This window comes from Enterobacter sp. LM3 (assembly GCF_046622475.1).
Taxonomy (GTDB): Bacteria; Pseudomonadota; Gammaproteobacteria; order Enterobacterales; family Enterobacteriaceae; genus Enterobacter; species Enterobacter cloacae_P.
Window position 1 is genome coordinate 66,306 of the sequence record NZ_JBJURN010000013.1, and the last position, 44,839, is coordinate 111,144.

Genomic DNA, 44,839 nt, shown 5'->3' on the forward strand with positions numbered 1-44,839 from the left:
TTCCCGGTCTTTGTCTTTCTCTCTATCCCGCTGGTTCACGGGAGGGTTTCCCCCGACATCAGCACCCCTCATGTCGAGCAAGTTGGGGAGGTTCCGGATTGTGCTGACACTTTAATTCTATGCAAGCCCCCGGTTTTCGCCAGCCTGAGCCGTGGCTTTTTAGCCAAATTTTTTTCGCGATGTTGTTCGATTTTCTATAGTTAATAAGTATGAATAACAGGAGGCAACGATGCTCACGGTACATCATCTTAACCAGTCACGTTCACAGCGCGTGATCTGGGCGCTGGAAGAACTTTCTTTATCCTATGAGATTGTTCACTACCAACGTGAAAAAAATATGCTGGCTCCCGCCTCCCTCAAGAAAGTACACCCTTTGGGGAAATCCCCGGTGGTTGAAGACAACGGGCTCATTCTTGCGGAATCGGGAGCTATTCTGGAATATCTACAGGAAACCTACGACACCGAATCGCGGTTCAAACCGCTGGATCCTGCCCATAAGGTGCAGTATCGCTTCTGGCTGCATTATGCCGAGGGTTCGCTGATGCCGCTGCTGTTAATGAAGCTGATCTTTGCCAGCCTCGGTAAACCGCCGATCCCGTTTGGCCTGCGGGCGCTGGGGAGCGTGCTGGGACAGGGGGTACAAAAGACCTGGCTCAACCGACAGCTAGAAACCCACGCGCGCTATATCGAGTCACATCTGGCGGAAAACAGCTGGTTTGCCGGTGACGCACTCAGTATGGCCGATATTCAGATGAGTTTTCCCATCTTCGCCCTGCTGGCACGTGGTGGTATTGAAAACCTGCCGCACATACAGGCGTGGAAGGAAAAGATCGAAATGCGCCCTGGCTGGCAGAGAACGCTCGAACAGGGTGGCCCGTTTAACATACCTGGCGAAGGGTAAAATGTTACTAAATTGCGCACAGACGATAACGTTTGCGCATCCTCTGCTTATTTCTTCAGCGGCATAAGGGAATTTTAGCGAAAAACGAGAAAGTTCAGTTGAAAAGGGCGGTGATTAGGCTAGATAATCGTTTGCCTTAATTTGACCACCCGTTTTGTAAGCGCGGAGCTAAACGTTTGCTTTTTTTGCGACGCCCCTTTCGTCGCAAATGCAGCACAAGGATTTGACGTTTTGCTGGCAGTGGAGTCTCCACCACGCTTGCGGACTTTCTATAAAAACTCTCAGGGGATGTTTTCTATGTCTACGCCATCTGCGCGTACCGGCGGTTCACTCGACGCCATGTTTAAAATTTCAGCTCGCGGCAGCACCGTGCGTCAGGAAATCGTTGCGGGTCTGACAACGTTTCTGGCGATGGTTTACTCCGTCATCGTTGTGCCGGGCATGCTGGGCAAAGCCGGCTTCCCACCGGCGGCCGTTTTTGTTGCCACCTGCCTCGTGGCGGGTGTGGGTTCCATCGTGATGGGCCTGTGGGCGAACCTGCCGCTGGCGATTGGTTGCGCCATCTCTCTGACCGCCTTTACCGCATTCAGTCTGGTGTTGGGTCAGCACATCAGCGTGCCTGTTGCACTGGGTGCTGTGTTCCTGATGGGGGTGCTGTTTACCGTCATTTCCGCGACTGGCATTCGTAGCTGGATTTTGCGCAACCTGCCGCATGGTGTGGCGCATGGTACCGGCATTGGTATTGGTCTTTTCCTGCTGCTGATTGCGGCGAACGGCGTGGGTCTGGTGATCAAAAACCCGCTGGACGGTCTGCCGGTTGCGCTGGGTCATTTTGCTAGCTTCCCGGTCATTATGTCGCTGATCGGCCTGGCGGTGATCATCGGCCTGGAAAAACTGAAGGTGCCAGGCGGCATTCTGCTGACCATTATCGGTGTTTCCATTGTTGGCCTGATTTTCGACCCGAACGTGCACTTCTCCGGTGTTTTCGCTATGCCATCGCTGAGTGATGACAAAGGCAACTCCCTGATTGGTAGTCTGGACATCGTGGGCGCGCTGAACCCGGTGATCCTGCCAAGCGTTCTGGCTCTGGTGATGACCGCTGTGTTTGATGCTACCGGCACCATCCGCGCGGTAGCTGGTCAGGCAAACCTGCTCGATAAAGACGGTCAGATTATTGATGGCGGCAAAGCGCTGACGACCGACTCCCTGAGCAGCGTCTTCTCTGGCCTGGTCGGTGCCGCTCCGGCAGCGGTGTACATCGAGTCTGCAGCGGGTACGGCGGCAGGCGGAAAAACGGGCCTGACGGCGATCACCGTCGGTGCGCTGTTCCTGCTGATCCTGTTCCTCTCCCCGCTGTCCTACCTGGTGCCAGCGTACGCGACCGCACCAGCGCTGATGTATGTAGGTCTGCTGATGCTGAGCAACGTGGCAAAAATCGACTTTGCTGACTTTGTGGATGCCATGTCTGGCCTCATCACAGCGGTATTTATCGTGCTGACCTGTAACATCGTAACCGGCATCATGATCGGTTTTGCGTCGCTGGTGATTGGCCGTCTGGTGTCTGGTGAATGGCGTAAACTGAACATCGGCACCGTCGTTATCGCCATCGCACTGGTGGTGTTCTACGCGGGTGGCTGGGCGATTTAAGTTGTCCTTTGATGCGAAAACGGGTGGCTCAGGCCGCCCGTTTTTATTTTCAGGACTCATCCCGTTGCCTTTTGCGTTACTCTCTGGAAGATAGAATAAAAGGCACGACGCCTTCCGCAGTACATAAGCAACACAGCAAACAGGGAACGCATGGAAATCTTCTTCACAATACTTATCATGACCCTTGTGGTCTCGCTTTCCGGGGTGGTCACACGCGTACTGCCCTTTCAGTTGCCCCTACCCTTAATGCAAATTGCCATCGGCGCGCTGCTGGCATGGCCGACGTTTGGTCTGCACGTTGAGTTCGATCCGGAATTGTTCCTCGTCCTGTTTATCCCGCCGCTGCTGTTCGCCGATGGCTGGAAAACCCCGACGCGCGAATTCCTGGAGCACGGGCGAGAGATCTTCGGTCTGGCGCTGGCGCTAGTGGTGGTCACGGTGGTTGGGATCGGCGTCCTGATCTACTGGGTGGTGCCGGGTATTCCGCTCATTCCGGCTTTTGCGCTGGCGGCTGTCCTGTCGCCAACCGATGCCGTGGCGCTATCGGGTATTGTGGGTGAAGGCCGTATTCCGAAGAAAATTATGGGCATTTTGCAGGGAGAGGCGCTGATGAACGACGCCTCTGGCCTGGTTGCCCTGAAATTTGCCGTGGCGGTTGCGATGGGAACGATGGTCTTTACCGTCGGCGGTGCAACCTTTGAATTCTTCAAGGTGGCGATTGGCGGTATCCTGGCCGGGTTTGTGGTGAGCTGGCTGTATGGTCGCTCGCTGCGCTTTCTCAGCCGCTGGGGGGGTGATGAACCTGCCACGCAGATTGTTCTGTTATTCCTGCTGCCGTTTGCCTCGTATCTGATTGCCGAACACATTGGCGTGTCGGGCATTCTTGCGGCGGTTGCTGCGGGGATGACCATCACCCGTTCTGGTGTGATGCGTACCGCTCCTCTGGCCATGCGTTTGCGTGCAAACAGCACATGGGCGATGCTGGAGTTTGTGTTTAACGGCATGGTCTTCCTGCTGTTGGGCCTGCAGTTGCCGGGTATTCTGGAGTCCTCACTGGTGGCGGCAGAAGCTGACCCTAACGTCGAAACCTGGATGCTGTTCGCTGATATCGCGTTGATCTACCTGGCGCTGATGCTGGTGCGTTTTGGCTGGCTGTGGACGATGAAAAACTTCAGCCAGCGCTTCCTGAAGAAAAAGCCGATGGAGTTCGGGTCGTGGTCAACGCGTGAGCTGTTGATTGCTTCTTTTGCGGGTGTCCGTGGGGCAATCACTCTCGCCGGTGTGCTCTCCATTCCACTGTTGCTGCCGACGGGGGATGTCTTCCCGGCGCGTTACGAACTGGTGTTCCTGGCGGCAGGTGTGATTTTGTTCTCGCTGTTTGTCGGCGTGGTCATACTGCCTGTTTTGCTGCAGCATCTGGATGTGGGCGACCATTCCCAGCAGCACAAAGAGGAACGCATTGCCCGGGCTGCCACGGCAGAAGTGGCGATCGTGGCTATCGAGAAGATGGAAGAACGTCTGGCGACGGATGCTGAAGAGAACATTGATAACCAGCTTCTGAAAGAGGTCAGTTCGCGCGTGATTGGTAATTTGCGCCGTCGTGCTGACGGGCGAAACGATGTGGAAAGTTCGCTACAGGAAGAGAACCTGGAACGCCGGTTCCGTCTGGCGGCGCTGCGCTCAGAACGTGCCGAGCTGTATCACCTGCGTGCCACACGCCAGATCAGCAATGAGACGCTGCAAAAGCTGCTGCACGATCTGGACTTACTGGAAGCGTTGTTGATCGAGAATCAGTAGTCTGTGCGGGCTGATGCCCTCACCCCGGCCCTCTCCCACAGGGAGAGGGAGAAGGGGGCACTATTCAGACTGGACCCAAAACCCCTCACAGCACTTCAGCCACGCCTGCGCGCTGTGCGACAGATACACTCCTTCACGCCAAATCATCCCGAGCTGCCAGTGCAAATCGCTCTCCAGTGGGATCCAGCGCAGCGTATTTTTATCCAGCCGCTCACAAATGGGTTGTGGCAGGATGGCAATCCCCACGCCTGCCTGCACCATCGCGGCCAGAAAATCCCACTGGCCGCTACGCACCGCAATGCGTGGCTTCACGTTGTGTTGACTAAACAACGCCATTAACTGACGGCTGAGGGCAAAATCTTCGTTGTAGATCAGCAGAGGATGCTCGCCGAGCACCTCCGGCTTCACCGAGTCGATCTTCATCCAGTCGCCGGACCGCGGTACCAGTACACACAGCGGGTGGCTGAACAGCGACAGCGTTGCCAGACCACTCTCTTCTTCGACGGGCAGTGCGGTCATCGCCACGTCCAGCTCGCCGTTGGTGACGGCCTGCTGGACGGTTAAGCCACCAAACTCGGAAATCTTCAGTTCGACGCCGGGGTAGCGCTGGCGAAACAGGCTAATCGGCCCGGCCATCATCATGCCCACCATCGGCGGAATACCCAGACGCAGCAACCCTTTTGTCAGGTGGTTAATATCGTCAAGCTCGGCTTCGAGCTGGCGGAACTCCGCCAGGATCGCCAGCCCGCGCTCGAATACCACGCGCCCGGTATCGGTCAGCAACAGCTTGCGCCCGTCGCGAATAAGCAGGGTACAGTTCAGTTCATCTTCGAGGTTTTTCAGCATCTTGCTGATAGTCGGCTGGGTAACAAATAGCTTTTCTGCTGCGCGGGTAAAACTTTGCTGACGAACCACTTCGACAAAATAGCGCAGCGTTCTTATGTCCATGATTATTCCTCGAAACTATACCTTTGATGATTTTAATTCATTTCAGTCCACTACGTGCGCTCACTATACTGACGCTCTATCTCATTTTTGAGGAATTTACTCATGGCCGTGGCGTTAAGCCGTGTTACGCCTGCCGTTGTACAACGACTTCAGGTACCGGTTCAGGTACTGCTTTATGCGGGTTTGTTTGTTTTTGCCGAATATCTTGTCAGCTGGCTGCATCTGCCGCTGCCTGCCAACCTGGTGGGGATGATGCTGATGCTGACGCTGATCCTCTGTCGTGTTATTCCACTGAACTGGGTACGAGCCGGTGCGCGCTGGCTGCTGGCTGAAATGCTGTTGTTCTTTGTTCCTGCGGTGGTGGCGGTGGTGAATTATGCTCAATTGCTGATGGTGGATGGCTGGCGCATCTTTGCGGTCATCGCGCTGAGTACGCTGATGGTGCTGGGATCTACCGCCTGGGTGGTGGATAAAGTATATCGGTTTGAAATCAGCAGGCAGAAGCATGACTAACTTTCAGATAAGCGTGCTATGCCTGATTGCCACGCTGGCGATCTATTTTGCCAACAAGCGGTTGTATCGTCGTTTTCACGCGCTGCCACTGATGCCGCTGGTTTTCACACCGATCCTGCTGGTGTTGATGCTGGTGTTTGGACATATCTCCTGGCAGAACTACATTGGTGAATCCCACTGGCTGCTGTGGCTGCTCGGCCCGGCGACCATCGCTTTTGCTGTGCCGGTGTACGATAACCTTGCGATTATTAAACGGCACTGGATGTCACTGAGCGCAGGTGTGATTACCGCTACGGTGGTGGCGGTGTGCAGCTCCGTCTGGCTGGCGCGGCTGTTTACCCTGTCCGATGAGATCCAGCGTAGCCTGGCCGTGCGTTCGGTCACTACGCCGTTTGCGCTGGCCGCTGCCAAACCGCTAGGCGGTCAGCCGGATCTGGTGGCGTTATTTGTCGTTGTGACCGGGGTATTCGGAATGGCGGTTGGCGACATGCTGTTCCTGCGGCTCTCCATCCGTGAAGGCATGGCGAAAGGGGCGGGATTTGGTGCGGCGTCGCACGGCGCTGGAACGGCGCGATCTTATGAGCTGGGTCAGCAGGAGGGCGTGGTCGCAAGCCTGGTGATGATGCTTTCGGGCGTGATGATGGTGTTGGTTGCGCCGCTGGTGGCATGGATGATGTTCTGAATTCCCCGGCCAGATGACCGGGGAGGATGTGCGGGTTAGTGCGCGCGGCCTTGTTCGACGCCCAGGCCGGTTTGTGAACGGATAAACTGGGCGCGGAATTTCTCACGTTCCAGGTTACCCTCCGGTGAGTTATCGGTCGCGGAGAAGACCCAGATACCGATGAACGCCACGGCAATGGAGAACAGCGCCGGGTATTCATATGGGAAGAGGGCTTTTTCATGGCCGAGGATCTGCACCCAGATTGTCGGGCCGAGAACCATCAGGATCACTGCTGTCAGCAGCCCCAGCCAGCCGCCAATCATTGCCCCACGGGTGGTCAGTTTTGACCAGTACATAGAGAGCAGAATGATGGGGAAGTTACAGCTCGCTGCAATCGAGAAGGCCAGCCCCACCATAAAGGCGATGTTCTGTTTCTCGAACAGGATCCCCAGCAGGATTGCCACCACGCCCAGCACCAGCACGGTGATTTTCGAGACTTTCAGCTCCTGGCGTTCGGTTGCCCCTTTGCGGAACACGTTGGCATACAGGTCATGCGATACCGCAGATGCCCCGGCCAGCGTCAGACCGGCAACTACCGCGAGAATGGTGGCGAAGGCCACGGCCGAGATAAAGCCGAGGAACAGGTTACCGCCCACCGCGTCGGCCAGATGCACCGCCGCCATGTTATTCCCGCCAATCAGCGCGCCTGCGGCATCTTTAAACACCGGATTCGCGCCGACCAGCATGATGGCCCCAAAACCAATGATAAAGGTCAGAATGTAGAAGTAGCCCATAAAACCGGTGGCATAGAAGACACTTTTACGTGCCTCACGCGCATCGCTCACGGTGAAGAAACGCATCAGGATATGCGGTAACCCGGCGGTACCAAACATCAGGCCCAGACCGAGCGAGAGCGCAGAGATCGGGTCTTTCACCAGCCCGCCAGGGCTCATGATCGCGTCCCCCTTCGGGTGAACCGCCATCGCTTCGGCAAACAGGTTATTGAAGCTAAAGCCGACGTGTTTCATCACCATAAAGGCCATAAAACTTGCGCCGAACAGCAGCAGTACGGCTTTGATAATTTGTACCCAGGTGGTGGCGAGCATGCCGCCGAACAGGACATACATCACCATCAGCACGCCGACCAGCACGACCGCGACGTGGTAGTTCAGGCCAAACAGCAGCTCGATTAACTTGCCCGCACCAACCATCTGCGCAATCAAATACAGTGCCACAACCACCAGCGATCCGCAGGCGGAGAGGGTGCGAATTGGCCCCTGTTTCAGACGATACGAGGCCACGTCAGCAAAGGTAAAACGTCCCAGGTTGCGTAAGCGTTCGGCAATCAGGAACAGAATAATTGGCCAGCCGACGAGGAAGCCGAGGGAGTAAATAAGGCCATCGTACCCGGAGGTATACACCAGCGCGGAAATCCCCAGGAAAGAGGCCGCCGACATAAAGTCCCCGGCGATCGCCAGGCCGTTCTGAAAACCAGTAATGTTGCCGCCTGCGGTGTAGTAATCGCTACGTGAGCGCACGCGTTTTGACGCCCAGTAAGTGATGTACAGCGTCAGCAACACGAAAATCAGGAACATCACGATCGCCTGCCAGTTGGTTGGCTGGCGTTGTACCTCACCGGTAATGGCATCCGCTGCGTTGACGGCAAAGGGAAGTGTGGCGGCAAGCGCCGTCAGAACTCTCTTCATGATGCTTTTACCTCACGCAGTACCGCTTTATTAAGACGATCAAATTCACCGTTCGCGCGCCAGACGTAGATGCCGGTCAGCACAAACGACACCACAATGATGCCAATACCAATGGGCATACCGCGCGTGACGCTGGTACCTGCATGCAGCGGCGTACCGAGCCAGTGTGGGGCAAAGGCAATCAGCAAAATAAAGCCGACGTAGATAATCAGCATGATGATGGAAAGAAAGAAGGCAAACCGTTGCCGTTTATCGACGAGCTCCCTGTAGTGCGCACTATTCTCTATCTGCTGACAAATATCGTTATTCATCACAGAGTCTCCAGAGTTTTGTAGGGTAGGTGTTTGTAGTTATTCCCTCTCCCTTGAGGGAGAGGGTTAGGGTGAGGGGGTAAGATGCGGTCTGATGCCCTCACCCCGGCCCTCTCCCACAGGGAGAGGGAGAAAACAGCGTTACGATGGCATTGCGATGGCCTGCTTCTCTTCGAGCAGTTTTTCCACCACGCCCGGATCGGCAAGCGTTGAGGTATCACCGAGGTTACTGGTGTCCCCTGCCGCAATTTTGCGCAGGATACGGCGCATAATTTTGCCGGAGCGGGTTTTTGGCAGCGAGTCCGTCCAGTGCAGCACATCTGGCGTGGCAAGCGGGCCTATCTCTTTACGTACCCAGTTACGCACCTCGGCATACAGCTCTGGCGACGGCTCTTCACCGTGGTTCAGGGTGACGTAAGCGTAAATTGCCTGGCCCTTAATGTTGTGCGGAATGCCGACCACTGCAGCTTCAGCAATCTTCGGATGCGACACCAGAGCGGATTCAATCTCCGCCGTCCCCAGACGGTGGCCGGAGACGTTCAGCACATCGTCCACGCGTCCGGTGATCCAGTAATAACCCTCTTCATCACGACGCGCGCCGTCGCCGCTGAAGTACATATTTTTAAAGGTCGAGAAGTAGGTTTGCTCAAAGCGCTCGTGGTCACCAAACAGGGTGCGTGCCTGGCCTGGCCAGGAATCGGTGATCACCAGGTTGCCTTCGGTGGCTCCCTCCAGTGGGGTTCCTTCGTTATCCACCAGCGCAGGCTGTACACCGAAGAATGGATGGGTGGCAGAACCCGCTTTTAATGGCGTCGCGCCCGGGATAGGGGTAATCATGAAGCCACCGGTTTCAGTCTGCCACCAGGTGTCCATTACCGGGCATTTCTCTTTACCGATTTTTTTCCAGTACCACTCCCAGGCTTCCGGGTTGATTGGTTCACCAACGGAGCCGAGGATGCGCAGGGACGAGCGGTCAGTACCTTCGATGGCTTTATCACCTTCGGCCATCAGCGCGCGGATAGCCGTTGGCGCGGTGTAGAGAATATTGACCTTATGTTTGTCTACCACCTGGCACATACGTGCCGGGGTTGGCCAGTTAGGTACGCCCTCAAACATCAGCGTGGTTGCGCCACAGGCCAGCGGACCATACAGCAGGTAGCTGTGACCGGTGACCCAGCCCACATCGGCGGTACACCAGTAGATGTCGCCCGGGTGGTAGTCGAAGACATATTTGAAAGTGGTTGCCGCATAGACCAGATAGCCTCCGGTGGTATGCAACACGCCTTTTGGTTTGCCGGTCGAGCCGGAGGTATACAGAATAAACAGCGGATCTTCCGCGTTCATCTCTTCTGGCTGGTGCTGGTCGCTCGCTTTCTCAATCAGGTCGCTCCACCACAGGTCACGACCCTCGTTCCAGTCGATCTTGCCGCCGGTACGTTTGAGCACGATAACATTGCTGACGCTCTTCACATTTGGGTTTTTCAGCGCTTCATCGACGTTTTTCTTCAGTGGGATATTGCGCCCGGCACGCACGCCTTCATCTGACGTGATCACCAGTTTTGAGTTTGAATCGACGATGCGACCAGCAACCGCTTCTGGTGAGAAGCCGCCGAAGATAACGGAGTGGATCGCACCGATGCGCGCGCAGGCCAGCATGGCAACCGCTGCTTCCGGCACCATTGGCATATAGATAGCCACCACGTCGCCTTTTTTAATGCCGCGCTCCAGCAGCACGTTGGCGAAGCGACACACGTCGCGGTGCAGTTCTTTATAGGTGATGTGCTTGCTTTGGGAGGCATCGTCGCCCTCCCAGATGATGGCTGTTTCGTTGCCACGCTCGGCAAGATGGCGATCCAGACAGTTCGCCGCCAGGTTTAGCGTGCCGTCTTCGTACCATTTAATGGAGACGTTACCTGGCGCAAAGGAGGTGTTTTTCACCTTCTGATAAGGTTTGATCCAGTCGAGGATGTGGCCCTGCTCACCCCAGAAGAGGTCAGGGCTGGAGATAGATTGCTGATACTTCTCGTGGTACTGCTCCGGGTTGATCAGGCAACGTTCCGCAATATTTGCGGGAATATCATGTTTGTGTATTTGGCTCATGGCTTTTTTTCTCCTTGTAAGATGTTAATAATATGTCTCTAAAACGTTAATTGTAGGGGCTTTACAAGCTTTGTTTATTATTTGGGCTACAGATCACGCATTGTCTGAACAGGCTGAAAAATGAGCGAATGAAACTTTGAAGGGAAATAATTCAGCTTACTGATTATTCACATTTGTGTTGAAAAAAGCGTTTTTATAACAAAAGGTTATTTATAAGAATTATTATAAATTAATGTCGCAGACTCTTTTGGTAGTGAACCGCCTTGTTCTTTAAGGCTTGCACAGCATGCCGTGCAGATGATACTCATACGCCGCGTTAAAAAACCCCATAAACCAACGCAACACAATTCATACCCTTTCAGTATGTCTCCATATTCATGCAGTTTAGTGACGTGGAGATTTCATTGAGGAAGTCAGTTTCTATGAAAAATTTGAAAGTCAGCCTGGCCTGGCAAATCTTGCTAGCCCTTGTGCTGGGTATCTTGTTGGGCAGTTATCTTCATTATCATAGCGACAGCCGCGAGTGGCTGATTGCGAACCTGCTCTCTCCGGCAGGCGATATTTTTATTCATCTGATTAAGATGATTGTAGTGCCGATTGTTATCTCTACGCTGGTGGTAGGTATTGCCGGCGTTGGTGATGCGAAGCAGCTAGGCCGTATCGGCGCGAAAACGATCCTCTATTTCGAAGTGATCACGACAATTGCCATCATCCTGGGCATCACGATGGCAAACGTGTTCCAGCCAGGTTCCGGGATTGATATGTCGCAGCTGGCGACGGTGGATATATCAAAATACCAAAGCACAACCGCAGATGTGCAGAGCCACGCGCATGGCCTGATGGGCACCATTCTGTCGCTGGTGCCGACTAACATCGTGGCATCAATGGCGAAGGGTGAGATGCTGCCGATTATCTTCTTCTCCGTGCTGTTTGGTCTGGGACTGTCATCGCTGCCCGCGAGCCACCGTGAGCCGCTGGTAACTGTATTCCGTTCTATCTCTGAAACCATGTTCAAAGTCACCCACATGGTAATGCGTTACGCGCCGGTAGGGGTGTTCGCACTGATCGCGGTGACCGTGGCGAACTTCGGCTTCGCCTCCCTGTGGCCGCTGGCGAAGCTGGTTATCCTGGTACACTTCGCCATCCTGTTCTTTGCGCTGGTGGTGCTGGGGATTGTGGCGCGCCTGTGCGGGCTGAGCATCTGGATCCTGATCCGCATCCTGAAAGATGAACTGATTCTGGCGTACTCCACGGCCAGTTCGGAAAGCGTGCTGCCGCGTATCATCGAGAAAATGGAGGCCTACGGTGCGCCCGCGTCGATCACCAGCTTCGTGGTGCCGACCGGCTACTCCTTTAACCTCGATGGTTCGACGCTGTACCAGAGTATTGCGGCCATCTTTATTGCCCAGCTGTACGGCATTGATCTGTCACTGTGGCAGGAAATCGTGCTGGTACTGACCCTGATGGTGACCTCAAAAGGTATCGCAGGTGTGCCGGGTGTCTCCTTCGTGGTGCTGCTGGCGACGCTGGGCAGCGTCGGTATTCCGCTGGAAGGGCTGGCGTTTATCGCCGGTGTCGACCGTATCCTCGACATGGCGCGTACGGCGCTGAACGTGGTGGGTAACGCGCTGGCGGTGCTGGTGATTGCCAAGTGGGAACACAAATTCGACCGCAAAAAAGCACTGGCGTATGAACGTGACGTGCTGGGGCGTTTCGATAAGACGGCTGACCAGTAATGTAAAAAAGCCCGGTAGCGCCACCGGGCTTTTTTTACTGACCGCTCAGGGTGTCGAATTCCTCACACCCTGTATCAAACCCTTCGGTACAACTCAGGTTCAGCCAGTACAACGCTTTCTGTTTATTCGGCGTAATAAAGCCTTTCTCACCCTGCTGGAACAGCATCCCCGCCCAGTATTCCGCATAACCCGTACGTGACAGGGAAGAACTGCGCTGGAACCAGGAGGCTGCCTTTACGTCGTCCTGAGCGACTTCAACACCGTTGGCATAGATAAGCCCCAGCAGCATTTGCGCATCTACCGCAGAGTCGTTATCAATATCTTCAGTCGCGGTTTGCAGCAGTTTAATGGCCTGAGGATAGTCAGTTTTGCCCGCCTGAGTGTTTACCAGCACGCGTGCCAACATAATCGCACCACGTTTGCTGCCCGCAATCGTTGCCTGTTGCGCCAGCGCTTTGGCATGCAGGTAATCGCCCTGCGTGAACTGGATTTGTGACAGTAATGCCATTGCATCGACATCACCCCCTTTTGCCGCTTTCTCCGCCCACAGTGACGCCTGTTTACTGTCTCCAGAGCTAAAGTATGTATCGGCCAGGTAATACTGGGCGCGGGCATCGCCCGCTTCGGCCTGTTCCTTGTACTGGCTGCCGATCTCATCAGCACGGGCAAGCGACGTAAAAAGTAACAACAACACCAAAATATGTTTCATGGACACTTATCATCTGAGTACATGTCGCGCAGTATAATCGCGGTCGCGGAAGAAAAAAATGGGTGCATTAAGACCTCAGCCTCCTACAAGCCGGGCGGAACTGTCGTTCCGCCCGATGAGGTTAGCCTGCATTGCAGGCTAATTTCGCCGCCACCTCCTGATGTTCACCCTTTATTGTGAGTTCGCATAACTTACCGCGATTAATAAAGGTAAAGATCACTATCGTCAGGCAAATAATAAAGACGATACCTAACGCAGTTTTTAATGGCGTCATGCCTTTTACTCCTTGTCAAAAAAAGAATAAGAGGCTACTCTCAACTTGTTGGGAGTTGAGGGGTAGCCTCGGGTAAATGCAAATTTCCCGGGGCTTTCCACTTTCTGTCCCTCAACAATGCTCAAGACAGAAAGTCTTAAGCACCCGCCGCATATCTTATCTCTCTGAATTAAAATGCAAAGATGTAATTCTTTTCTGCGTAAATTACATTATTTCTGCGAGATGCCTTCCGGAATAAAAATATACAGTATTTATATTTAATTCAGATATAAAAATGGGGTGAATATGCCACCCCATTTATTCACCGATTAATTAACGGCTTCAGCCCATTGCGCTTTCACGCAGTCGGGCTTTCAGCTTGTTATATTCATCAATCACATACTGTTCGGCAGCATGTTGATCGACAATCGGCTCTATGCGTACGGCACAGTATTTATACTCCGGCGTTTTGGTTATCGGGCTTAAGTTCTCCGTCACCAGTTCGTTACAGGCACCAATCCACCACTGGTAGGTCATATAGACCGCCCCTTTGTTTGGACGATCGCTGACCTGCGCACGGGTAATAATCCGGCCTTTACGCGAGTTTACCCACACCAGCGCTTCATCTTCAATGCCGAGGCGTTCCGCGTCGGCGGTGTTGATCTGCGCGTAGCCCGGTTCATCCGCCAGCGCTGCCAGCGCGGCACAGTTGCCGGTCATCGAACGACAGGAGTAGTGGCCCACTTCGCGCACGGTGGAGAGCACCATCGGATACTCGTCGGTGAGCTTGTCGATAGGGGCGACCCAGTCGCAGGTGAAGAACTGCGCCAGCCCGTTTGGCGTGTCGAACTTCTCTTTGAAGAGATACGACGTGCCCTGATCGGCTTCTGACTCATCCCGGCACGGCCACTGGATGTACCCCAGTTCACCCATTTTTTCATAGGTGGCACCAAAGAAATCAGGACACAGATTTCGTAACTCGTCCCAGATCTCCTGGGTGTTGTTGTAGTGCATCGGGTAACCCATGCGGGTAGCGATTTCGCTGATGATCTGCCAGTCCGTTTTCAGATCCCACTTCGGCTCGAGCGCTTTAAAGAAGCGCTGGAAGCCACGGTCTGCTGCCGTATAGACACCTTCATGCTCACCCCAGGACGTCGACGGTAAAATCACATCCGCCGCTGCCGCCGTTTTGGTCATAAAGATATCCTGCACAATCACCAGCTCCAGATCCTCAAACCCTTTGCGCACTGCGGACAGCTCGGCATCGGTTTGCAGCGGATCTTCACCCATAATGTAGGCAGCACGCACCTCGCCATGTGCCGCACGGTGCGGCAGCTCGCTGATGCGATATCCGGTATGTTCCGGCAGGCTCTCCACGCCCCAGGCCTTCGCAAATTTCTCGCGATTCTCCGGGAACTTGACGTACTGATAGCCCGGATAGGTATCCGGCAGCGCACCCATATCACACGCACCTTGCACGTTGTTCTGACCGCGAACCGGGTTAACACCGACATGTGCCTTACCAAGATTACCGGTCAGCATGGCGAGGCTGGTCAGTGAACGCACGGTTTCCACACCCTGATAGAACTGGGTTACGCCCATGCCCCACAGAATAGCGGCGGTTTTCGCCCCCGCGTACATCCGTGCTGCCTGGCGGATCTCCTGGGCGCTGACCCCAGTAATCGCTTCAACCGATTCTGGCGTGTAGCCTTCAACAATTTTCCGATACTCTTCAAACCCTTCCGTACGGGTGGCGACGAACGCCTGGTCGTACAGGTTTTCCTCAATAATGACGTGCCCCATTGCATTCAACAGCGCGATATTCGAACCGTTTTTCAATGCGATGTGCATATCCGCAATGCGCGCAGTTTCAATTTTACGCGGATCGCAGACGATGATTTTCGCCCCATTTTGTTTGGCGCGAATAACGTGATTCGCGACGATAGGGTGAGAATCCGCCGGGTTATAACCGAAAACAAACACGAGATCGGTGTTATCTATCTCGTTGATTGCATTGCTCATTGCGCCGTTACCGACCGACTGGTGCAGACCTGCAACCGATGGGCCGTGTCAGACGCGAGCGCAGCAGTCGACGTTATTGGTACCAATAACGGCGCGCGCGAATTTTTGCATTACATAGTTGGTTTCATTACCCGTACCGCGTGAGGAGCCGGTGGTTTGAATCGCATCCGGGCCATACTTGGCTTTGATGGCGCTCAGGCGCGCGGCGACGTAGTCCAGCGCCTCACTCCAGGAGACGGCTTCCAGCTTGCCACCGCGCTCGCGGCGGATCATAGGGGTTTTCAGGCGCGGGGTGAGGATTTGGGTATCGTTAATAAAATCCCAGCCGTAGTAACCTTTCAGGCACAGCGTGCCCTGATTGGTTTTCCCCTGTGCGGCCTCCGCCCGGACGATTTTGCCGTTATCGACCACCAGGTGGATCTTGCAACCTGAGGCACAATAAGGGCAAACCGTGACGACTTTTTTCATCAGTCTGCTCCAGTTAATAAACTCTTTCGCACCCATTATGCAGCTTCTATGCCATGTTTTTAGTGTGGGTATCATCAGACTTTACGGCCAATTTCGGGTCAAAACGCTGACGAAAAACAGGTAATCGTCAAAATTGACGTGTCGAAAGGGCAGTGGATGTGACCTGGGTTGAAATTCCATCACGTAAAAAACAATTTGGCTGGAGCGAGCGGCAGAATGGTTCAGACTTAATATAGTTCCCTGACGGAAGCATGCGATGAAACCGGCGATTCTGGTGGTTGATGACGATACGGCAGTCTGCGAACTGCTGCAGGATGTGCTCAGCGAGCACGTCTTTACCGTGCTTGTCTGCCATAATGGCCGGGACGCACTGAGTCTGGTGCAACAGGAGCCAGGGATTGCCCTCGTGTTACTGGACATGATGCTGCCGGACATCAACGGTCTGCAGGTCTTGCTACAGTTGCAAAAGCAACGCCCGGAACTACCGGTGGTGATGCTGACAGGTCTGGGCAGTGAATCGGACGTGGTCGTGGGGCTGGAGATGGGGGCCGACGATTACATCGGTAAACCGTTCAACCCGCGCGTGGTTGTTGCCCGCGTTAAGGCTGTGCTGCGTCGCACCGGGGCGCTGGCGGCAGAAACCGCGACACCGCGCGTGGCGGGGATTGCCTTCAACGGCTGGACGCTGGATACCACCCGCTGTGAGCTCAGCGATCCGCAGCGTAACACCGTCTCATTAACCCAGGGCGAGTATGGCCTGCTTCTGGCACTGACCCAAAACGCCCGTCGTGTGCTCAGCCGCGAGCAGTTGCTTGAATTGACCCACAGTGAAAGTGCCGAGGTCTTCGACCGCACCATCGATGTGTTAATTATGCGTCTGCGCCGGAAAATTGAGGCCAACCCGCATCAACCCGCCTTCATTAAAACCATCCGTGGGCTGGGCTACGTCTTTGCTACTGATGTCTCTCACAGCGAGAAAGCCGCTTAAGTATTCTCTTTGATATACGCCTGCAGTTCTGCCAGTGTTTTCGCGCCGTCAATTGCATTGGCGGCCAGCAGGCTTGCTCGTGCGCAGGCATGTGCCAGATAAATACTGTCTGCCAGCGGCAGGGATCCATGGCAGCCGTATAAAAAGCCTGCGCAAAACGCATCGCCCGCTCCGACGCTGCCGATAATTTCCTCCTGCTCCAGCATCCAGGACGGTATCCAGCGTCCGGCTTCACCCGGCGCTTCGCCCCATGCCCCTTCCGGACAGTGGATCACCACGCGCTGGCGTACACCCGCAGCCAGAAGCTGCGAGGCGGCTTCAGCAATATGGGCAATGTGCGGCATATCGTTGCTATCGCGCATCTCCAGCCCGCTGAACTCTCCGGCTTCAAGCTCGTTAATCACCAGATAATCGAGATGGCGCAGGGCAGGGAATACCAGCGGTTGATAGCGCGGATCACCCTTGCGGGAGACCAAATCGAGCGAGGTTTCATATCCCTGGTCACGCATCTGCGCCAGCAGTCGCGCACTGCGAGTGCCGAATTCGGCATCCGGCATATCCAGACTGTCGAGCAGCAGCAAATACCCCAGGTGGAAGATTTTCATTGAGCCGTCAAGGTGGTCAAATGCGGGAAGATCCAGCAGACGGTTGGCTCCTGGCGAGTGGAAAAAGGTACGCTGTCCGCTGGGGTCGGTCATCACCTGCGACATGGAGGTTGGCGCGAAGTCGGTACGCTGCACGCGCTGGCGGTTAACGTGATACTGGTCAAGCATCGCCAGAATGTAATCCCCGTCGCCATCAACGCCAATCAATCCTACCGCCTGTAATGGCAGGCCGACATGCATTTTTGCCAGCGTCAGCAGGACATTCAACGGCGCACCGCCGGTTGAGCGTTCGCTGTGGGTAATCTCCGCCAGCCAGCCGCGCTCCGGCCACTGCACGATCTGGTGGACATGATCCACCAGCATATTACCTGCGGCGATAATCCCTTTACGTTCCATTATGCCTGCCCCGCGCTGCCGAAGATGCGCATCTGCCCGGCCACCGTATCGGCAATCGCCTCCTCAATACCCAGCAACAGCTCGGCAAACTCATCATACAACGGCTGACGTTTTGCCATGCGTTGCTCAACGGCAGACAGCGCGGCCTGTGACATACCGGTATAGAAATTGATTTTATGAATACCCAGCTCAATGGCGCGGTGGAAATCCTCATCGCTAATGCCGGAGCCGCCGTGCAGCACCAGCGGCAGGCCGGTCTGCTGGCGAATGGCATCTAGGCGCGGGAAATCGAGTTTCGGCTCGCCTTTGTATTTACCGTGCGCATTGCCGATGGCGACCGCCAGTGCATCGATGCCGGTCAAATCGACAAACTCTCGCGCCAGCTGAGGGTCAGTGAAAAACGCTTCATCGGCATGACCATAGAGCGCACCGCCTTCATCGCCACCCACGGCACCCAGCTCCGCTTCCACCGACACGCCAACCGCATGGCACATCTTCACCACTTCGCGCGTCTGACGAATATTTTCCTCGTAGCTTAATGCAGAGCCATCGAACATTACAGAGCTAAACCCTAAACGCAGTGCGCGCACCACGGCCTCAAAATGCAGCCCGTGGTCGAGATTAAGGACCACGGGAATATCGTGTCGGGCGGCTTCAAATTTGATGGTTTCGACCAGTGAATCCAGGGAGACGTACTTAAAATGCACCTCCGCAATGTTGATGATAAAAGGCGAGCGTTCCTGCTTCGCCGCGGCAAACAGCGCGCGCAGAAAATGAGAGTCAAGAACGTTAAACGCCCCCAGCGCGTAGCGATGTTCTCTGGCGTGCTCAAGACCGTCGGCAAGAGAAATCAATGGCATCATTCACTCCTTATATCCGAAACAGGTTGTACTCGTTGCACAACACCAGCACCGCCGGTTCGTCTTCTTCAATAGTGTTATAGCGGTCAATGGCCTGTAAAAAGTGGTTGTCGTGATCGTCGTCATTTACTGATGACACTTCTCCCACCAGGACGTCACCAAAGCCGCGTTCGCCCCAGAAACTGTGGTACAGGCCGGGCGTCAGGCAGATACTTTCCCCTGGTGTGAGGCGCAGCTGGCTGCCGGGCGTATGGGTCTGACGGCAGCCGTCGATCACGACCGTGACGTCGGTGTTTTCGGTCTCTTCATGCACCCCGGCATTCCATAACTCAATAATCAGATTCCCGCCGCCACGGTTGATGATGTCTTCCCGCTTACGCCAGTGAAAATGCATGGGTGTCACCTGACCATCGCGTACGTGCATGATTTTTTCGGCATAGCATTTTTCATAAGGTATGCCGTTGGGAGAACCGTTTCGCAGGGTAAACAACGTTAACCCCTGCGCGACAAAGTTGTTGCCACCAAAGGCGGTTACGTCCCAGCCGAGTTTGAGGTCGAACACTTCCCGCCAGGTACTTTGGTCGAGCTGCTGCCATTTCGTTGGTGGGAAGCTGGCAAACGACGGGAGGTGCACGTCGTGCATGGAAAAAAATTGCCGTGTATGGCCGAGGATTTCGTTGATATCGGAGCGTTTCATGGGGACTCCTCGTAAACGCCCTCTCCCGGAGGGAGAGGGAAAAGGATTACTTCACCGTCCATCCCTTATAAGAGCCGACGTTCTTTTTATCGATCATCGTCACCGGGATCAGCACTGGCGCTTTCGGGGCAGGTTTGCCCTGTAGAATGTCATAGCCGATCTCTACCGCTTTTGCCGCCATTACCTGCGGATCTTGTGCCGGAGTCGCCACAAACAGGGAATTTTCCCGCTTCAGCGCCTCTTCACCATCCGGTGAACCATCCACACCGACGATAAAGAATTCGCTACGCTGTGCCTGTTTGGCCGCCAGATCGGCCCCGATCGCCGTGGGATCGTTAATCGCGAACACGCCGTCGATCTTCGGATTGGCCGCCAGCAGTGAAGTCATCACCTCCAGACCACCTTCACGGCTGCCTTTGGCGTTCTGATTGTCAGAAAGCACTTTGATACCAGGATGCTTTTTGAATTCTGTCTGACAGCCTTCTACGCGGTTTTGCACCGCAGACACCGGTGGTCCGTTGATGATCACGACGTTGCCTTTACCGTTCAGGCGGTCGGTAATGTATTTACAGGCCATTTCCCCTGCCTGGGTGTTATCGGAGGTGATGGTGGCGTCTGCCCCTTCTGCTGCCACGTCAACCGCCACCACCACGATCCCGGCGTCTTTTGCGCGCTTAACTGCCGGGCCGATCCCTTTTGAATCTGCGGCATTGAGAATGATCATGTCCACTTTGGCGGCAATAAAGTTGTCGATCTGCGCCACCTGCTGGCCCAGATCGTAACCACTGGAAACCAGCGTCACTTTGACGTTATCGCCCGCCAGTTTGCGCGCTTCCAGCTCGGCACCTTTGGTGATCTGCACGAAGAACGGGTTGGCAAGGTCACCCACCGTGACGCCGATGGACTTCAGATCTTTCGCCTGCGCAAATGGCGTTGCGGCAAGCAGCGCGCCAGCACAGAGCGCGGTTACTAATGGCTTCAATCTCATGCTGTATTCCTCGAAGAAAGATGTTGTTGTTATGCACTTTGATGGTGTCGGGTACGGTATTTGTCGATCAGCACCGCAATGATGATCACCGCCCCTTTGATCACCAGTTGCCAGAAGTAAGAGACGCCCATCAGCGTCATGCCGTTGTTAAGGGTAGCGATGATCAATGCGCCTACCAGCGTGCCGGTGATCGTGCCGATCCCGCCGACAAAGCTGGTACCGCCGAGGATCACCGCCGCAATGGCATCCAGTTCGTAGCCCATGCCCAGGTTGCCGTTGGCACTGTAGAGTCGTGACGCGCTCATCACCCCGCCTAAGCCCGAGAGCAGGCCGCTCATGCCGTACACGAACAGCAGTACCAGCCAGACCTTGATACCTGTTAAGCGTGCCGCCTGCATGTTGCCGCCCACCGCGTAGATGTGCACACCCAGCGTGGTGCGGCGCAGGATGAACCAGCACAGCGCAATGACCGCCAGAGCAATGACCACCAGCCACGGAACCGGGCCGAGATAGTTATTGCCTATCCACTCGAAGTTGATGTTCGAGTTAATCACCGTTGTGCCGTCTGCCAGCAGGTACGCCGCACCGCGCAGGGCGGTATAGGTACCGAGCGTGACGATAAACGGCGGCAGTCCGGCAAAGGCCACCAGCGCGCCGTTGAACAGCCCCAGCACCAGGCCGAGCATCAGCGCCGCCGGAATGGAGAGCATGGCGAATTCGGGTATCAGCGATACGACCATTGCCGCCACCGCCGTGGTACCCAGAATCGAGCCGACGGAGAGGTCAATCCCACCGGTCAGAATGATGAAGGTCATCCCTGCCGCCAGCACGATGTTGATCGACGCCTGACGGGTGATGTTGAGCAGGTTGCTCTCGGTAAAAAAGTTGGGGGCAATAAAGCCAAATACCGCCACGATCAGGATAAGAATTGGCAAAATACCGACCGTTTGCATCAGATCGCTCATCAGCACTTTTTTGGCGGAGGTCGATTTCGCTACCTGCTGCGGATGGGTTGGGTTTGTCATAATTACACCGCCTGATGATGAGAGTCGTTCACGCCGGTTGCCAGCGTCATAATGTTTTCCTGGGAGATGTCGCGCCCGTGCAGTTCACCCGCGATGCTACCTTCCTGCATCACGTAGACCCGGTCGCTCATGCCCACCACTTCTGGCAGCTCGCTGGAGATCATTAAAATCGCCACCCCTTTATGCGCCATCTGATTCATGATGCGGTAGATCTCGCTTTTTGCGCCGACGTCCACGCCGCGCGTCGGTTCGTCCAGAATCAGGATGCGCGGGCCAATCGCCACCCAGCGGGAGATGAGTAATTTTTGCTGGTTGCCGCCGGATAACCCGCCCGCGCGCACCTGTGAATGGGGGACGCGGATGTTGAGCAGGGCGATGGCCTCATCAGAAATGGACTGTGCTTTTTTACGGTTAAGCATGCCAAAGGTGGCATCACGTTCCAGCGTTGCCATCGTGATGTTCTCCTGTGCCGCCAGCTCCAGGAACAGCCCCTGTTCTTTGCGGTTCTCAGTCAGAAAACCGATGCCGTTTTCGATTGCTGCGCGTGGGGAGTGGATCACCACCGGTTCACCGTCCACTTCAATCATTCCCCCGGTGGCCTTACGTGCGCCGAAAATCAGCTGCGCCAGTTCGGAACGTCCGGCACCGACCAGCCCCGCGAGGCCAACAATTTCGCCGGAACGCACCTGCAGACTGCAGGGCTGCACTTTTTTGCCGTCGGTGAGGTGATGGACGTTGAGACGCGGGCTACCGAGCGGGATATCGCGCTCTTTGTTGAACAGGTCGCTTAACGGACGGCCAACCATCATCTTCACCAGCTCAGACGCATTCAGCTTGTCGCGCGTCAGGCTGCCAACATATTGCCCGTCGCGCAGGACGCTGACGCGGTCAGAGAGTTCGTACACTTCTGCCATACGGTGGCTGATATAAATGATCGCCATTCCTTCATCACGCAGGCGCAAAATCAGTTCAAACAGGCGATGGGTTTCACGCGAAGAGAGGGCGGCGGTCGGTTCATCCATCACCAGAATGCGGCTGTTGCGGTGCAGTGCGCGGGCAATTTCCACCTGCTGTTGCTCGGCGATAGTCAGTTTCATCACCAGGTCGGTGGCTTTGAAGTGTGCGCCAAGACGGTCAATCACCGCCTGGGCCTGAGTCGCCATCTCTTTACGCTGCACCATTCCACCGCGCGACAGTTCGCTACCGAGGAAGATGTTTTCAGCAACGGTCAGGTTGGGTGCAAGCTGCATCTCCTGATAAATCAGGGTAATGCCTGCGGCCAGGGCATCTTTTGGCCCTTTAATGTGAAACGGCTGACCGTCGATCAGGATCTCGCCACGGGTGGCGGTGTATGCCCCCGCGAGGATTTTCATCAGCGTGCTTTTCCCCGCGCCGTTTTCCCCCATCAGCGCGTGGATCTCACCGGGAAAGACCGTCAAATCCACACCCTTGAGCGCGTGGAAATTGCCAAACGTCTTGGCAATATTGCGCATCTCGAGTACCGGGGTTCTGCTCATGGCGGATCTCCTGTGAATGTCGATATCTGCACTTCATCACAGGTGAGTAAATGCAAAATGTCAGAAGCCGTTCATATTTGTCATAGTTATGAATAGTTAATCGCCGTCACATTTCTCTTTTCCCTCTCCCTGTGGGAGAGGGCTAGGGTGAGGGCACCAAACCGCACAGGAGCCCAAACCCATGTCATCACGCCGACCCCCGTTCTTCACCAGCGCCCGTGGCCGCCTGCTGATTTTTAATCTGCTGGTGGTGGCAGTGACGCTGATGGTCAGCGGTGTGGCAGTGCTCGGCTTTCGTCATGCCAGCCAGATCCAGGAGCAGGTACAGCAGCAAACGCTGAATGACATGACCGGCAGCATGAACCTCGCGCGTGACACCGCCAACGTGGCGACCGCGGCGGTGCGGCTCTCGCAGGTGGTGGGGGCGCTGGAATACAAAAGTGAAGCCGACAGGCTGAAACAAACACAAACGGCACTGCGCCACTCGCTGGAACAGCTCGCCGATGCACCACTGGCGCAGCAGGAGCCGGTACTGGTGGCGCGAATCATTCAACGTAGTAATGAATTACAGCAAAGCGTGACAGGTATGCTGGAGCGCGGGCAGCGCCGTCATCTGGAGCGTAACGCGCTGCTCAGCGCGCTTTATCAGAGCCAGAGTTATCTGCGCCATTTGCAGGATATTAACCGTCGTTACGGCAGCAACGTACCGGATGCGCAACAGCTCGCGGAAATGGACAGGCTACTCATCGCCGCCATTGAAACCCCTGCCCCACGCGCCACGGTACAGCAACTGGATACCGTGACGGCGACGTTGCCCCGCAGCGCGAGCCTGCCGGTGGTGAACCTGGTGCTGCCTGATTTTAACGACGAATTACGTAAACTGGCTCCGTTGTCAAAGCAACTGGAAGAGAGCGATCTGTCGATCAGCTGGTATATGTTTCACATCAAGGCGCTGGTGGCGATATTAAACAGCGATATCAATCAGTACGTGGAGCAGGTGGCGCAGGCCTCCACGCTGCGTACCGCCCAGAGTCATCAGGAGTTGCGCTCCATTAGCGTGTTTATCAGCGTGTTTGCCGTACTGGCGCTGATCATTACCGGGTGCGCCTGCTGGTATATTTACCGCAACCTGGGCTCCAACCTGACCGCTATTTCCCGGGCGATGTCGCGTCTTGCCCACGGAGAGCAGGATGTTTCGGTGCCTGCGCTGCAGCGGCGTGACGAGCTGGGGGAACTGGCGCGCGCGTTTAACGTTTTTGCCCGCAATACTGCCTCGCTTGAGCACACCACGCGGTTGCTGAAAGAAAAAACCTCACAGATGGAGATTGACCGCATCGAGCGTCAGGGGCTGGAGGAAGCACTCCTGCATAGCCAGAAGATGAAGGCCGTCGGGCAACTGACGGGAGGACTGGCACATGACTTTAACAACCTGCTGGCGGTGATTATCGGCAGCCTGGAACTGACCGAACCCACCTCACATGACGCCCCACGCATTACCCGCGCGCTTAAGGCGGCGGAACGTGGCGCACTGCTGACCCAGCGTCTGCTGGCCTTTTCCCGCAAACAATCCCTGACCCCACATGCGGTGGAGATGAAACCGCTACTGGAAAATCTCAGCGAACTGATGTGCCACTCGTTGCCTGCCACTCTCACGCTGGAGATTGAGGCACAATCCCCGGCGTGGCCCGCGTGGATAGATGTGAGCCAGCTGGAGAACGCCATTATTAACCTGGTGATGAACGCCCGCGACGCGATGGAAGGGCAAAGCGGGGTGATTAAGATCCGTACCTGGAATCAGCGTGTGACCCGTAGCGACGGGCGCAGACAGGATATGGTGGCACTGGAGGTCATTGACCGCGGCAGCGGGATGTCGCAGGAGGTGAAATCACAGGTCTTTGAGCCGTTCTTTACGACCAAGCAGACCGGCAGCGGCAGTGGATTAGGCTTGTCGATGGTCTACGGTTTTGTGCGTCAGTCCGGCGGTCGTGTCGAAATTGAAAGCGCACCGGGGCAGGGGACGACCGTGCGCCTCCAGCTTCCGCGCTCGACACTGCCTGCCGTTTCTGACGATGAAATACCCGATGCCACGACATCCGGTGAAAGCGAACGGCTGGTTCTGGTGCTGGAGGATGAAGCCGATGTTCGTCAGACCCTGTGCGAGCAGCTGCATCACCTGGGCTATCTGACGCTTGAAACGGACAACGGTGAACAGGCACTGAGGATGCTGGAGGCGTCGCCGGATATCGGCATATTTATCAGTGACCTGATGCTGCCCGGCAACCTGAGCGGTGCCGAGGTGATTAACCATGTGCGCAGCCACTTCCCTCAGTTACCGGTATTGTTGATCAGCGGCCAGGATTTACGGCCAGCGCATAACCCACAGCTGCCGGACGTGGCATTACTGCGTAAACCTTTTACCCGTGTACAGCTGGCGCAGGCGCTGCGAAAAGTGATGATAATTTGAGATTCCTCTGCTACCTCTGTCGCCTGCCGTTTATTACCTTAAAGCCAGTCCACCTGCGAGTCTGGCCTTATGAAACGTTGCTCTACCGCCCTGTTATTTGGTCTGCTGTCATTAACCAGCCAGCTGGCTCATGCCGATATTGTTGATGATGCTATTGGTAACATTCAGCAGGCGATCAACGATGCCTATAACCCCAGCAGCAGTCGCAGCAACGATGATGGCAATGACGGTTACAGTCGCAGTAGTCAGTCCGACAATCGACGGTACGATGACCGTCGCAGACAGCTTGTAGACCGACGTCAGCGTTTAGATGAGCGCCAGCGCCAGCTGGATGACGATCGGCGTCGGTTAGAAGAGGATGAGCGGCGCCTGGAAGATGATTACGATCGGGGATAAGTGCGGCCTGTTGTCCTCCAGCCCTCTCCCACAGGAGAGGGAGAAAACCTAATCCAGCACTAACACCATGCCGTCATACCCTGCTTCAAACCCGTCCGGCAGTGAATTATCCATCATCCACACGTCAAACTGATGGCTGATATGGGTCAGGATCACCTGCGGGCAGCCAATCACCTCGTTTAACGCAATGACCGTATTTAAATCACAATGATTACGCGGTGTCTCCGCTCGTGGCTCATGGCTGCAGTCAATAATCATTGCCTGTGGTGGGTTGTTGAGCAGAAACTTCATCGTTTTCTCCGGCAGGCCAGCGGTATCAGAAAGCCACGCCACACGGCTGTGGGAAGATTCCAGCAGATAGCCGAACGTGGGTTTCGAATGGTTCAGCGGCAGCGGTGTGACCCGTAGCCCCTGTAGCTCAAACACCACAAATGGCTCTGGCGTGTGGCTAAAATCCAGAAGCCCCGGATGTTTGAATAAGTCATCACAGCCCGCTTCGTCCGGCGGGCCGTATACCGGAATGGTTGCCCCCACACCCCAGCGCAGGGGGAATAGCCCCTGAACGTGATCCATATGATAGTGGGTGAGCAAAAACTGCCGGAAACTGCCCGCGGGCCAGTCGTCCATCAGGTGCGGAATGCCCGCGTCCAGCAACGTGACCGCATCGTTGAATTTGACCACCGCACTGCAGGGGCGGCGGCGATATTCTTCCTGCAAACGTGCCCGGCGGCACGCCGCGCAATCGCAGCCAAATACCGGCACCAGTTGGGCACCACCGGTGCCGGTTAATGTGATAGTCAGACTCATCGCACACCTCTACAGCGGCTTGGTGAATCGAAAATGGCTCTGCGTATACCCTTCACGAACATAGAAACGGTGGGCGTCTACACGCCTGACGCTGGTGGATAGCTCCGTCAGCTCTGCCCCCGCCAGGCGTGCCACGTCTTCCGCCCAGGCCAGCAACTGGCTCCCCACTTTTAACCCGCGCGCCTGTGGCATCACCACCAGTTCCTGGATCTCACCGATCCATCGGGCATGGTGCAGATGAAACTGCATATGCAGGCCAATCATGCCGACGACCTGCCCGTCCAGTTCAGCCAGCTGATAGTGCATGCTGTGATCCTGAAGATTGGCAAGAAACCCGGCGTGAAATGCCTGGTTATCGAACTCAGCCTGCTTAAGCTCGCAGATCAGGGCATAGACGATCTGCGCGTCAACGGCGGTGGCGGGGCGAAGCTGGCAGTCAGGCATGTTGTTTCTCCTTCTGACGGATAAGCGATAAAAAGTTATCGACTGACTGTAGCAAACTTCCGTCGTTATTGAGGATATGGCATTGCGATGGGGTATAGCGCGCCGCACGTTCCAGCCGCTGGTCTATCTCGCGAGCCGATTCGCGTCCCCGGCTTTGCAACCGGCTACGCAGGATATCCGGTGACACCTGCAGACAGACCGGCAGCAGCGCCGCTTCATAGCGGGCGCGAGCCTGTTGAAGGTGCGCCCGTGAGCCGTTGACCAGCACGTCAAAACCCGCGTGCAGCCACAGGTCGATCTCAATGCCGATGCCGTAGTAATAACCGTTGGCGTGCCAGCTCAGCGCCAGCAGATTTTGCCCGGCGCGGGTAAAAAACTCCTGCTCGCTCAAGGCAATATGGTTTTCACTCCCGGCGTTCGCCGCGCGGGTAATGTAGCGGTGTGCAACCAGCAGCTGCGAATGCTCCCGCTGGCGTAATGCCGACAGCAGGCTGTCCTTGCCGGAACCTGATGGCCCCATTAACCAGATGAGTCTTCCCATCAAAACACCCTTTTTCCCTGACGCCAGACGTGGTCGATATGGATGTGCTCGCCTTTACGGTGGGCCAGCACCAGATCCGCCCGTTTACCTTCGGCAATTTCACCGCGATCGTGAAGATTGAGCGCCGTTGCCGGGTTTTTCGTCACCAGACGGATCGCCTGCGGTAGCGTGAAGGGGTTGTGTTCGTCATCTGCTACCCGGAAGGCCGCGTCCAGCAGGCTGGCGGGGTAGTAGTCGGAGGAGAGAATATCCAGCAGGCCGAGTGATGCGAGCTGGCTTGCCGCCACGTTGCCGGAGTGCGAGCCGCCGCGCACGATATTCGGTGCGCCCATCAGCACGTTCATGCCGTGTTTGCGTGAGGCTTCCGCTGCTTCGAATGTGGTCGGAAATTCGGCGATCACGCTGCCAAGCTGATGAGATTCGAGCACATGATCGTGTGTGGCGTCGTCATGGCTGGCTAGCGCGATATTGCGATCCCGGCACAGGGCGGCAATGGAGAGGCGGTTTGGTTGCGACCACTGCGCTGCCAGTGCGAGTTGCTCTTCTTCATAACGGGCCATCTCTTCATCAGAAAGGGAATATTTGCCCTGATAGTATTCACGATACTTCTCAATATTGGCGAACTGGCGCTGCCCCGGAGAGTGATCCATCAGCGACACCAGTGAGACCGGCTCGCGGCCAACCAGTTTTTCAAACAGCGGCAGGGTAGTGTGGTGCGGCAGTTCGCAGCGCAGATGCAGGCGGTGCTCGGCGCGGTTGAGGCCGCGCTTTTGCGTCTCTTCCACGGCGTTGATCATCTTTTCCAGGTTTTCCAGACGATCGCCACCGTCGCGTACATCACCAATCGCCACCGCGTCCAGTACGGTGGTGATGCCGCTGGCAACCATCAGCGCGTCGTGGCTGCTCATTGCCGAATGGGCGGGCCAGTCTACCTTCGGGCGCGGGGTGAAAAATTTATCCAGATTATCGGTATGCAGCTCGATAAGCCCTGGCAGTAGCCAGCCGCCTTCGCCGTCCATCGCTTCGGGTGAGCGGCTCTGGGTTTCGGCAAACGCACGGATCACGCCATCCTGGATCTCAATCGAGCCGTCCACCACCTCATTTTCCAGCACCAGTTTTACGTTATTGATAATCATGCGTTGGTCCCCATCGGGTGCAGTCTGTCTGCCACGCGCGAACGCACGGTTTCGTCGTGGAAGATCCCCACGATCGCCGCGCCGCGTGCTTTGGCCTGTTCGATCAGTTCAACCACTGCTGCACTGTTCTTGCTGTCCAGCGAGGCGGTAGGTTCATCGAGCAGTAAAATTGGGTAATCGACGATAAACCCACGTGCAATGTTCACGCGCTGCTGTTCACCACCGGAAAAAGTAGAAGGGGCGAGATGCCACAGGCGTTCCGGCACGTTGAGGCGCGTCAGCAGGCCCGCAGCTTTGGCGGCGCAGGTTTCACGCGGCACTCCCAGATCCAGTAGCGGCTGCATCACAACGTCCAGCGCGGAGATCCTGGGGATCACCCGCAGAAACTGGCTCACCCAGCCGATCGTTGAACGGCGGACTTCCAGCACCTTGCGTGCCGGGGCTTGCACCAGATCCACCCACTCATCGCCGTGGCGAATATGAATATGGCCTTCATCCGGCAGATAGTTGGCGTACAGGGAGCGCAACAATGTTGATTTTCCGCTGCCGGAGTGGCCGTGTAGCACCACACATTCGCCATTGCTGACCTCCAGAGAGGCATTTTGCAGTACCGGCAGGCGCACACCGTTTTGCTGGTGGAGCACAAAGGTTTTACTCACGTTTTCTACGCGGATCATGTTGGCCTCTTAGTTCTGCAATACCGATGACACCAGCAGTTGGGTGTACGGATGGTGTGGGTCGTCAAGCACGCGGTCGGTTAGCCCACTTTCCACCACCTGACCCTGCTTCATGACCAGCAGGCGGTCTGCCAGCAGGCGCGCAACGCCCAGATCGTGGGTGACAATCACCACCGCGAGGTTCAGCTCTACCACCAGACCGCGCAGGAGATCGAGCAGGCGCGCCTGAACGGACACATCCAGCCCTCCAGTGGGTTCATCCATAAACACCAGCTTCGGATGGGTGACCAGGTTGCGGGCGATCTGCAGGCGCTGCTGCATGCCACCGGAAAAGGTGGTTGGCAGGTCGTCGATGCGCGAGGCGGGGATCTCCACCTCTTCAAGCCAGTGCTGCGCGGTGGCGCGAATATTGCCGTAGTGACGTGCGCCGGTCGCCATCAGCCGCTCGCCGATGTTGCCCCCCGCAGAAACCTGGCGGCGCAGGCCGTCCATCGGGTGCTGATGTACCACGCCCCACTCGGTGCGCAGCAGGCGGCGGCGCTCGGCTTCACTCATGCCATACAGCGACTGGCCTTCATATAAAATGTCACCGTTGTGCGGCGTCAGGCGCGCGGAGATAGACTTCAGCAGGGTGGTTTTGCCGGAACCGGACTCGCCGACAATCCCGAGCACTTCGCCGGGCCACAGCTCGAACGAGACGTCGCTGAAGCCTTTGCCAGGCGCATAAAGATGGGTCAGATTGTTGACCGAAAGCAGCGGTTTCATTGGCCGTTCGCCTCGCTCTGTTGGCGGCAGTAATCGGTGTCGGAGCAGACAAACATCCGTTTGCCCGTGTCATCCAGCACCACTTCATCCAGATAGCTGTGCTTCGAGCCGCAGATGGCACACGGTTCGTCCCACTCCTGCACCGTAAACGGATGATCATCGAAATCGAGACTCTCCACGCGGGTGTAAGGCGGTACGGCATAGATGCGCTTTTCGCGCCCGGCCCCAAACAGCTGCAGGGCGGGCATCATGTCCATCTTCGGGTTATCGAATTTTGGGATCGGCGATGGGTCCATCACGTAGCGACCGTTGACCTTCACCGGGTAGGCGTAAGTGGTGGCGATATGGCCGAAGCGGGCGATATCCTCGTACAGTTTCACCTGCATCACGCCGTACTCTTCCAGCGCGTGCATGGTGCGGGTTTCGGTTTCGCGTGGCTCGATAAAGCGCAGTGGCTCCGGGATCGGCACCTGGAAAATCAAAATCTGATCTTCGGTGAGCGGCGTTTCCGGAATGCGGTGGCGGGTCTGGATCAGCGTTGCGTCTTCGGTTTTTTCAGTGGTGTTGACGCCCGTCACGCGCGTAAAGAAGTTGCGGATCGACACCGCGTTGGTGGTGTCATCAGCGCCCTGGTCGATGACCTTCAGCACGTCTGCTTCGCCAATCACGCTGGCGGTGAGCTGAATACCACCCGTACCCCAGCCGTAAGGCATCGGCATTTCACGGCCACCGAACGGTACCTGGTAGCCCGGAATGGCGACCGCCTTCAGGATGGCGCGACGGATCATGCGTTTGGTTTGCTCATCCAGATAAGCAAAGTTGTAGCCGCTTAAGTTAGCCATGGGTGCGCTCCCGTTGCAGGCGTTTCAGCAGTTCCAGTTCGGCCTGGAAATCGACGTAGTGCGGCAGTTTGAGGTGCGAGACAAAACCTGCGGCTTCAACGTTATCCGCATGAGCCAGCACAAACTCTTCGTCCTGCGCCGGGCCGGAGATATGCTCGCCGTAGTCCGGTGCCTGCAGGGCGCGGTCAACCAGCGCCATCGCCATCGCTTTGCGTTCGCCAAGGCCGAACACCAGCCCGTAGCCGCGGGTGAAGTGCGGATCGCTCTCTTCGGGTGCGACAAAACCGTTGACCATTTCGCACTCGGTCATCAGCAGTTCGCCGACGTTTACCGCAAAACCTAGCTCTTCCGGCACAATTTCGACATCGATAGAGCCGCTGCGAATTTCTGCCGCAAACGGGTGATTGCGCCCGTAGCCACGCTGGGTGGAGTAGGCCAGCGCCAGCAGGTAGCCCTCATCGCCACGCATCAGCTGTTGCAGGCGTGAAGAGCGTGAGCACGGATAGACCGGTGGGGTGCGGGTGATGTCATCAGGCTGAGCACCTGAGTCCTCTTCCGCTTTCGCCAGCCCCTGTTTCGCCAGCAGGCTAAAGACGTGCGGGGACGGTTCCTGGGCGGCGTCGGAGGCGGTGAGTGACGACGTTTCACCGTTTGCCAGCAGGGTGAAGTCCAGCAGACGATGGGTATAGTCGTAGGTGGGGCCAAGCAGCTGGCCGCCGGGGAGATCTTTGTACACCGCGGAGATGCGGCGTTCCAGACGCATTTCAGCCGTGTTCACCGGCTCGCTCACTGCCAGTCTGGCAAGCGTCGTGCGGTAGGCACGCAGCAGGAAGATAGCTTCGACGTTATCGCCGCTGGCCTGCTTCAGCGCCAGCGCCGCCAGCTCGCGATCGGCGATGCCTCCTTCGGTCATCACCCGGTCGACGGCCAGATTTAATTGCTGCTCAATCTGGGCGACGCTCAGCTCGGGAAGCTGGTCATCGCCCCGTCGTCTGTGCTCCTGCAACCTGTGGGCGGCGGCAATCGCCTTCTCGCCCCCTTTGACGGCAACGTACATCAGCACACCTCCACATGGGTGGTTCGCGGAATAGCCAGCAGGCGTTCGCCGCAGGTCAGGATCAGGTCGATACCGAGCGGGAACGGGTGCGGGCGTTCAGTCAGTTCATGAATGATGCACTCCGGTAGCTGTGGTGCGACCATGCGCTCGTCGGCGATACCCGCACCCGTCAGGCGCAGCATGCGACCACCGCTCAGGCTGGATACCTGCAAAATCAGCGTGGCGCTGGTTTCCGGGGCAACAGCCGTGCCTTCGCTCAGGGCGTTGAGCTGCTCGTGGCTGATTTGTTCGTCGGCCACGGCAAATACCGCCTGCCGGGGCTGTTCAACCAGTGGGGCGTTGGTATGAAAACGCAGGTTCTGGCTGGCGATATCATTCGACAGTGCGCCTGAGAGCCACACCGGGGTGTCGTTGTCGACCAGAGTCAGCAGCACGCTGGTGGTGGCGAGGTTCAGCGGCAGCCAGCCCTGGGAGAGCTGATGCAGCGAGACGATCACACCTGGCTCGCTCATGGCTTTCAGCAGGCGACGGAAACTTTGTTGGGCATCCTGGACGGCCAGGGTAAAAGCAGGTTGAAGCGTCATGCGTTGTCTCCGCGAACGAGCGTAAAGAAGTCGACCCGGCTGGTGTTCACTTCGGCCTGACGTGCGGCAATACGGGCAGCGCGGTCAGCTTCCAGCGGGGCAATGAGGGTTTCCATCAGGGTCTGGAAATGGGGTTGTTCCTGCAACAGGGCGTCGACCACAGCACAGCGCTCGGCGTGTTGTTTATCGCGCCCTAGCACGTAGCTGTAACCCAGCGTGCCGCTACTCAGGCGGATCACGGCGCGTGTTAATGTGGCGTCACCGGCGAAGAAGCGTTCGCCCGTGCCGCCCATGCGTGCCTGGATTTGTACCAGGCCAATTTCCGGTGCGCGGAGGGTTTCGTAATCGGGTATCAGGCTGAGTGCGTTCATACGGCCAGAGAGTGCGGCTGGCTGGCTGTGAGCGAGCACGCGCATCCAGCGCTGACGTGTGGAGGTGTCGAAGTGCATTCAGTGCTCCATAGTGAATTCAATCATGTCGGCGCGGGTCAGGCTGACGGAGTATTCCGTCGCGTTGATCTCACCGTCACGGTGGTTAAGGGTGCGCACGCAGAGCAGCGGAGCCATGTTGGGGATCTCCAGCACGTTGCTCTCTTTGGCCTGAGCGCGGCGGGCGCTGATGCGCGTCTGGGTGCGTTTGAGCGCAATGCCCGTGGCGTCACGCAGGAAGTCATGCAGCGAACCGCTGGAGAAGTTTTGCAGCACCGGCCAGAGCGTCAGGTCGGCGAAGTAGTGGTCTATCTGACACACTGCCACACCGTTGACCCGGCGCAGGGTACGCAGGTGGATGACGTTGTCACCCTCCTGAATGCCCATTGCATCTGCCACGTGACTGGAGGCCGGGCGCAGCACCGACAGCAGTTTTTCGCTGGTGGGGTGGCTGCCCTGATCAAGCAGATTCTGGCTAAAGCGTGCCTGTGCATTGAGCGGATAATCGAACGGGCGCATCAGCACCAGCACGCCAATACCCTGACGGCGCTGCACCCAGCCGCGTTCGACCAGCTGATCAATGGCGCGACGCAGGGTGTGGCGGTTCACTTCATAGCGGTCGGCAAGCTGTTGTTCGGCAGGCAGGTAATCTCCGCAACGGTAATGCGTGCGCAGTTCCACCTCGAGTCTGGCTGCAATCTCTTGCCAGCGGGTTGGGTAACTGGTCGGATGTCTGGATAAGTGCATATCAATCAAAGCCTCGCTATCTCAGATGAAGTGCTTACGCAAACGTTGAGAGAGGAAATCCAGCAGGCTGACGGTAATGATGATGAGCACCATCAGGGCGCAGGTTTGCTGGAACTGGAAACCGCGAATGGCTTCCCACAGGGTGACGCCAATACCGCCTGCGCCGACCATGCCAACAACGGTGGCGGAGCGGACGTTGGACTCAAAGCGGTACAGTGAGTAGGAGATCAGCAGTGGCATCACCTGCGGCAGTACGCCGTAGAGGATCTCTTCGATTTTGTTGGCACCGGTGGCGCGAATACCTTCGACCGGTCCGGGCTCGATGGCTTCGACCGCCTCAGAAAGCAGCTTGGAGAGCACGCCGGTGGTGTGAATGAACAGTGCCATTACGCCCGCGAAGGGACCAAGGCCAACGGCGACCACAAACAGCATCGCAAACACCATTTCGTTGATGGCCCGGCAGGCGTCCATCAGGCGGCGCATCGGCTGGTAAATCCACCACGGTACGATGTTTTCGGCGCTCATCAGACCAAACGGAATGGAGAGAATGACGGCAAGGGCGGTGCCCCAGACGGCGATTTGCAGGGTGGTTGCCATTTCGCCAAGGTAGTCCTGCCACTGGCTGAAGTCTGGCGGGAAGAAATCGGCGGCGAAGGTCGCCATGTTGCCGGAATCTTTGAAGAGCAGCAGCGGATCCATTTCTGCACCCTTCCAGGAGATAACAAGTACCGCCAGCAGGATGGCCCAGCTTAATAGCGAGAACCAGCTGCGCTTCGGCGGTGGGACAGTGATGGTTTGCATGTGTGTTCCTTTATCTGTTCTCCCTCTCCCTGTGGGAGAGGGAACCTGAGTTACTGCACTGCTTTATTCACGCTGGTCATCGCACCGAGCGCGGCGGTCAGACGGTCAAGATCTTCCAGCTTCGCCTGAATCTCAGACACTTTGCTGGTCTTCTCTTCGTCCTTCAGACCTTTGTTGTCCTTCACGCCCTGCATCTCTTTAAACAGCGCCAGCTGGCGAATTGGCACCAGCTGCAGGTCGCTGGATGCGCGGAATGGAGCCCAGCCCAGCTTCGCCAGAACCGCCTTCTCTTCCGGCGTTTTGCCGTAGTTCATGAAGAAGTCGTACACCTTGTCCTTGGTGCTTTCGGAGAGGTTTTTACGCCACACAATCGGGTCGCCCGGGATCAGCGGAGATTTCCAGATAACCTTCAGCTCTTTCAGCTTGTCCGGCGCTGAAGTCTTCAGCTTGTCGAGGTTTTCAGTGTTGTTGGTGGCAACATCCACCTGCTTGTTCGCCACGGCCAGAGCGTTGGTTTCGTGGCTGGCGTTAACGGTGCGTTTGAAGTCGCTGGCGGAGGCGTTGTTCTTCGCGAAGACGTAGTAGCCAGGGACGAGGAAGCCAGAAGTGGAGTTCGGGTCGCCGTTACCAAAGGTCAGATCTTTGCGTTTGGCGAGCATATCGTTGAGGTTGTTGATCGGGCTGTCTTTGTTGACGATCAGCACGCTCCAGTAACCCGGGGAGCCATCCGCTGCAACGGTCTGTGCAAAGACCTGGCCGTTCGCGCGATCCACCGCTTCCATTGCGGAGAGGTTGCCGTACCAGGCGATGTCCACTTTGTTAAAGCGCATCCCCTGGATAATGCCCGCATAGTCCGGGGCGAAGAAGGCGTTCACTTTGATCCCCAGTTTGGTTTCCATATCTTTCAGGAAGGGTTCCCACTGAGGCTTCAGGTTCTGCTGTGATTCCGTCGAAATAATGCCAAAGTTCAACGCTTTTTCCTGCTCCTCTGCGTGTGCAGGGCTTAACAGGGTGCTGATGCTGAACATGCTGGTAAAGGCCAGCGCGGCAACCGTTTTATAGCTCATTTCCATTCCTCGTAGTGGGGACGTTAAGCAGCCTGCGCGTTCTCTTCGACGCGGTTAATGCTGCGGTAGAGATGGTCAAAACGTTCGTTATCAAACTGATGGCTTGCACCATCAAAGAACACATGTCCCTGACGCAGCGCGACGATGCGTTCGCAGTAGCGCAGGGCGTAATCCACCTGATGCAGCGTCACCACCACGGTGATGCCATCGTTCTGGTTAATGTCACGCAGGGTTTCCATCACGATGCGGGCTGATTCCGGATCCAGTGAGGCGATAGGTTCGTCAGCCAGAATGATTTTCGCTTTCTGCATTAGCGCGCGAGCAATGGCCACGCGTTGCTGTTGTCCACCAGACAGGGTGGATACACGCTGATGGGCAAAGTGCGCCATACCTACGCGGGTTAGCGCCTGCAAGGCTTCTTGCTTCTGGGAAGGAGAGAACCAGCGCAGGCAGGTGCGCCAGAACGGGGTGCTGCCGAGCGCGCCGATCAGCACGTTTTCCAGTACTGTCAGGCGATTCACCAGGTTGAACTGCTGGAAGATATAGCCCGTCTGGGCGCGGCTTTTGCGGATATTACTCGCCAGACGGCCAGCACGCTGTACGGTGTTACCCAGCAACTCGACGTGGCTTTCCGGTGTTTTATCGCAGGTGAGAAGGCCGCTTAAATGACGCAGAAGGGTGGATTTACCGGAACCGGATGGCCCTAGCAGAGCGACCATTTCACCCTGCTGGACAGTCAGATCAACGGTGTGCAGAGCCTTATTGTGGTGGAAGGTCTTGCTCAGTTTCTCGACGCGAATGACGGTTTGCATGTGCTGGGCCTCACGATAAATGTGGCCTCATGCTGGCGCATCAATATGACATTTTGGTTAAGTCCCGGTTGCGGGAATTTGAAGAGTTGAGCGGAATTTGATGACAGGCGGAGGCAGACTGCCCACCGCCAGCAGGTTAGTGCGGTTTAAGGACATTAATCATCCACGGCACGCCGTATTTATCGATAACTTTACCGAAACCGTGTGCCCAGAAGGTCTCCTGCCAGGCCATTTCGATGATACCGCCAGCGGCAAGGTTATCGAACCAGCGCTTACCCTCAGCGACATCCTCGGTGTCGAGTACCAGGGTGAACCCGGCATACTGTGCTTTGCTGCTGGGGGGCAGCCCATCGCTCATCATGATATCGCTGCCAGCGATGCGGACATTGGAGTGAGCGATAGCGGAATCCGGGAACTGCATGCCAGAGGGACAGCCTTCTGCACTGTTATCGCTTTTTGGCATTTCGCCGAAGGTGATTTTATAAAGAAGCTCTGCGCCGACAGCGTGCTGATAGAAGGCGCTTGCCTCTGCACAGTTGCCGGCGAAAGAGATATAGGGACTTAACGGCATAATCATTACCTCAGGTAAGAGAAGCCCGTTAAGTGTAGTGCTCATACGCCCGGTAAGCGAAGTACCACCGGGCGTTTTTGTCGGATAAACTGTGTTTATCCAGCCTGGAGACTTAAAAAATCAGTTCTTTTTCACGAACTCAGATTTCAGTTTCATCGGGCCAAAACCGTCAATTTTGCAATCGATATTATGATCGCCTTCAACCAGACGGATATTTTTCACCCTGGTGCCGATTTTCAGCATAGAAGAGCTGCCTTTAACCTTCAGGTCTTTAATCACGGTAACGCTGTCGCCATCAGCCAGCAGATTACCGTTAGCATCTTTAACGACAAGTGCATCACTATCCTGAGACGGTTCTGCATCATTCCATTCGTGAGCGCATTCCGGGCAGATGAACATGCCATTATCTTCATAGGTGTATTCAGAATTGCATTTCGGGCAGTGTGGGAGTGACATAGGGGTATCCTCAAAAAGTGCTTAACACGCTGGAAAGTGCCAGCTAAATGGCGGCAGAGTGCCGAAAAAGGTGGCAAGTATAACGCAAATCCACAGTGTTGTCGGTGATATTGTTTAATAAAAAAGTGTGGAAAGCGTGTTGGGAGTGACACTTTCTGTCAGTCAGTTAAGCGATGCTTACGTCATTAACACGGTGGAAAGAATTGGCGCTAAATATATTGAATATTTTATTGCAGCAAATTGCTACGTTCCTCCATTTCGGATAAGGTGAAGCACCACGTTGTTATTTATCCACGGTCTTCATCGTCATACATATCTTATGACGGTGGTGAATTACCTCTCTTTTTAGGTGGGTAAATAATGACGATATATCCTGAAGTTTCCTAAAAATGGGCTACGCTTTTTATCTTTTGGCTATCTGTCAGAAGGAGAGTTTTACACACCATGCAAGGATGATGAATTATTTCTGATTGCCATCAATCAGTTATATTTCAGCAAACATGTTTTCCACACGTGATCATATAAGCCGAAACAGCATAATTAAAACCAGGTGGCTTAATAAAAGTAATAAATTTGCGTTAAGGAAAGGCTTTTATCATGCACACACAGACTATTTTTGAATTAAGCCAGGAAGCTGAGCGTTTGCTACAGCTTGCCTTGCAGAATCTTGATACGTTGAAATCAATGCCGATTGCGATGCTGGACAACACGGCAGCCGCTATGACGGGTGAAAAGAACAACGTCTTGCCTTTGCATTTTAGCGCGCGTGGTGTCGAAGCACAGCAGGCGATGCTGAATAATGAATTACGGAAAATAACCCGTCTGGAAATGGTGCTGGCGATTGTTGGCACGATGAAAGCGGGAAAATCGACCACCATTAATGCGATTGTGGGTACGGAAGTGTTGCCGAACCGCAATCGCCCGATGACGGCACTCCCTACGCTGATCCGCCATACGCCGGGCCAGAAGGAGCCGGTGCTGCATTTCTCTCATGTCTCGCCGATTGATGAGTTAATCCAGCGGTTACAGCAAAAGCTCTGCGATTACGATCGCGGCAAGCTGGCGCTGCGCCTGGAAATTGATAAAGACATGAATACGTTGCTGGAGAGCATTGAAAAAGGTGAGGCTTTTGAAAAGCATCACCTGGGTGCGCAGCCGATATTTCATTGTCTGAAAAGTCTGAATGACCTGGTGCGGCTTTCCCTGGCATTGGGCGTCGAGTTCCCGTTCTCAGAGTATGCGGCTATCGAACACATCCCGGTGATTGAGGTGGAGTTTGTGCATCTCGCGGGTCTGGATGCCCATCTTGGACAACTGACGTTGCTCGATACGCCGGGGCCAAATGAAGCCGGACAGCCGCATCTGCAAAAAATGCTCAGTGAGCAGCTGGCTCGCGCATCGGCGGTGCTGGCGGTGATGGATTACACCCAGCTGAAATCCATTTCTGATGAGGAAGTCCGCCAGGCGATTTCGGCAGCGGGAAAATCGGTGCCGTTGTATGCCCTGGTGAATAAGTTCGACCAGAAAGATCGCAACAGCGACGATGAGGAACAGGTCAGGGCGATGATTTCCGGCACCTTAATGAAAGGGAATATTTCGCCGGGGCAGATTTACCCTGTTTCGTCGATGTGGGCGTATCTGGCGAACCGTGCCCGCTATGAGATGGTCAACAATGGGCGGCTGCCGGATCACCAGGAACAGCGCTGGGTACAGGATTTTGCCGAAGCGGCACTGGGACGCCGCTGGCGTTCAGCAGATTTGGACAATATCGACCATATTCGTCATGCCGCCGATCTGCTCTGGGAAGATTCGCTATTTGAGCAACCTATCCGCAAACTGATTTATGCCGCCTATGCCAATGCGTCGTTATTTGCTCTGCGTTCGGCGTCGCATAAGCTCCTTAACTATGCGCAAAATGCCAGGGAGTATCTCGATTTTCGCTATCAGGGGCTGACGGTGGCCTTTGAGGAGCTGGAGCTTAATATCACGCGGATTGAAGAGGATATGGCGCTGCTGCAGATGCGTCAGCGTGTGGCCAGCGATGAAGTGAAGCACGAGGTCGGGCAGGCGCTGAGTGCCACGGATGACTTTATGGCGCTGCAGAAAAGTGCGCTTAAGCAGGCGATCGGTCATGTCTTTAGCCGTCACAATATCCTTGATTTAGCCGGTATCGATCCGCTGAATCTTCGCCGCGACGAGCCGGAAGAGATGAACCAACTGGTTCTGGAGGATGAGGGGCAGGCACAGATTGCGCTGAGTAAAATCCGCTCTTCCTGCGAGCTGATCATGCTGGATGCACAGAGCAAAATCAGCCGGGAGCTGGCGTTACGTTTCGATCAACTGGAGTCTACGCTGGCGCGTTCGCTGAATGAGGCCATGCGACCGATTGAGGCGAGTATCAAAGAACAGCTTAGTCACGCTGGTTTTCGGGCGCGTATCAGCTTCCCGGCGTTTCAGGCTAACCAGCTTAACTTCAACACGCGTGGGCTGTTTAATGATGCCATCGCGATGGACAACCGCCCGACGGGCCAGCCATCGGGTGCGGGAAGTATGCGTGAAACGGTTTCTCGTTGGCTGAATAATCCTGGCTGGGGCTGGGAAGATTATGTGGAAACGCGCACACGATACGTTATCGATGTTGCACAGCTACATGACAAATTTACGCAGCATATTGATCAGTTTTGTGAACAAATCTGTAAAGCTTTGGCTGCGCAGGTCGATGTCTCTGTTACGGCGGGCATGGCAACGTTCTTTGCGGAATTTTCGTTATGCCTGACGGGGTTACAGGAAAGTTTGCGTGATAGCCTCGCAGTGCGCCAGCAGAATGAGCATTCGACCCGAGCGCTCAGCCAACTGTTGAAGCAAAGTCTCACGACTGCGACGTGGATTCAGGAAGATACCCGACTGTTACGCGATGACATTCAAACTCTATTCGCGGCAGAGCAACCATGACAACACAGCTACTGGATGGTCCCGGGCGGACGCTGGAGTGCATTTATCCTAAATTTATGGTCGATCTGGTTCAGGGGGTGGACGCGGTGCGTCATACCCACCTGGGGCCGCAACAGTTACAGTTTCGTGAGCGTTTGACTCAGGAGATCATGACGCACACCCGGCTGCGGCCCTGGTCAATGGCGGGAATGCTCAACGAAAATGCGGCATTGCGTCTGGGGCTGGCGGAAAAACTGGCCAGTATGCTTGACCCGGGCCACCTCGCGCTGACCCGCATGGCCGATAAACTGATTGCGCTGCGTCAGCAGGCTAACCAGCGTGTGCAGCAATCGCCAGGGCTGCTTCATCAGTATGCCGAGCTTTCTTCGCATTTCAGACAGCGTGCGACGTATAAAGAAAAGGCACTTACCCAACGCGGGTTGACGGTGCAGGCGGGCGAACACAGTGAACAGATTTTTACCCGCTGGCGAGCCGGGAATTATGATGGCTGGTCGCTGGCCGGGCGCTGTTATATTGCGCTGGAGGAGTTGCGCTGGGGCGCGTTTGGCGATGCATGCCGCCTGGCGAATGACGATGTGGCGGCTATGCTCAAGGATAATCTGCGTAGCATGGCGGCAAACTATCTTGCTCAGGGAATTAACGCCTCTCCCGCTACCCGACATTTCTATCATCAATGGCTGGCGACACCAACTGCACCGGGATTAATGGATCATAAAGATATGCTGGGCTGGTTGGGTGACTGGTGCCAGGCAGATAAACATCCGGTGAGCTGGTCGGTGACACAGAACTGGCAAACAGTGGCTCTGGGAATGCCAAGACTCTGTTCGGCAAAACGGCTGGTGGATGCAATGGTCGAAGAGATTTTTGGTGGGTGACCCTTCTTCTGTGAGAACAAGTGGATTAATCAATTAATCCAATGTGTTACACGGTATCAAAGCCGATGTATTTGCTCTCCATACAATAAAAGTAAATAAGCAGGCATCCTGAAATGTGTGCAAAACACCAGGGGTGTTGTGCCTGTTTTTTTTATTGGAATTTTAATTTAATTAAAATGAAACATAATTTTTATTATTGCTTTTGAATATCCGCCGAAAGCAAAGTAACCGGTATGTGATAATTAAAATTGATGCTGATATGGCGGGAGGGTACGCAGTTTGTTTTTTGCTATGCAAAGGATAATAGAGGTGTTTGAGAAAGTGCGTATTCGTCGTAATTGACAAATGCTGAAATCAGATGACAAACCGGGAAAATATGTGTGAAGTTGATCACAAATATAAACGCTGGTAGGGTAATAAAGGTCATTAACTGCCCAGGCAGGCGTCAACAGGTTCGGTTGTATAGGCGTGAAACGTCAATGTAAGTAAACCTGCTACGCTTGAAAGAGGTGAAGCCCTGCCCTTGCAGATCGCACGTTGTCTGTGGTGCAGACTGGGCTCAATCTACGAGGATAGCAATGCTTAAAAGGAAAAAGATAAAACCCATCACGCTTCGCGATGTCACCATTATCGATGACGCTAAATTGCGTAAAGCGATCACCGCCGCCTCGCTCGGTAATGCGATGGAATGGTTCGATTTTGGTGTCTACGGATTTGTTGCCTACGCACTTGGTAAAGTGTTCTTCCCTGGTGCCGACCCAGGCCTGCAGATGATTGCAGCGCTGGGGACCTTCTCTGTTCCCTTCCTGATCCGCCCGTTAGGTGGTCTTTTCTTCGGCATGCTCGGCGATAAATACGGTCGTCAGAAGATCCTTGCCATCACCATTGTCATTATGTCGATCAGTACGTTCTGTATCGGCCTGATACCGTCCTATGCCTCCATCGGCATCTGGGCACCGATTCTGCTGCTGCTCTGTAAGATGGCGCAGGGCTTTTCCGTCGGGGGTGAGTATACCGGTGCGTCGATCTTCGTCGCGGAGTATTCCCCGGACCGTAAGCGCGGCTTTATGGGAAGCTGGCTGGACTTCGGCTCGATTGCCGGGTTTGTCATGGGCGCGGGCGTTGTGGTTCTGATTTCGACTGTAGTCGGTGAAGAGAACTTCCTTGAATGGGGCTGGCGTATTCCGTTCTTCATAGCGCTTCCGCTGGGCATCATTGGTCTTTACCTGCGCCATGCGCTGGAAGAGACCCCGGCGTTCCAGCAGCACGTTGATAAGATGGAGCAGGGCGACCGTGAAGGACTGCAGGACGGCCCAAAAGTGTCGTTCAGGGAGATCGCAACCAAGCACTGGCGTAGCCTGTTGACCTGTACTGGTCTGGTGATTTCCACCAACGTGACCTACTACATGCTGTTGACCTATATGCCAAGCTATTTGTCGCATAACTTGCACTACCCGGAAGATCACGGTGTGTTGATTATTATCGCCATTATGGTGGGCATGTTGTTTGTACAGCCAATAATGGGGTTGCTGAGTGACCGCTTTGGCCGTCGACCATTCATCATTCTGGGGAGTGTTGCGCTGTTTGCGCTGGCGATCCCGGCGTTTATGCTGATTAACAGTGATATGTTGAGCCTGATTTTTGCCGGCCTGCTGATGCTGGCGGTGATCCTCAACTGTTTTATCGGGGTAATGGCGTCTACGTTGCCCGCGATGTTCCCGACACACATTCGCTATAGCGCACTGGCGGCTGCCTTTAATATCTCTGTTCTGATTGCCGGTCTGACGCCGACGCTTGCCGCCTCACTGGTGGAAAGCACGCAGAACCTGATGATGCCCGCTTATTACCTGATGGTGATTGCGGTGATTGGTTTGATTACTGGCGTTACCATGAAGGAGACTGCGAACCGTCCTCTGAAGGGGGCAACGCCTGCGGCATCTGATATCCAGGAAGCGAAGGAGATCCTGCGCGAGCACTACGATAATGTAGAGCAGAAGATTGAAAATATTGACGCAGAGATTGAAGAGCTGCAGAAAAAGCGTTCGCGACTGGTGGATCAGCATCCGCGAATTAGTGAGTAATAAAAGAAAACCCGCCGCTGGCGGGTTTTCTTTTATTAGCATCCGGCGGCGATATAGTCACCGTTGGCGCTGATGGGGATCACCGTCAGGAACAAAAGAGTGGCGAACAGGATCAACACAATCCCGCCAGCTATTTTGCACGCCGGTACTAGCCAGCTCAGAGACGATCCTCCCCCAAACCAGGCTACGGTGCGTTCACGGGCGTAACGTACTGCCAGCGATAACCCCATAATAGAGAGTGCCGTTCCCAGTGACATGGTCATTACTGCGGCAATTCCCCAGGTGACGATGCCCAGTGCGTTCGAGAACATCAGGATCATGATTGCCCCGCTGCACGGGCGCGCGCCAATTGCCAGAATCACCCCCAGACGAGTTTTCCAGTCGCCGGTTGTCAGGTCTGTTCCTACACCGTGATGTCCGCAACCACAGTGTTCATCATGCTGATGCAGAGGGGAGAGTGAACGGATAGCCCTCTTGCGCGGTTTTAAGCTTTTCAGCGTCTGATAAATGATAAATGCACCGAAGGCACCAATTAGCACTGCGCTTATCTTCTCTACATACCAGCGACTCACGCTGATATCTCCTGATGCGAGGTTAAAACCCACTGCCAGAATAAAGACAAAGAGAATGGCGCTGACTCCCTGCATCAGGCTGCCAAGAAAGGGCACGACACGAGCGGCAATTTCGCTTTCTTTATTTGTACTCAGATACGTGGTGACAATGAATTTGCCATGCCCCGGCCCGACGGCGTGAAGGACGCCATAAAGGAAGGCTCCGGTTAATAGCCATAATCCTCCGCTGTACTGGTGGTTGTTCAGCTGTAGCAGGTACATCACCAGATAGCGGTGCAGGGTGATTTGTGTGGCAAGGCACCACTGGATAAAGGCGCTCCAGTGCGTATGTAGCGTAAAACCGGCAAAGAGGAGCGTCAGAACCATTAGTCCAGCGGTTGGGATGCGCCAGTCACGGACGAGACGTTGTGTGATCATAGGGTGGCCTGCTGGGGGGAATGTTTTCCGCCATTATAGTTGATTTTCCCCCTCAGTTCGTCGGTTCGCTCAGGGATCTCTGAGCTGTCTGTGGATAAGTCTGTGTGTAAAAGGGTATAAGGCGGGGTTTTGCTGGGGAATGCAGCAGTCAGTCATTTTTCTGTCATTTAGCAGTTGCAGCGGCACGAGAACTCCCTATAATGCGCCTCCATCGACACGGCGGATGTGAATCACTTCACAAACAACCCGGTCGGTTGAAGAGAAAAATTCTGAAATAACGGGTTGACTCTGAAAGAGGAAAGCGTAATATACGCCACCTCGCAACGGTGAGCTGAAAGCCGCGTTGCAACTGCTCTTTAACAATTTATCAGACAATCTGTGTGGGCACTCAAAGTGACATGGATTCTTAACGTCCTCGGACGATAAATGAATACCAAGTCTCAACGAGTGAACACGTAATTCATTACGAAGTTTAATTCATTGAGCATCAAACTTTTAA

43 protein-coding genes are annotated in these 44,839 nt (G+C 55.4%); 13 read left to right on the forward strand and 30 right to left on the reverse strand.

Going from position 1 to position 44,839, the window contains the following annotated elements:
* The 4 genes from ACJ9N4_RS14685 to ACJ9N4_RS14700 form a co-directional block, all read left to right on the forward strand.
* Positions 1–204, forward strand: a 204-nt coding sequence (locus ACJ9N4_RS14685) for a hypothetical protein (protein ID WP_411500587.1), incomplete at its 5' end; no start/stop codon positions are given.
* A 25-nt stretch (positions 205–229) separates the two neighbouring features.
* Positions 230–901, forward strand: coding sequence for a glutathione S-transferase family protein (locus ACJ9N4_RS14690; RefSeq protein WP_182919261.1), 672 nt, complete (start codon positions 230–232; stop codon positions 899–901).
* 297 nt (positions 902–1,198) lie between these two features.
* On the forward strand, positions 1,199–2,548 hold the full coding sequence (gene ghxP, locus ACJ9N4_RS14695; RefSeq protein ID WP_182273413.1) for a guanine/hypoxanthine transporter GhxP: 1,350 nt from the start codon (positions 1,199–1,201) through the stop codon (positions 2,546–2,548).
* A 150-nt stretch (positions 2,549–2,698) separates the two neighbouring features.
* A complete protein-coding gene (locus ACJ9N4_RS14700; protein ID WP_411500588.1) occupies positions 2,699–4,345 on the forward strand; it encodes a Na+/H+ antiporter in 1,647 nt (548 codons plus the stop codon).
* 60 nt (positions 4,346–4,405) lie between these two features.
* On the opposite strand, the gene ACJ9N4_RS14705 is transcribed toward ACJ9N4_RS14700, so the two are convergent.
* A complete protein-coding gene (locus tag ACJ9N4_RS14705; protein WP_182273416.1) occupies positions 4,406–5,293 on the reverse strand; it encodes a LysR family transcriptional regulator in 888 nt (295 codons plus the stop codon).
* A gap of 102 nt (positions 5,294–5,395) precedes the next feature.
* On the opposite strand from ACJ9N4_RS14705, the gene ACJ9N4_RS14710 reads away from it, so the two are divergent.
* Entirely contained in the window at positions 5,396–5,806 is a 411-nt protein-coding gene (locus ACJ9N4_RS14710) for a CidA/LrgA family protein (protein WP_196390704.1), read from the forward strand.
* Positions 5,799–6,488, forward strand: a complete 690-nt coding sequence (locus tag ACJ9N4_RS14715; RefSeq protein WP_182273418.1) for an LrgB family protein — start codon at positions 5,799–5,801, stop codon at positions 6,486–6,488. Before ACJ9N4_RS14710 ends, ACJ9N4_RS14715 begins: the two co-directional genes overlap by 8 nt.
* 35 nt (positions 6,489–6,523) lie before the next feature.
* Here the strand turns inward: ACJ9N4_RS14715 and actP are convergent, their stop codons facing one another.
* The 3 genes from actP to acs form a co-directional block, all read right to left on the reverse strand.
* The gene (actP, locus tag ACJ9N4_RS14720) at positions 6,524–8,173 is read right to left on the reverse strand and encodes a cation/acetate symporter ActP (RefSeq protein ID WP_182919263.1); all 1,650 of its coding nucleotides are present in this window, start codon (positions 8,171–8,173) and stop codon (positions 6,524–6,526) included.
* Positions 8,170–8,484 carry a DUF485 domain-containing protein gene (locus tag ACJ9N4_RS14725; RefSeq protein ID WP_411500589.1) on the reverse strand — a complete coding sequence of 105 codons (315 nt, stop codon included), beginning with the start codon at positions 8,482–8,484 and terminating at the stop codon, positions 8,170–8,172. Before ACJ9N4_RS14725 ends, actP begins: the two co-directional genes overlap by 4 nt.
* Before the next feature lie 141 nt (positions 8,485–8,625).
* Complete coding sequence (gene acs / locus ACJ9N4_RS14730) at positions 8,626–10,584, reverse strand: acetate--CoA ligase (protein WP_411500590.1); 1,959 nt, start codon at positions 10,582–10,584, stop codon at positions 8,626–8,628.
* 422 nt (positions 10,585–11,006) lie between these two features.
* Between acs and gltP the strand changes: the two genes are divergently transcribed.
* Positions 11,007–12,320, forward strand: coding sequence for a glutamate/aspartate:proton symporter GltP (gene gltP, locus ACJ9N4_RS14735; RefSeq protein WP_182273422.1), 1,314 nt, complete (start codon positions 11,007–11,009; stop codon positions 12,318–12,320).
* Between the two features lie 34 nt (positions 12,321–12,354).
* On the opposite strand, the gene ACJ9N4_RS14740 is transcribed toward gltP, so the two are convergent.
* From ACJ9N4_RS14740 to fdhF, 3 genes are all read right to left on the reverse strand, one after another.
* Positions 12,355–13,029: a tetratricopeptide repeat protein gene (locus tag ACJ9N4_RS14740; protein WP_182273423.1), complete on the reverse strand. Its 675-nt coding sequence runs from the start codon at positions 13,027–13,029 to the stop codon at positions 12,355–12,357.
* 121 nt (positions 13,030–13,150) lie between these two features.
* The gene (locus ACJ9N4_RS14745; RefSeq protein ID WP_182919267.1) at positions 13,151–13,303 is read right to left on the reverse strand and encodes a Hok/Gef family protein; all 153 of its coding nucleotides are present in this window, start codon (positions 13,301–13,303) and stop codon (positions 13,151–13,153) included.
* Between the two features lie 321 nt (positions 13,304–13,624).
* On the reverse strand, positions 13,625–15,772 hold the full coding sequence (gene fdhF, locus ACJ9N4_RS14750) for a formate dehydrogenase subunit alpha (protein ID WP_182919268.1): 2,148 nt from the start codon (positions 15,770–15,772) through the stop codon (positions 13,625–13,627).
* Between the two features lie 256 nt (positions 15,773–16,028).
* On the opposite strand from fdhF, the gene ACJ9N4_RS14755 reads away from it, so the two are divergent.
* A complete protein-coding gene (locus ACJ9N4_RS14755) occupies positions 16,029–16,760 on the forward strand; it encodes a response regulator (protein ID WP_182273426.1) in 732 nt (243 codons plus the stop codon).
* On the opposite strand, the gene ACJ9N4_RS14760 is transcribed toward ACJ9N4_RS14755, so the two are convergent.
* From ACJ9N4_RS14760 to ACJ9N4_RS14785, 6 genes are read right to left on the reverse strand one after another with little or no spacing between them, the layout of a single operon-like run.
* Positions 16,757–17,761, reverse strand: coding sequence for a carbohydrate kinase family protein (locus tag ACJ9N4_RS14760; RefSeq protein ID WP_182273427.1), 1,005 nt, complete (start codon positions 17,759–17,761; stop codon positions 16,757–16,759). The two genes, ACJ9N4_RS14755 and ACJ9N4_RS14760, sit on opposite strands and share 4 nt — an antisense overlap.
* Complete coding sequence (locus tag ACJ9N4_RS14765) at positions 17,761–18,621, reverse strand: ketose 1,6-bisphosphate aldolase (protein ID WP_182274608.1); 861 nt, start codon at positions 18,619–18,621, stop codon at positions 17,761–17,763. The genes ACJ9N4_RS14760 and ACJ9N4_RS14765 overlap by 1 nt, the downstream gene beginning before the upstream one ends.
* A 10-nt stretch (positions 18,622–18,631) precedes the next feature.
* Positions 18,632–19,318, reverse strand: coding sequence for a D-lyxose/D-mannose family sugar isomerase (locus tag ACJ9N4_RS14770; protein ID WP_182919269.1), 687 nt, complete (start codon positions 19,316–19,318; stop codon positions 18,632–18,634).
* A 46-nt stretch (positions 19,319–19,364) separates the two neighbouring features.
* Entirely contained in the window at positions 19,365–20,306 is a 942-nt protein-coding gene (locus tag ACJ9N4_RS14775) for an ABC transporter substrate-binding protein (protein WP_182273429.1), read from the reverse strand.
* Between the two features lie 29 nt (positions 20,307–20,335).
* Positions 20,336–21,331 carry an ABC transporter permease subunit gene (locus ACJ9N4_RS14780; RefSeq protein ID WP_182273430.1) on the reverse strand — a complete coding sequence of 332 codons (996 nt, stop codon included), beginning with the start codon at positions 21,329–21,331 and terminating at the stop codon, positions 20,336–20,338.
* A 2-nt stretch (positions 21,332–21,333) separates the two neighbouring features.
* Positions 21,334–22,848 (reverse strand): sugar ABC transporter ATP-binding protein, encoded by a 1,515-nt coding sequence (locus ACJ9N4_RS14785; RefSeq protein WP_196390707.1) that lies wholly within the window; start codon positions 22,846–22,848, stop codon positions 21,334–21,336.
* Positions 22,849–23,029: 181 nt separating this feature from the next.
* On the opposite strand from ACJ9N4_RS14785, the gene ACJ9N4_RS14790 reads away from it, so the two are divergent.
* Both ACJ9N4_RS14790 and yjdP read left to right on the forward strand, forming a co-directional pair.
* On the forward strand, positions 23,030–25,312 hold the full coding sequence (locus ACJ9N4_RS14790) for an ATP-binding protein (RefSeq protein ID WP_182919271.1): 2,283 nt from the start codon (positions 23,030–23,032) through the stop codon (positions 25,310–25,312).
* Between the two features lie 69 nt (positions 25,313–25,381).
* On the forward strand, positions 25,382–25,708 hold the full coding sequence (gene yjdP, locus ACJ9N4_RS14795) for a DDRRRQL repeat protein YjdP (RefSeq protein WP_411500591.1): 327 nt from the start codon (positions 25,382–25,384) through the stop codon (positions 25,706–25,708).
* A gap of 48 nt (positions 25,709–25,756) precedes the next feature.
* Here yjdP and phnP read toward each other — a convergent pair whose 3' ends face one another.
* From phnP to ACJ9N4_RS14875, 16 genes are all read right to left on the reverse strand, one after another.
* On the reverse strand, positions 25,757–26,515 hold the full coding sequence (gene phnP, locus ACJ9N4_RS14800; protein WP_411500592.1) for a phosphonate metabolism protein PhnP: 759 nt from the start codon (positions 26,513–26,515) through the stop codon (positions 25,757–25,759).
* Between the two features lie 9 nt (positions 26,516–26,524).
* Positions 26,525–26,959, reverse strand: a complete 435-nt coding sequence (phnO, locus tag ACJ9N4_RS14805; protein ID WP_182919272.1) for an aminoalkylphosphonate N-acetyltransferase — start codon at positions 26,957–26,959, stop codon at positions 26,525–26,527.
* Complete coding sequence (gene phnN, locus ACJ9N4_RS14810) at positions 26,952–27,503, reverse strand: ribose 1,5-bisphosphokinase (protein ID WP_182919273.1); 552 nt, start codon at positions 27,501–27,503, stop codon at positions 26,952–26,954. The genes phnO and phnN overlap by 8 nt, the downstream gene beginning before the upstream one ends.
* Positions 27,500–28,636 carry an alpha-D-ribose 1-methylphosphonate 5-triphosphate diphosphatase gene (gene phnM / locus ACJ9N4_RS14815; protein ID WP_182273437.1) on the reverse strand — a complete coding sequence of 379 codons (1,137 nt, stop codon included), beginning with the start codon at positions 28,634–28,636 and terminating at the stop codon, positions 27,500–27,502. Before phnM ends, phnN begins: the two co-directional genes overlap by 4 nt.
* Entirely contained in the window at positions 28,633–29,313 is a 681-nt protein-coding gene (gene phnL, locus ACJ9N4_RS14820) for a phosphonate C-P lyase system protein PhnL (protein WP_182919274.1), read from the reverse strand. Before phnL ends, phnM begins: the two co-directional genes overlap by 4 nt.
* Positions 29,314–29,322: 9 nt before the next feature.
* Positions 29,323–30,078 (reverse strand): phosphonate C-P lyase system protein PhnK, encoded by a 756-nt coding sequence (phnK, locus tag ACJ9N4_RS14825; RefSeq protein WP_182273439.1) that lies wholly within the window; start codon positions 30,076–30,078, stop codon positions 29,323–29,325.
* The gene (gene phnJ / locus ACJ9N4_RS14830; protein ID WP_182273440.1) at positions 30,075–30,920 is read right to left on the reverse strand and encodes an alpha-D-ribose 1-methylphosphonate 5-phosphate C-P-lyase PhnJ; all 846 of its coding nucleotides are present in this window, start codon (positions 30,918–30,920) and stop codon (positions 30,075–30,077) included. Before phnJ ends, phnK begins: the two co-directional genes overlap by 4 nt.
* On the reverse strand, positions 30,913–31,977 hold the full coding sequence (locus tag ACJ9N4_RS14835; protein ID WP_182273441.1) for a carbon-phosphorus lyase complex subunit PhnI: 1,065 nt from the start codon (positions 31,975–31,977) through the stop codon (positions 30,913–30,915). The genes phnJ and ACJ9N4_RS14835 overlap by 8 nt, the downstream gene beginning before the upstream one ends.
* Positions 31,977–32,561: a phosphonate C-P lyase system protein PhnH gene (gene phnH, locus ACJ9N4_RS14840; RefSeq protein ID WP_182919275.1), complete on the reverse strand. Its 585-nt coding sequence runs from the start codon at positions 32,559–32,561 to the stop codon at positions 31,977–31,979. The genes ACJ9N4_RS14835 and phnH overlap by 1 nt, the downstream gene beginning before the upstream one ends.
* Positions 32,558–33,010, reverse strand: coding sequence for a phosphonate C-P lyase system protein PhnG (gene phnG, locus ACJ9N4_RS14845; RefSeq protein WP_182919276.1), 453 nt, complete (start codon positions 33,008–33,010; stop codon positions 32,558–32,560). The genes phnH and phnG overlap by 4 nt, the downstream gene beginning before the upstream one ends.
* Positions 33,011–33,736: a phosphonate metabolism transcriptional regulator PhnF gene (gene phnF, locus ACJ9N4_RS14850; protein WP_182919277.1), complete on the reverse strand. Its 726-nt coding sequence runs from the start codon at positions 33,734–33,736 to the stop codon at positions 33,011–33,013.
* 21 nt (positions 33,737–33,757) lie between these two features.
* On the reverse strand, positions 33,758–34,537 hold the full coding sequence (gene phnE / locus ACJ9N4_RS14855; protein ID WP_182273445.1) for a phosphonate ABC transporter, permease protein PhnE: 780 nt from the start codon (positions 34,535–34,537) through the stop codon (positions 33,758–33,760).
* Between the two features lie 50 nt (positions 34,538–34,587).
* Positions 34,588–35,604 (reverse strand): phosphonate ABC transporter substrate-binding protein, encoded by a 1,017-nt coding sequence (gene phnD / locus ACJ9N4_RS14860; protein WP_182919278.1) that lies wholly within the window; start codon positions 35,602–35,604, stop codon positions 34,588–34,590.
* A 23-nt stretch (positions 35,605–35,627) separates the two neighbouring features.
* Positions 35,628–36,416 carry a phosphonate ABC transporter ATP-binding protein gene (gene phnC / locus ACJ9N4_RS14865; RefSeq protein WP_182273447.1) on the reverse strand — a complete coding sequence of 263 codons (789 nt, stop codon included), beginning with the start codon at positions 36,414–36,416 and terminating at the stop codon, positions 35,628–35,630.
* 136 nt (positions 36,417–36,552) lie between these two features.
* Positions 36,553–36,987: a VOC family metalloprotein YjdN gene (gene yjdN, locus ACJ9N4_RS14870; RefSeq protein WP_411500593.1), complete on the reverse strand. Its 435-nt coding sequence runs from the start codon at positions 36,985–36,987 to the stop codon at positions 36,553–36,555.
* A gap of 120 nt (positions 36,988–37,107) precedes the next feature.
* Positions 37,108–37,443, reverse strand: a complete 336-nt coding sequence (locus ACJ9N4_RS14875) for a zinc ribbon domain-containing protein YjdM (protein ID WP_182919279.1) — start codon at positions 37,441–37,443, stop codon at positions 37,108–37,110.
* A 597-nt stretch (positions 37,444–38,040) separates the two neighbouring features.
* On the opposite strand from ACJ9N4_RS14875, the gene crfC reads away from it, so the two are divergent.
* From crfC to proP, 3 genes are all read left to right on the forward strand, one after another.
* Positions 38,041–40,395, forward strand: coding sequence for a clamp-binding protein CrfC (gene crfC, locus ACJ9N4_RS14880; protein WP_182273450.1), 2,355 nt, complete (start codon positions 38,041–38,043; stop codon positions 40,393–40,395).
* Positions 40,392–41,270 carry a diguanylate cyclase regulator RdcB family protein gene (locus tag ACJ9N4_RS14885; protein WP_182273451.1) on the forward strand — a complete coding sequence of 293 codons (879 nt, stop codon included), beginning with the start codon at positions 40,392–40,394 and terminating at the stop codon, positions 41,268–41,270. The genes crfC and ACJ9N4_RS14885 overlap by 4 nt, the downstream gene beginning before the upstream one ends.
* Positions 41,271–41,848: 578 nt before the next feature.
* Positions 41,849–43,351: a glycine betaine/L-proline transporter ProP gene (gene proP, locus ACJ9N4_RS14890; protein ID WP_411500594.1), complete on the forward strand. Its 1,503-nt coding sequence runs from the start codon at positions 41,849–41,851 to the stop codon at positions 43,349–43,351.
* Positions 43,352–43,386: 35 nt separating this feature from the next.
* Here proP and ACJ9N4_RS14895 read toward each other — a convergent pair whose 3' ends face one another.
* Positions 43,387–44,340: a nickel/cobalt transporter gene (locus tag ACJ9N4_RS14895; protein WP_182919280.1), complete on the reverse strand. Its 954-nt coding sequence runs from the start codon at positions 44,338–44,340 to the stop codon at positions 43,387–43,389.
* Between the last annotated feature and the right edge of the window lie 499 nt (positions 44,341–44,839).

Coding starts and splice junctions, on each gene's coding strand:
- ACJ9N4_RS14690 (WP_182919261.1), top strand. CDS start 230: ATGCTCACGGTACATCATCTTAACCAGTCACGTTCACAGCGCGTGATC.
- ghxP (WP_182273413.1), top strand. CDS start 1,199: ATGTCTACGCCATCTGCGCGTACCGGCGGTTCACTCGACGCCATGTTT.
- ACJ9N4_RS14700 (WP_411500588.1), top strand. CDS start 2,699: ATGGAAATCTTCTTCACAATACTTATCATGACCCTTGTGGTCTCGCTT.
- ACJ9N4_RS14705 (WP_182273416.1), bottom strand. CDS start 5,293: ATGGACATAAGAACGCTGCGCTATTTTGTCGAAGTGGTTCGTCAGCAA.
- ACJ9N4_RS14710 (WP_196390704.1), top strand. CDS start 5,396: ATGGCCGTGGCGTTAAGCCGTGTTACGCCTGCCGTTGTACAACGACTT.
- ACJ9N4_RS14715 (WP_182273418.1), top strand. CDS start 5,799: ATGACTAACTTTCAGATAAGCGTGCTATGCCTGATTGCCACGCTGGCG.
- actP (WP_182919263.1), bottom strand. CDS start 8,173: ATGAAGAGAGTTCTGACGGCGCTTGCCGCCACACTTCCCTTTGCCGTC.
- ACJ9N4_RS14725 (WP_411500589.1), bottom strand. CDS start 8,484: ATGAATAACGATATTTGTCAGCAGATAGAGAATAGTGCGCACTACAGG.
- acs (WP_411500590.1), bottom strand. CDS start 10,584: ATGAGCCAAATACACAAACATGATATTCCCGCAAATATTGCGGAACGT.
- gltP (WP_182273422.1), top strand. CDS start 11,007: ATGAAAAATTTGAAAGTCAGCCTGGCCTGGCAAATCTTGCTAGCCCTT.
- ACJ9N4_RS14740 (WP_182273423.1), bottom strand. CDS start 13,029: ATGAAACATATTTTGGTGTTGTTGTTACTTTTTACGTCGCTTGCCCGT.
- ACJ9N4_RS14745 (WP_182919267.1), bottom strand. CDS start 13,303: ATGACGCCATTAAAAACTGCGTTAGGTATCGTCTTTATTATTTGCCTG.
- ACJ9N4_RS14755 (WP_182273426.1), top strand. CDS start 16,029: ATGAAACCGGCGATTCTGGTGGTTGATGACGATACGGCAGTCTGCGAA.
- ACJ9N4_RS14760 (WP_182273427.1), bottom strand. CDS start 17,761: ATGGAACGTAAAGGGATTATCGCCGCAGGTAATATGCTGGTGGATCAT.
- ACJ9N4_RS14765 (WP_182274608.1), bottom strand. CDS start 18,621: ATGCCATTGATTTCTCTTGCCGACGGTCTTGAGCACGCCAGAGAACAT.
- ACJ9N4_RS14770 (WP_182919269.1), bottom strand. CDS start 19,318: ATGAAACGCTCCGATATCAACGAAATCCTCGGCCATACACGGCAATTT.
- ACJ9N4_RS14775 (WP_182273429.1), bottom strand. CDS start 20,306: ATGAGATTGAAGCCATTAGTAACCGCGCTCTGTGCTGGCGCGCTGCTT.
- ACJ9N4_RS14780 (WP_182273430.1), bottom strand. CDS start 21,331: ATGACAAACCCAACCCATCCGCAGCAGGTAGCGAAATCGACCTCCGCC.
- ACJ9N4_RS14785 (WP_196390707.1), bottom strand. CDS start 22,848: ATGAGCAGAACCCCGGTACTCGAGATGCGCAATATTGCCAAGACGTTT.
- ACJ9N4_RS14790 (WP_182919271.1), top strand. CDS start 23,030: ATGTCATCACGCCGACCCCCGTTCTTCACCAGCGCCCGTGGCCGCCTG.
- yjdP (WP_411500591.1), top strand. CDS start 25,382: ATGAAACGTTGCTCTACCGCCCTGTTATTTGGTCTGCTGTCATTAACC.
- phnP (WP_411500592.1), bottom strand. CDS start 26,515: ATGAGTCTGACTATCACATTAACCGGCACCGGTGGTGCCCAACTGGTG.
- phnO (WP_182919272.1), bottom strand. CDS start 26,959: ATGCCTGACTGCCAGCTTCGCCCCGCCACCGCCGTTGACGCGCAGATC.
- phnM (WP_182273437.1), bottom strand. CDS start 28,636: ATGATTATCAATAACGTAAAACTGGTGCTGGAAAATGAGGTGGTGGAC.
- phnL (WP_182919274.1), bottom strand. CDS start 29,313: ATGATCCGCGTAGAAAACGTGAGTAAAACCTTTGTGCTCCACCAGCAA.
- phnK (WP_182273439.1), bottom strand. CDS start 30,078: ATGAAACCGCTGCTTTCGGTCAACAATCTGACCCATCTTTATGCGCCT.
- phnJ (WP_182273440.1), bottom strand. CDS start 30,920: ATGGCTAACTTAAGCGGCTACAACTTTGCTTATCTGGATGAGCAAACC.
- ACJ9N4_RS14835 (WP_182273441.1), bottom strand. CDS start 31,977: ATGTACGTTGCCGTCAAAGGGGGCGAGAAGGCGATTGCCGCCGCCCAC.
- phnH (WP_182919275.1), bottom strand. CDS start 32,561: ATGACGCTTCAACCTGCTTTTACCCTGGCCGTCCAGGATGCCCAACAA.
- phnG (WP_182919276.1), bottom strand. CDS start 33,010: ATGCACTTCGACACCTCCACACGTCAGCGCTGGATGCGCGTGCTCGCT.
- phnF (WP_182919277.1), bottom strand. CDS start 33,736: ATGCACTTATCCAGACATCCGACCAGTTACCCAACCCGCTGGCAAGAG.
- phnE (WP_182273445.1), bottom strand. CDS start 34,537: ATGCAAACCATCACTGTCCCACCGCCGAAGCGCAGCTGGTTCTCGCTA.
- phnD (WP_182919278.1), bottom strand. CDS start 35,604: ATGAGCTATAAAACGGTTGCCGCGCTGGCCTTTACCAGCATGTTCAGC.
- phnC (WP_182273447.1), bottom strand. CDS start 36,416: ATGCAAACCGTCATTCGCGTCGAGAAACTGAGCAAGACCTTCCACCAC.
- yjdN (WP_411500593.1), bottom strand. CDS start 36,987: ATGCCGTTAAGTCCCTATATCTCTTTCGCCGGCAACTGTGCAGAGGCA.
- ACJ9N4_RS14875 (WP_182919279.1), bottom strand. CDS start 37,443: ATGTCACTCCCACACTGCCCGAAATGCAATTCTGAATACACCTATGAA.
- crfC (WP_182273450.1), top strand. CDS start 38,041: ATGCACACACAGACTATTTTTGAATTAAGCCAGGAAGCTGAGCGTTTG.
- ACJ9N4_RS14885 (WP_182273451.1), top strand. CDS start 40,392: ATGACAACACAGCTACTGGATGGTCCCGGGCGGACGCTGGAGTGCATT.
- proP (WP_411500594.1), top strand. CDS start 41,849: ATGCTTAAAAGGAAAAAGATAAAACCCATCACGCTTCGCGATGTCACC.
- ACJ9N4_RS14895 (WP_182919280.1), bottom strand. CDS start 44,340: ATGATCACACAACGTCTCGTCCGTGACTGGCGCATCCCAACCGCTGGA.